At 64.6% G+C, this 56,579-nt stretch carries 51 protein-coding genes, 2 tRNA genes, 1 other RNA gene and 1 pseudogene (1 of these 55 running past the window's edge); 22 read left to right on the forward strand and 33 right to left on the reverse strand.

Going from position 1 to position 56,579, the window contains the following annotated elements; genetic code table 11:
• Positions 1 to 752 carry the 3' portion of a DUF1513 domain-containing protein gene (locus KO516_RS21125; protein WP_216005766.1) on the forward strand. Its footprint begins 319 nt before the window's first position, so only the last 752 of its 1,071 coding nucleotides appear in the window; its start codon lies beyond the left edge, outside the window; the stop codon is at positions 750 to 752.
• A gap of 153 nt (positions 753 to 905) precedes the next feature.
• On the opposite strand, the gene xylB is transcribed toward KO516_RS21125, so the two are convergent.
• The 8 genes from xylB to KO516_RS21165 all read right to left on the reverse strand — a co-directional run bounded on the left by xylB (position 906) and on the right by KO516_RS21165 (position 9,901).
• Positions 906 to 2,351: a xylulokinase gene (gene xylB / locus KO516_RS21130; protein ID WP_216005767.1), complete on the reverse strand. Its 1,446-nt coding sequence runs from the start codon at positions 2,349 to 2,351 to the stop codon at positions 906 to 908.
• Between the two features lie 4 nt (positions 2,352 to 2,355).
• Positions 2,356 to 3,813: a mannitol dehydrogenase family protein gene (locus KO516_RS21135; RefSeq protein ID WP_216005768.1), complete on the reverse strand. Its 1,458-nt coding sequence runs from the start codon at positions 3,811 to 3,813 to the stop codon at positions 2,356 to 2,358.
• A gap of 161 nt (positions 3,814 to 3,974) precedes the next feature.
• Positions 3,975 to 4,979 carry an ABC transporter ATP-binding protein gene (locus tag KO516_RS21140; RefSeq protein ID WP_216005769.1) on the reverse strand — a complete coding sequence of 335 codons (1,005 nt, stop codon included), beginning with the start codon at positions 4,977 to 4,979 and terminating at the stop codon, positions 3,975 to 3,977.
• 12 nt (positions 4,980 to 4,991) lie between these two features.
• A complete protein-coding gene (locus KO516_RS21145) occupies positions 4,992 to 5,822 on the reverse strand; it encodes a carbohydrate ABC transporter permease (RefSeq protein ID WP_216005770.1) in 831 nt (276 codons plus the stop codon).
• 12 nt (positions 5,823 to 5,834) lie between these two features.
• Positions 5,835 to 6,701, reverse strand: a complete 867-nt coding sequence (locus KO516_RS21150) for a carbohydrate ABC transporter permease (protein WP_216005771.1) — start codon at positions 6,699 to 6,701, stop codon at positions 5,835 to 5,837.
• Positions 6,702 to 6,821: 120 nt separating this feature from the next.
• On the reverse strand, positions 6,822 to 8,132 hold the full coding sequence (locus KO516_RS21155; protein WP_216005772.1) for a sugar ABC transporter substrate-binding protein: 1,311 nt from the start codon (positions 8,130 to 8,132) through the stop codon (positions 6,822 to 6,824).
• Between the two features lie 126 nt (positions 8,133 to 8,258).
• Entirely contained in the window at positions 8,259 to 9,206 is a 948-nt protein-coding gene (locus tag KO516_RS21160; protein WP_216005773.1) for a sugar-binding transcriptional regulator, read from the reverse strand.
• Complete coding sequence (locus KO516_RS21165; RefSeq protein ID WP_216005774.1) at positions 9,203 to 9,901, reverse strand: HAD family phosphatase; 699 nt, start codon at positions 9,899 to 9,901, stop codon at positions 9,203 to 9,205. Before KO516_RS21165 ends, KO516_RS21160 begins: the two co-directional genes overlap by 4 nt.
• A gap of 139 nt (positions 9,902 to 10,040) precedes the next feature.
• On the opposite strand from KO516_RS21165, the gene KO516_RS21170 reads away from it, so the two are divergent.
• The 9 genes from KO516_RS21170 (at position 10,041) to murD (ending at position 20,956) form a co-directional block, all read left to right on the forward strand.
• Positions 10,041 to 10,115: transfer RNA gene (locus tag KO516_RS21170), tRNA-Val, on the forward strand.
• Positions 10,116 to 11,130: 1,015 nt separating this feature from the next.
• On the forward strand, positions 11,131 to 11,637 hold the full coding sequence (locus KO516_RS21175; protein ID WP_216005775.1) for a division/cell wall cluster transcriptional repressor MraZ: 507 nt from the start codon (positions 11,131 to 11,133) through the stop codon (positions 11,635 to 11,637).
• Positions 11,634 to 12,605, forward strand: a complete 972-nt coding sequence (gene rsmH / locus KO516_RS21180; RefSeq protein ID WP_216005776.1) for a 16S rRNA (cytosine(1402)-N(4))-methyltransferase RsmH — start codon at positions 11,634 to 11,636, stop codon at positions 12,603 to 12,605. Before KO516_RS21175 ends, rsmH begins: the two co-directional genes overlap by 4 nt.
• On the forward strand, positions 12,605 to 12,949 hold the full coding sequence (locus tag KO516_RS21185) for a cell division protein FtsL (RefSeq protein ID WP_216005777.1): 345 nt from the start codon (positions 12,605 to 12,607) through the stop codon (positions 12,947 to 12,949). The genes rsmH and KO516_RS21185 overlap by 1 nt, the downstream gene beginning before the upstream one ends.
• Positions 12,946 to 14,733, forward strand: a complete 1,788-nt coding sequence (locus KO516_RS21190) for a penicillin-binding protein 2 (RefSeq protein WP_216005778.1) — start codon at positions 12,946 to 12,948, stop codon at positions 14,731 to 14,733. The genes KO516_RS21185 and KO516_RS21190 overlap by 4 nt, the downstream gene beginning before the upstream one ends.
• 39 nt (positions 14,734 to 14,772) lie before the next feature.
• Positions 14,773 to 16,254, forward strand: a complete 1,482-nt coding sequence (locus KO516_RS21195; protein WP_216005779.1) for a UDP-N-acetylmuramoyl-L-alanyl-D-glutamate--2,6-diaminopimelate ligase — start codon at positions 14,773 to 14,775, stop codon at positions 16,252 to 16,254.
• Positions 16,251 to 17,684 carry a UDP-N-acetylmuramoyl-tripeptide--D-alanyl-D-alanine ligase gene (murF, locus tag KO516_RS21200; protein ID WP_216005780.1) on the forward strand — a complete coding sequence of 478 codons (1,434 nt, stop codon included), beginning with the start codon at positions 16,251 to 16,253 and terminating at the stop codon, positions 17,682 to 17,684. Before KO516_RS21195 ends, murF begins: the two co-directional genes overlap by 4 nt.
• 14 nt (positions 17,685 to 17,698) lie before the next feature.
• Positions 17,699 to 18,781, forward strand: coding sequence for a phospho-N-acetylmuramoyl-pentapeptide-transferase (gene mraY, locus KO516_RS21205; RefSeq protein ID WP_216005781.1), 1,083 nt, complete (start codon positions 17,699 to 17,701; stop codon positions 18,779 to 18,781).
• A gap of 771 nt (positions 18,782 to 19,552) precedes the next feature.
• Positions 19,553 to 20,956, forward strand: a complete 1,404-nt coding sequence (gene murD, locus KO516_RS21210; protein WP_216005782.1) for a UDP-N-acetylmuramoyl-L-alanine--D-glutamate ligase — start codon at positions 19,553 to 19,555, stop codon at positions 20,954 to 20,956.
• On the opposite strand, the gene KO516_RS21215 is transcribed toward murD, so the two are convergent.
• On the reverse strand, positions 20,953 to 22,101 hold the full coding sequence (locus KO516_RS21215; RefSeq protein ID WP_216005783.1) for a Xaa-Pro peptidase family protein: 1,149 nt from the start codon (positions 22,099 to 22,101) through the stop codon (positions 20,953 to 20,955). The genes murD and KO516_RS21215 overlap by 4 nt on opposite strands.
• A 162-nt stretch (positions 22,102 to 22,263) precedes the next feature.
• Here KO516_RS21215 and alaS point away from each other — a divergent pair, with 162 nt between their 5' ends.
• From alaS to KO516_RS21230, 3 genes are read left to right on the forward strand one after another with little or no spacing between them, the layout of a single operon-like run.
• The gene (gene alaS / locus KO516_RS21220; protein ID WP_216005784.1) at positions 22,264 to 24,933 is read left to right on the forward strand and encodes an alanine--tRNA ligase; all 2,670 of its coding nucleotides are present in this window, start codon (positions 22,264 to 22,266) and stop codon (positions 24,931 to 24,933) included.
• Positions 24,930 to 25,214, forward strand: a complete 285-nt coding sequence (locus KO516_RS21225) for a DUF1330 domain-containing protein (protein WP_216005785.1) — start codon at positions 24,930 to 24,932, stop codon at positions 25,212 to 25,214. Before alaS ends, KO516_RS21225 begins: the two co-directional genes overlap by 4 nt.
• A gap of 3 nt (positions 25,215 to 25,217) precedes the next feature.
• Positions 25,218 to 25,505, forward strand: a complete 288-nt coding sequence (locus KO516_RS21230) for a DUF1330 domain-containing protein (RefSeq protein ID WP_216005786.1) — start codon at positions 25,218 to 25,220, stop codon at positions 25,503 to 25,505.
• On the opposite strand, the gene KO516_RS21235 is transcribed toward KO516_RS21230, so the two are convergent.
• From KO516_RS21235 to rimO, 3 genes are all read right to left on the reverse strand, one after another.
• A complete protein-coding gene (locus KO516_RS21235) occupies positions 25,506 to 26,750 on the reverse strand; it encodes a lytic murein transglycosylase (protein ID WP_216005787.1) in 1,245 nt (414 codons plus the stop codon).
• A 69-nt stretch (positions 26,751 to 26,819) separates the two neighbouring features.
• Entirely contained in the window at positions 26,820 to 27,401 is a 582-nt protein-coding gene (locus tag KO516_RS21240; RefSeq protein WP_216005788.1) for a thymidine kinase, read from the reverse strand.
• A 376-nt stretch (positions 27,402 to 27,777) separates the two neighbouring features.
• Positions 27,778 to 29,157 carry a 30S ribosomal protein S12 methylthiotransferase RimO gene (gene rimO / locus KO516_RS21245; protein WP_216005789.1) on the reverse strand — a complete coding sequence of 460 codons (1,380 nt, stop codon included), beginning with the start codon at positions 29,155 to 29,157 and terminating at the stop codon, positions 27,778 to 27,780.
• Between the two features lie 149 nt (positions 29,158 to 29,306).
• Here rimO and KO516_RS21250 point away from each other — a divergent pair, with 149 nt between their 5' ends.
• From KO516_RS21250 to KO516_RS21260, 3 genes are all read left to right on the forward strand, one after another.
• Positions 29,307 to 30,080 (forward strand): L,D-transpeptidase, encoded by a 774-nt coding sequence (locus KO516_RS21250; RefSeq protein WP_216005790.1) that lies wholly within the window; start codon positions 29,307 to 29,309, stop codon positions 30,078 to 30,080.
• Positions 30,077 to 30,679, forward strand: a complete 603-nt coding sequence (locus tag KO516_RS21255) for a DsbA family protein (protein ID WP_216005791.1) — start codon at positions 30,077 to 30,079, stop codon at positions 30,677 to 30,679. The genes KO516_RS21250 and KO516_RS21255 overlap by 4 nt, the downstream gene beginning before the upstream one ends.
• Positions 30,680 to 30,765: 86 nt before the next feature.
• The gene (locus KO516_RS21260) at positions 30,766 to 31,320 is read left to right on the forward strand and encodes a L,D-transpeptidase (protein ID WP_216005792.1); all 555 of its coding nucleotides are present in this window, start codon (positions 30,766 to 30,768) and stop codon (positions 31,318 to 31,320) included.
• 52 nt (positions 31,321 to 31,372) lie between these two features.
• Here the strand turns inward: KO516_RS21260 and KO516_RS21265 are convergent.
• Positions 31,373 to 31,458: transfer RNA gene (locus KO516_RS21265), tRNA-Leu, on the reverse strand.
• Positions 31,459 to 31,611: 153 nt separating this feature from the next.
• Between KO516_RS21265 and lipA the strand changes: the two genes are divergently transcribed.
• The gene (lipA, locus tag KO516_RS21270; RefSeq protein ID WP_216005793.1) at positions 31,612 to 32,562 is read left to right on the forward strand and encodes a lipoyl synthase; all 951 of its coding nucleotides are present in this window, start codon (positions 31,612 to 31,614) and stop codon (positions 32,560 to 32,562) included.
• 31 nt (positions 32,563 to 32,593) lie between these two features.
• Here lipA and KO516_RS21275 read toward each other — a convergent pair whose 3' ends face one another.
• The 7 genes from KO516_RS21275 to ssrA form a co-directional block, all read right to left on the reverse strand.
• Complete coding sequence (locus KO516_RS21275) at positions 32,594 to 32,821, reverse strand: ribbon-helix-helix domain-containing protein (protein ID WP_216005794.1); 228 nt, start codon at positions 32,819 to 32,821, stop codon at positions 32,594 to 32,596.
• A complete protein-coding gene (locus KO516_RS21280; protein WP_216005795.1) occupies positions 32,818 to 33,015 on the reverse strand; it encodes a DUF4169 family protein in 198 nt (65 codons plus the stop codon). The genes KO516_RS21275 and KO516_RS21280 overlap by 4 nt, the downstream gene beginning before the upstream one ends.
• 53 nt (positions 33,016 to 33,068) lie before the next feature.
• The gene (locus KO516_RS21285) at positions 33,069 to 34,043 is read right to left on the reverse strand and encodes a serine hydrolase (protein ID WP_216005796.1); all 975 of its coding nucleotides are present in this window, start codon (positions 34,041 to 34,043) and stop codon (positions 33,069 to 33,071) included.
• Between the two features lie 86 nt (positions 34,044 to 34,129).
• Positions 34,130 to 35,524 (reverse strand): class II fumarate hydratase, encoded by a 1,395-nt coding sequence (fumC, locus tag KO516_RS21290; RefSeq protein WP_216005797.1) that lies wholly within the window; start codon positions 35,522 to 35,524, stop codon positions 34,130 to 34,132.
• Between the two features lie 108 nt (positions 35,525 to 35,632).
• On the reverse strand, positions 35,633 to 36,103 hold the full coding sequence (locus KO516_RS21295; protein WP_216005798.1) for an SspB family protein: 471 nt from the start codon (positions 36,101 to 36,103) through the stop codon (positions 35,633 to 35,635).
• Positions 36,104 to 36,202: 99 nt separating this feature from the next.
• Positions 36,203 to 37,438: a chromate efflux transporter gene (gene chrA, locus KO516_RS21300; RefSeq protein ID WP_216005799.1), complete on the reverse strand. Its 1,236-nt coding sequence runs from the start codon at positions 37,436 to 37,438 to the stop codon at positions 36,203 to 36,205.
• A gap of 113 nt (positions 37,439 to 37,551) precedes the next feature.
• Positions 37,552 to 37,903: a transfer-messenger RNA gene (gene ssrA, locus KO516_RS21305) on the reverse strand.
• A 162-nt stretch (positions 37,904 to 38,065) separates the two neighbouring features.
• On the opposite strand from ssrA, the gene purM reads away from it, so the two are divergent.
• The 3 genes from purM to rnd all read left to right on the forward strand — a co-directional run bounded on the left by purM (position 38,066) and on the right by rnd (position 41,039).
• Positions 38,066 to 39,112 (forward strand): phosphoribosylformylglycinamidine cyclo-ligase, encoded by a 1,047-nt coding sequence (gene purM / locus KO516_RS21310; RefSeq protein WP_216005800.1) that lies wholly within the window; start codon positions 38,066 to 38,068, stop codon positions 39,110 to 39,112.
• Positions 39,109 to 39,702, forward strand: a complete 594-nt coding sequence (purN, locus tag KO516_RS21315) for a phosphoribosylglycinamide formyltransferase (RefSeq protein WP_216005801.1) — start codon at positions 39,109 to 39,111, stop codon at positions 39,700 to 39,702. The genes purM and purN overlap by 4 nt, the downstream gene beginning before the upstream one ends.
• A 179-nt stretch (positions 39,703 to 39,881) precedes the next feature.
• Positions 39,882 to 41,039 carry a ribonuclease D gene (gene rnd, locus KO516_RS21320; RefSeq protein ID WP_216005802.1) on the forward strand — a complete coding sequence of 386 codons (1,158 nt, stop codon included), beginning with the start codon at positions 39,882 to 39,884 and terminating at the stop codon, positions 41,037 to 41,039.
• A gap of 16 nt (positions 41,040 to 41,055) precedes the next feature.
• Here the strand turns inward: rnd and KO516_RS21325 are convergent, their stop codons facing one another.
• Positions 41,056 to 41,574, reverse strand: coding sequence for a hypothetical protein (locus KO516_RS21325; protein ID WP_216005803.1), 519 nt, complete (start codon positions 41,572 to 41,574; stop codon positions 41,056 to 41,058).
• Between the two features lie 130 nt (positions 41,575 to 41,704).
• On the opposite strand from KO516_RS21325, the gene KO516_RS21330 reads away from it, so the two are divergent.
• A complete protein-coding gene (locus KO516_RS21330) occupies positions 41,705 to 42,112 on the forward strand; it encodes a SufE family protein (protein WP_216005804.1) in 408 nt (135 codons plus the stop codon).
• Positions 42,113 to 42,264: 152 nt separating this feature from the next.
• Here KO516_RS21330 and KO516_RS21335 read toward each other — a convergent pair whose 3' ends face one another.
• The 5 genes from KO516_RS21335 to KO516_RS21355 form a co-directional block, all read right to left on the reverse strand.
• Positions 42,265 to 42,696 (reverse strand): DMT family transporter, encoded by a 432-nt coding sequence (locus KO516_RS21335; protein WP_216005805.1) that lies wholly within the window; start codon positions 42,694 to 42,696, stop codon positions 42,265 to 42,267.
• Positions 42,693 to 43,226 (reverse strand): GNAT family N-acetyltransferase, encoded by a 534-nt coding sequence (locus KO516_RS21340; protein ID WP_305833683.1) that lies wholly within the window; start codon positions 43,224 to 43,226, stop codon positions 42,693 to 42,695. Before KO516_RS21340 ends, KO516_RS21335 begins: the two co-directional genes overlap by 4 nt.
• Positions 43,223 to 43,648 (reverse strand): universal stress protein, encoded by a 426-nt coding sequence (locus tag KO516_RS21345; RefSeq protein ID WP_216005806.1) that lies wholly within the window; start codon positions 43,646 to 43,648, stop codon positions 43,223 to 43,225. Before KO516_RS21345 ends, KO516_RS21340 begins: the two co-directional genes overlap by 4 nt.
• Before the next feature lie 9 nt (positions 43,649 to 43,657).
• The gene (locus tag KO516_RS21350) at positions 43,658 to 46,285 is read right to left on the reverse strand and encodes a TRAP transporter permease (protein ID WP_216005807.1); all 2,628 of its coding nucleotides are present in this window, start codon (positions 46,283 to 46,285) and stop codon (positions 43,658 to 43,660) included.
• Positions 46,286 to 46,495: 210 nt separating this feature from the next.
• Positions 46,496 to 47,464, reverse strand: coding sequence for a TAXI family TRAP transporter solute-binding subunit (locus KO516_RS21355; RefSeq protein ID WP_216005808.1), 969 nt, complete (start codon positions 47,462 to 47,464; stop codon positions 46,496 to 46,498).
• Between the two features lie 128 nt (positions 47,465 to 47,592).
• On the opposite strand from KO516_RS21355, the gene KO516_RS21360 reads away from it, so the two are divergent.
• Positions 47,593 to 48,912 carry an aspartate aminotransferase family protein gene (locus KO516_RS21360; RefSeq protein ID WP_216005809.1) on the forward strand — a complete coding sequence of 440 codons (1,320 nt, stop codon included), beginning with the start codon at positions 47,593 to 47,595 and terminating at the stop codon, positions 48,910 to 48,912.
• Between the two features lie 51 nt (positions 48,913 to 48,963).
• Here KO516_RS21360 and KO516_RS21365 read toward each other — a convergent pair whose 3' ends face one another.
• From KO516_RS21365 to KO516_RS21395, 7 genes and pseudogenes are all read right to left on the reverse strand, one after another.
• The gene (locus tag KO516_RS21365) at positions 48,964 to 50,370 is read right to left on the reverse strand and encodes a 3'-5' exonuclease (protein ID WP_216005810.1); all 1,407 of its coding nucleotides are present in this window, start codon (positions 50,368 to 50,370) and stop codon (positions 48,964 to 48,966) included.
• Positions 50,367 to 50,870: a hypothetical protein gene (locus tag KO516_RS21370; RefSeq protein ID WP_216005811.1), complete on the reverse strand. Its 504-nt coding sequence runs from the start codon at positions 50,868 to 50,870 to the stop codon at positions 50,367 to 50,369. The genes KO516_RS21365 and KO516_RS21370 overlap by 4 nt, the downstream gene beginning before the upstream one ends.
• 22 nt (positions 50,871 to 50,892) lie before the next feature.
• Entirely contained in the window at positions 50,893 to 52,716 is a 1,824-nt protein-coding gene (locus KO516_RS21375) for a putative nucleotidyltransferase substrate binding domain-containing protein (protein ID WP_216005812.1), read from the reverse strand.
• Positions 52,717 to 52,820: 104 nt separating this feature from the next.
• Positions 52,821 to 54,599 carry a sodium:solute symporter family protein gene (locus tag KO516_RS21380; protein ID WP_216005813.1) on the reverse strand — a complete coding sequence of 593 codons (1,779 nt, stop codon included), beginning with the start codon at positions 54,597 to 54,599 and terminating at the stop codon, positions 52,821 to 52,823.
• 5 nt (positions 54,600 to 54,604) lie between these two features.
• Positions 54,605 to 54,892 (reverse strand): DUF4212 domain-containing protein, encoded by a 288-nt coding sequence (locus KO516_RS21385; protein ID WP_216005814.1) that lies wholly within the window; start codon positions 54,890 to 54,892, stop codon positions 54,605 to 54,607.
• A gap of 65 nt (positions 54,893 to 54,957) precedes the next feature.
• Complete coding sequence (locus KO516_RS21390) at positions 54,958 to 55,644, reverse strand: adenylate kinase (protein WP_216005815.1); 687 nt, start codon at positions 55,642 to 55,644, stop codon at positions 54,958 to 54,960.
• Between the two features lie 6 nt (positions 55,645 to 55,650).
• Positions 55,651 to 56,579: pseudogene (locus KO516_RS21395) on the reverse strand (AMP-binding protein); the annotation flags it as partial.

The raw sequence follows: 56,579 nt of genomic DNA on the forward strand, positions 1-56,579 counted from the left end.
TCAACGGGCATGGCACCTTCTCGCCGGATGGGCGGCTGCTTTACACGGTCGAACAGCGCGTCGCCGACAGTGAAGGCTTCATCGGGGTCTGGAATACCGATGGCTATCGGCGCGTGGCGGAATTCGCCAGCCACGGAGTCGGGCCACATGACATCCGGGTGATGCCCGATCACGCCAGCCTTGTGATCGCCAACGGCGGCATCCAGACCGACAAATGGGATCGCGCCAAGCTCAACACCGACACCATGCGGCCAAGCCTTGTCTATGTCGATCTGGATGGCGCACTGCTGGAAAAGCGCGATCTGCCAGAGTTTTACCAGAACTCGATCCGCCACCTTGCGCTGCGCGCCGATGGGCTGGTGGGCTTTGCGATGCAATGGGAAGGCGAGGCGGGCTATGCGCCGCCGCTGCTGGCGCTACATCGACGCGGTGAGGAGCTGGTGCTGTGCGAAGCCCCGCTTGAAGACGAGCTGGCGATGGATGGCTACGCTGGCAGCGTGGCATTCTGCGGCGACGGCAGCGAGATCGCCATCAGCTCGCCGAGGGGCGGGCGCTTGCACCGGTTTTCCGACACGGGCGTTTTTCTGGGCGCGGTGTCGCGCACCGATGTCTGCGGGCTGGCGCCGCATGCCGGGGGCTACATGGCGAGCGACGGGCTGGGCGGCGTGCTGCTGGTGCGCGGCGGCGCGGTCAAGCCGCTGACCATCGCTCAGGCCGCGTGGGACAACCATCTGATTCCGATCCACGCCTGACGGCAAAGCCGGGGGCTGGCGGCGCAGCGATCCAGCGGCTTGGGGCGCGCCGTCAAAAAGCGCGTCCCAAGCTGAAACAGATCTTTCCGGATATCAATTCCCTCAAAAGCCGACCGCCGCGGGAGGAGGCAACCGCGGCGGCCGGATGAGCGATCACTGGATGGACTTCACGCCTGAATAGGCGGGGCCAAAGCGGGCATAAGCCGCATTCAGCGCCTCGGTCATGCCAGTGACCGGCTCAATGACCTCGCCAGTAAGCGGCGGGGTCATTATCTCTGTCGGGCTCTCGCCGGTGGCGGCGATGCGCCCAAGCCGCGCTGCGCCAAGCGCCGCGCCAAATTCACCGGCCTTGGGCAGGTGCAGCGGCAGATCCAGCACCGTCGCCAGCAGCCGCAGCCAGTAACGCGAGCCGGTGCCGCCGCCGATGGCGAGCAGGCTGGCGGGCCGCGCCCCGGTGCTCTTGAGCGCCTCGAGACTGTCGCGCAGGCCAAAGCTGACGCCGGTCAGCACCGCGCGGGTCAGATCGTCGCGCGTGGTGTCGGCGCCGATGCCGGTAAAGGCACCGCGTATATCGGCATCGTTGTGCGGCGTGCGCTCGCCCGACAGGTAGGGCAGGAAGCGCTCACGCCCCGGCGCGGCGAGGTGCTCGCCAAGCGGCGCTGTCAGCTCGGCGGGGCGGGTGCCGGTGATGCGGGCCAGCCAGTTGAGGCTGTCGGTACAGCTGAGCATCACGCCCATCTGGTACCATGTGTCCGGCACCGCGTGGCAAAAGCTGTGCACCGCGGTTTGCGGTGAGGGCGCATAGCCGCCGCGCGCCGCCAGCAACACCCCCGAGGTGCCAAGCGAGACAAAACCCTGACCTTCGTTCAGAACGCCGGTGCCCGCCGCCGCCGCCGCGTTGTCGCCCGCGCCGCCAGCGATGGCGACATTGCCGACGCCCCATTTTGACGCCAGCTCGCGGCGCAGGGTGCCCGCGCGGGCGCAGCCTTCGACAAGGCGGGGCATCTGGGCGCGGCTCATGCCGCCCAGATCGAGCAACGTATCGGACCAGTCGCGCGCGCCGGTGTCGAACCAGCTGGTCCCGGCACTGTCGGACATGTCTGCGACGTGATCGCCGCTCAGGTACAGGTTGAGATAGGCCGCGGGCAGCAGCACCTTGGCGATACGGGCAAAATGGCCCGGCTCATGGGTGCGCATCCACAGCAGCTTGGGCGCGGTGAAACCGGCAAACACGATATTCCCGGAAATCTCGCGCGCGCCGGGAGTGGCATCCAGCGCGGCGGCCTCGATATGGCTGCGGCTGTCGTTCCACAGGATGCAGGGGCGGATCACCGCATCCGAGGCATCCAGCGCCACCGCGCCGTGCATGTGCCCGGCAACACCGATCCCCTTCAGCGCGTCCCAGCCCGGTGCGGCGCGCAGCTCGTCCACCGCGCCTTCCAGCGCGGCGATCCAGTCGGCGGGGTCTTGTTCGGACCAGCCGGACTGGGGGTGCGCCACCTCGTAATGACGCTCGGCCGAGGCCAGCGGCGTGCCATCCGCCCCTGTCAGAAGCGCCCGCAGACCCGATGTGCCAAGATCAATTCCGAGGTAGCTCATGGCATCAGCCTTTCACGTAGGCGTCCATGGTGACCTCTACCCCATCGTCCCACAGACGCGTCAGCCATTTGGCAAAGGTGTCGGCAAAGCGCGCGTTCGACGCCAGATCGCCATAGACAGAGCGCTGTTCCAGCCATGCGGCAGGGCGGGTGCGGGCCTGTTCCGACAGGGCGACAAGGCGGGTCCAGTCGGGGTCGTTGGCTTCGATCACCGAGCCGTCTTCGAATTGCCCGGCGCAATACCGGCACCACAGCGCCGATTCCAGCGCCAGACCGTCGATCGAGGCATCGGCCTTCAGCGCCTCGACGATGACCGGCACGATGAATTTCGGCTGACGGTTGGAACCGTCAAAGCACAGCCGCCGCAGCGTGTCCTTGACCTCGGGGTTCGAGAACCGCCCGACGATCAGTTCGAGATATTCGGTGGCGGTGAATTCGGGGACCGGCTGCACCTGCGGCAGCACCTCGGTTTCCTCGACCTTGCGGAAAAAGCCATGCACCAGCGGATGCGCCATCGCCTCGTCGACCAGCGTGCAGCCAAGCAGCGCGCCGGCATAGGCGATGATGGCGTGGCCGCCGTTGAGAATGCGGATCTTCATCCGCTCGTAGTCATGCACGTGGTCGGTGAAGGTCACGCCGACCTCTTCAAGGCGCGGACGGCCTTGGGTGAAGCTGTCTTCGAGCACCCATTGGCGGAACGGCTCGCAGGTCACCGGGACCGGATCGTTCAGCCCAAACCCGGCGGCGACGGCGCGTTCGCGATCGCCGGTGGCGGGCGTGATGCGGTCGACCATCGAATTGGGGAAGGCGACATTGGCGGCGATCCAGTCGGCCAGCGCCGGATCGGACAGCCGCGCGGTGCCGGTGACCGCATCGCGGGTCACGCTGCCGTTGCCGGGAAGGTTGTCGCAGCTCATCACAGTGAAGGGGGTCTGGCCCGCATCCCGGCGCGCCTTGAGCGCGGCGACGATGGCGCCGAACACGGTGCGCGGGGCATCGGGCGAGGCGCCATCGGCGACAATGTCGGGATGGGTCGGATCAAAGGTCTCGGTGGTGGGATCGACGAAATACCCCCCTTCGGTCACGGTCAGCGACACGATGCGGGTGGCGGTATCGGCCATCTTGGCGATCAGCGGGCCGTTGGTTTCCTCGATCGGGAGATAGTCGATCATCGAGCCGGTGACGCGCGGATTCCGGCTGTCGGCGGACAGCTCGATCACGGTCGACAGGCAGTCCTGCGCCAGCAGCGCTTCGCGCATCCGCGCATCGGGGGCCCGCACGCCCGCGCCGGTGATCGCCCAGTCATGGTCGAGCCCCTTGGCAAACAGGTCGTCAAGATAGACCGCCTGATGGGCGCGGTGGAAATTGCCGAGGCCCACATGCACGATGCCGTGGCTCAGCCCTTTGCGATCATAGGCAGGCAGCGCAACGCGCTTGTCGGTATTCTCAGAGATCAGGCTCATGGGACGGCTCCGTCAGATTACTCTGCACCTGCCGCTCCGGGGGAGGCGGGCGGCGGTGCGTTCGGCCCTCTGCGCGGGGCCACGCGTCCGCCGGGGCGGAATGTTGTCGCGCCCGGCTGTCGCGCCGGGCGCAGGCGGCGTCAAGGCCGCCCGTTAACGGATCACATCCGCAGGCCGTTCTTGTCGAAGCGGTGCATTCTTTCCTGATCCGGGGTCATCCAGATCCGGTCGCCGTGCTTGACCGGGATCTCGCCGCCCACACGCACGGTCAGAGGCTCGTCGCCAAGGCCATGCTCGTGAACGTGAAGGAAGGTATCAGAGCCCAGATGCTCGGATACGCTGATGGTGCCCTGCCAGAGCCCCTCGGTGGTGGACACGGCGATATGTTCGGGCCGCACGCCGATGGTCGCGGCATTGTGGCTTTGCGCCGCCTCACCCTTGATCAGGTTCATCTTCGGCGAGCCGATGAAACCGGCGACGAATTCGTTGCGCGGGGAATGGTACAGATCGAGCGGGCTGCCCACCTGTTCGATATGCCCGGCGCGCAGCACGACGATCTTGTCGGCCATGGTCATCGCCTCGACCTGATCGTGGGTGACGTAGATCATCGTGGTGGCAAGGCGTTCGTGCAGCTCCATGATTTCCAGCCGCATCCCGACCCGCAGCGCCGCGTCGAGGTTCGACAGCGGCTCGTCGAACAGGAAGGCCTGCGGCTCGCGCACGATGGCGCGGCCGATGGCGACCCGCTGACGCTGCCCGCCCGAGAGCTGGCCGGGGCGGCGATCAAGATAATCGGTGAGGTTGAGCGCCTTGGCAGCGGCGTCGATGCGCCGCTTCTGCTCATCCTCGGGGATCTTGGCCATCTTCATCGGAAAGGCGATGTTCTTGCGCACCGACATGTGCGGGTACAGCGCGTAGCTCTGGAACACCATCGCAAGGCCGCGCTGCGCCGGGGCAAGCCCGGTCGCGTCGGTGCCGTCGATGGAGATGGCGCCCGAGGTCACATCCTCGAGCCCGGCGATCAGCCGCAGAAGGGTGGACTTGCCGCAGCCCGAAGGGCCGACGAACACGACGAATTCACCGTCGTTGATTTCCAGATCGAGAGGCGGAATGACGTTCACTTCGCCGAAGCTCTTCGTCACTTTCTCAAGCGTAATGCGTCCCATGATCGAAATTCCTTATTTCACCGCGCCGAAGGTCAGGCCGCTGACGAGTTGTTTCTGGCTGAACCAGCCAAGGATGAGGATCGGCGCGATAGCCATGGTCGAGGCCGCGCTGAGTTTGGCAAAGAACAAGCCTTCCGGGCTGGAGTAGCTGGCAATGAAGGCCGTGAGCGGGGCCGCCTTGGCCGCGGTCAGGTTCAGGGTCCAGAAGGCTTCGTTCCAGGCCAGGATGAAGTTGAGCAGCATGGTCGAGGCAATGCCCGGAACGGCCATGGGGGTCAGGATGAACAGGATCTCGTCCTTGAGACCGGCGCCGTCCATGCGGCCCGCTTCGAGGATCTCGCCGGGGATCTCCTTGAAGTAGGTGTAGAGCATCCACACGATGATCGGCAGGTTCATCAGCATCAGCACGATGATCAGGCCGGTGCGGCTGTCCAGCAGCCCCAGTTTGATGAAGATCAGGTAGATCGGGTACAGAACGCCGACCGCCGGAAGCATCTTGGTCGAGAGCATCCAGAGCAGGATGTCCTTGGTCTTGTTCGAGGGAACAAAGGCCATCGACCACGCCGCCGGGATGCCGACGATCAGGCCAAGGATGGTGGAACCCCCGGCGATGAAGATCGAATTCCACAGGAAGCGCGCGTAGTTCGACCGTTCCAGCACGTCATGGTAATTCGCCAGCGTCCAGTCGAACGCAAGGAACACCGGCGGGTCGGCAACGGCGGTGGCTTCGGTCTTGAAGCTGGTCAGGATGGTCCACAGGATCGGGAAGAAGATCAGCAACCCGACGGCCCATGCGGCGGCGGTGTTGATGATCTTGCGTTTTTGGGTAACGGCTCGTGCCATGGTGTCAGCTCCTCACGCGTCCAGGTTCTTGCCGACGATGCGCATCAGGAAGATGGCAACGATGTTGGCAAGAATGATTGCATAGACACCGCCCGCGGACCCAAGCCCGACGTTCTGGCTTTCCAGCACGCGCTGGAAGATCAGGTAGGTCAGTGTGCGCGACCCGAAGGCACCGCCGGTGGTCACGAAGATTTCCGCAAAGATCGACAGCAGGAAGATCGTCTCGATCAGAATCACGATGGTGATCGCCCGCCCGAGGTGGGGGAGGATGATGTAATAGAACCGCTTCAGCACCGGCGCGCCGTCCATTTCCGACGCTTCAAGCTGTTCGCCATCCAGCGACTGGATCGCGGTGAGCAGGATCAGCGTGGCAAAGGGCAGCCACTGCCAACTGACGATCAGCACGATTGAAAACAGCGAGGCGTCGCTGATCCATTCCACCGGCGCTGCGCCAAAGAACTTCCACAAATGTGCAAACAGCCCGTTCACCGGGTCCATGAACATGTTTTTCCAAACCAGCGCGGTCACGGTGGGCATCACGAAAAACGGCGCGATCACAAGGATACGCACCACGCCCTGGCCCCACATTGGCTGGTTCAGAAGAATGCCAAGCAGCACGCCGAACACCACGGTGATCAGCAACGTGCCCAGAACGATGACCAGCGTTGCCTGAACGCTGGGCCAGAATGCCGAAGACGTCACGAAGCGCACGTAGTTGTCGAAACCCGTCCAGCCGAGGTCGCCGCCGCGCAGGGGCAGGTATCTTTTGAAAGAGAATAGAAGCGTCATGATGAGCGGAACCAGCATCCATCCCAAAAGTAGGATGACTGCGGGTGCCAACATCATGCGCGCTGCCGATCGGGAATGCTGTGTCGCCATGACGACTGTCCTCTCTAGCTCACGCAAGGTGCATGATGAACGCGGGTGATCGTGGTGAATGGGTCCCGTTGAACGGGAGCCGGGGAGGGCAAGCCCTCCCCGGTGATCGGATGGCGCGGCTTAGTAGCCTGCGGCTTCCATTTCTTCAGAGGTGATATCCTGAGCTTTCTCGAGCGCTTCTTCGGCGGTCTGCTGACCGGCGACGGCGGCCGAGAATTCCTGACCAACCTGGCCTGCGATGCCCGCGAATTCCGGGATCGCTGCGAACTGGACACCGACATAGGGAACGGGGTCCACGGTCGGGTTGTTCGGATCGGCCGAGTTGATGCTGTCGAGCGTCACCTGCGCAAACGGGATCTTCTGGTACTCGGGGTTCTCGTAAAGCGAGGTGCGCGTGCCCGGGGGAACGTTGGCCCAGCCTTGCTTGTCGGCCACCATTTCGATGTAGCCGGTGCCGGTTGCCCATTCCACAAAGGTCTTGGCGGCTTCCTCGTTCTGGGTGCCGGCGGGAATGCCAAGCGCCCATGCCCAGAGCCAGTTGCCGTTCTTGGACACGCCATCCTTGTGCGGTGCCAGAGCATAGCCGACCTTGTCCGCCACCACCGATTCATTGGGATCGGTCAGCTTGGAGGCCGCGACGGTGGCGTCGATCCACATGCCGCATTTGCCCTGATTGAACAGCGTCAGGTTCTCGTTGAAGCTGTTGCCCGAGGCACCCGGAGGGCCGGCTTCTTCCATCAGATCAAGATAGAAGGTCAGCGCTTCCTTCCATTCGGGCGAGTCGAACTGGGCTTGCCAGTTCTCGTCGAACCAGCGCGCGCCGAACGAGTTGGCCATGGACGTGATGAACGCCATGTTGTCGCCCCAGCCAGCCTTGCCGCGCAGGCAGGCGCCGTAAATCTCGTTGTCCTTGTCGGTCATCGCAACCGCGGCTTCGCGGATGAACTCCCAGGTCGGTTCCGCCGGCATTTCCAGACCGGCTTCTTCCAGCAGGTCGGTGCGGTAGAACACCATCGAGGATTCACCGTAGAACGGCGCGGCGTACATGGTGCCCTCATAGGACAGGCCATTGCGCATCGCGGGCAGGATATCATCGATGTCGTATTCTGCGGACAGATCGTCCATCGGGACAAGCCAGCCGTTTGCAGCCCAGATCGGCGCTTCGTACATGCCGATGGTCATGACGTCGAACTGGCCGCCCTTGGTGGCGATGTCCTGTGTCACGCGCTGGCGCAGCACGTTTTCTTCCAGCGTCACCCACTCGACTTTGATGTCGGGATGCTTTTCGTTGAAGTCATCCATCATGCTCTGCATGCGGATCATGTCGCCGTTGTTCACGGTCGCGACGGTGATTGTGGTTTCGGCAATGGCCGACGTAGCAAGCGCGCCAACGGCACACGCGCCCATGAGGGCGCGGAACGAAGTAGACATAGGCAGTCCTCCCAAAACTCCTCCTCGCAAGCGGATGCCGCAGTTTCCTGAGCAATTGCCCGCAAGGTGAAGAAAAGCTCACACGGGAGGGTGATTCGTGTCAAGGCTGTTTCGTTGGCAGTTCACTCAGGAACTGCTGACCAATTCGGCAGCGGTCGATTCGTCGGTCAGCAGACCGTTGATCAGCTTGCCCTTGAGGGCGGCCCGCAACGCCTTGATCTTGCTGATACCTCCGCCGATGCACAGCACCGGAGCGCGGTTCGCCGGAACCTGAAGCCCCACCAAGAGATTGTTGACAGGGTGATCGAGGAATCGCCCGTCTGAATCAAAGATATGGCCGCAGATCTCGCCAACGGCGCCCGCCGCCTGCACCGAACGCAGCTCCTCTGCCGTCAGAAAGCCATCGACATGCAGCGGCGCGTCGTCGGCCATCTGCCCAATCCCGACGATGGTCAGATCGGCGTCGCGGGCGAGGGTCAGCAGGTTGGCGACATGGGGCAGGGCGCGGTAGACTTCCAGCTCCTGCGTGTTGCGGGCCATCACCGGCACCGACATCGGGAAATGCTGCGCACCGGTCTTGTCGGCAAAGCGCATGATCACCTCGTAGAACGAGGCCGATCCGTCGGGCGAGACATTGCCGATCAGCGACACCATCCGATGCTGAGGCGCGGCGACGGGCTGCATCTGTTCGCAGACCGCGCGCAGCATCCGCCCGGTGCCAAGCGCCACCAGCTGCGGCGTCTCTTGGCGGAACAGCCGTTCAATCTCGGCGGCGGCGCTGGGGGCGATGGCGCGCGTTGCATCCTGCTCTGGGCCAAGCCGGGGCGCAACGCGCACCCGGTTCAGCCCGAACTTGCGGCGCAGGTCGCGTTCCAGCTCGAGGCAGGCGGCAATGGGGTGGTCGATGCGCACGCGCACCAGCCCTTCGCTCATGGCGCGCGCCACCAGTCTCTGGGCCCGCTGGCGCGAAATGCCCAGCTCTTCGGCGATCTGGTCCTGCCGCATTCCGCCGACATAATATAGCCAGCCCGCCCGCGCGGCGAGATCGCTCTGGGGGATGTCGTCGTCGCTCACGGCCGGTCTCCGGCATCGGCATCGGCGCAGGTCAGCAGGGTCGGGGCGAACTCGGCAACCTTGGCAAGATCGTCAAAGCGGCGGTGGGGGCGGGTGCCCGGATCTTCAGGCAGGTCTATGCCCCGGAAATGGCTGCCGCCGGTGAACTGCCAGACCTGCATGCCCGCGGCGAGCGCAGCCCGGATGCCCGACAGCGAATCTTCGATGACAAGGCAATGCTGCGGCGCGATGCCGGCCTTTTTCGCGGCAAGCAGCGGCAGATCGGGCGCCGGCTTGCCGCGCGCGACCTCGGCAACGGTGGTGATCCGACCGGCAAAGAGCTCTGACAGCCCGGCGATCTGCATGGATTGTTCCACCCGCGCCGGGCTGGAGCTGGTCGCCAGACAATAGGGCAGCGCCAGCCGTGTCAGCAGGTCGCGAATGCCCGGCATCGGCTGCAACCCTTCGCGAAAGGCGGCCACGAGGCGGGCGCGGTAGTCGGCTTCGAATCCGTCGGGAAGCACGATGCCGAACTCCTCGCGTATCTGCGCAAGCACCACCGGGTAGCTGCGCCCGAGGAAATGCCGCGCCACGTAAGCGAGATCGATCCGCACGCCGTGCAACGCCAGTTCCGCCACCAGCATCTGTGCGCTTATCACCTCGCTGTCGACAACGACCCCGTCAAAATCGAAGATGATCAGCTGAATATCGCGCATGGTCTTGTCCTCCGCTCCGGCGGGAGTAGCCCAAAGTGTGCAGCTTGACCAGTATCGGGCGCGGGCAGCATTTTTTGTGGAGGCAGGATGCGATTGCCCTCTTGCGCCCCGTATGCGCTTCCCTTAAGAGGCCCGCACCGGGTGATTAGCTCAGTGGTAGAGCGCTTCGTTCACATCGAAGATGTCAGGGGTTCAAATCCCTTATCACCCACCAATTTCCCTCTTTTGGTTAGACTACAGGTCAGGCGCGCCTCTCACGTGATCGGGCTGCTGCGTTCAAAGCGCGGAGCATGGCCGGGCGCTTCGGTGGGCTCTTGCATCACACCCGCCAGCGGGGGGCCGGCTTGAGGCCGGTGACGAGGGCTGATCCGCAGTAGGTTAAACCGGTCAGGACGATTGCTCTCGCGCAGGCTGATCTGTGCTGGCGGCTGCGGAAGGGGCGGTGCTGCGAAAACGGCTGGCACGCGTCGGCGACGGGCATCCAGCCCTACAGGCCTGGCTTTGGGTATGGTCTGGGAATTCATGGTACCGGGTTTGGGAAATCATGGGAAATGACCTGCAAGGTGATGCGGTGCTGTGGGAAACAGCTAGTCGGAGCATTGTTCTGCGGATCGGGCAGGGGTGGCAGGCGCTCGATTCCTTGGTGTTTCCCGCCGTATCGATAAGATTCGACGTATCTTCCGCAGCGATACCCGACAAACGGTAGGAGAATCTCGACCGTTTCGGGGCATTCCAGAACGCGATCAAAAGCAAATGATTTTTTGGGAAAATTTCTGAATCGTGGCGGGCTCACGACAGCGTGACTATATCTAGTGATCGGCGCGGGGCGAGTTACCAGATATCCTGCCCAAAAAGTTAACAAAACGTCAATATGTAGTTTTCCAGAGGGTCTGCAGACAACATTCAGTAGGTCGCGCCGAAAAAACCCATTGCTTCCCATAAAATCCCATGACATACCTTTAACCACGATGAGGGGCGGCACAGAGGGTTAAAAAAACCCCGTAACATCCCAGAATAAATAAAAAAATTGAGCAGGTTCATACAGGCAACCGGCCTTCATCGTAACATAGCGCATCCGGCGCGCGAGCGAGCAGACATCCCCCCAGGTGGCGCGCGCAGTCGGACTAACCCGCACGGCGGGTCAAGGCGGCGGGTTGATCGGTGGCAGCAGATCAACCCGCCGTATTTCGTTTCAAGGATCCGTAATCAAAGGGGCGTGAGTAGGGACAGTGAGCCGCAGACTGAGGTTCAGGGGCGAAAGTCGGCACAAGGTCGACGCCAAGGGGCGGGTGTCTATTCCGGCCTCGTTTCGCCGCGTTCTCGAAGCCTGCGATCCTGATTGGGTCGAAGGGCTTAATCCCAATTTCGTCATGGTTTACGGCAACGAGGCCAATCCATATATCGAATGTTTCACGATTCAGGAAATCGAACGAATCGAGGACCAGATCGAGGAAATGGAATATGGCGACGCGCGCGATCAGCTCGAAGAGATCTATTCCGCGAAATCCATTCAGGCGACGGTCGATGACACCGGTCGCATCGTGATTCCCGCAAAGCTGCGCGACCAGTTCGGTATCGGGGCCGAGGCGGCGATGATCGCCTCGCTCAACACCTTCCGGATCTGGGATGCTGAACTATACGACAGCGACAAGCAGGGCCGCGCCGCCGAGCGCACGGTTGAACTTCCGAAGAACCCGCTAACGCTGCTGCCCAGAAAGAAGGCCGACGTGGAATGACCAAAGCCCCGCATGTTCCTGTCCTGCTGCGCCCGTTGCTGGCGGCGGTGGCGCCGCTTTCGGGCATCTGGATCGATGGCACCTTCGGGGCGGGGGGCTATGCGCGTGGCCTGCTTGACGCTGGCGCGGACAAGGTCATCGGCATCGACCGCGACCCGCTGGCCCATCGCATGGCCAGCGAATGGATTGGGCAGTACGAAGGCCGCCTTGTCCTGCACGAAGGCAATTTTGCGCAGATGGACGAGGTGGCGCAGGACGTCGATGGCGTTGTGCTCGATCTTGGGGTCAGTTCGATGCAGCTCGATCTGGCCGAGCGCGGCTTTTCCTTTCAAAAGGACGGCCCGCTCGACATGCGGATGGAGCAATCGGGCACCAGCGCCGCCGATCTGGTGAAATCGCTCGACGAGACGACGCTGGCGGATGTTCTTTATACATACGGTGAGGAACGCGCCTCGCGCCGCATTGCCAAGGCCATCGTCCGGGCGCGCAACGAAGAGCCGATCGTCACCACGGCGCGGCTCAGCTCCATCGTCGAGGCTTGCCTGCCGCGCCCCAAGCCCGGCCAGAGCCACCCTGCGACTCGCAGCTTTCAGGCGCTGCGCATTGCGGTGAACGATGAATACGGCGCGCTGTGGCGCGGGCTGATGGCAGCGGAGCGGGCGCTCAAGCCCGGCGGCTGGCTTTGCGTTGTCACCTTCCATTCGGTCGAGGATCGCATGGTCAAGCGGTTCTTCCAGTCGCGCTCGGGGCGGATGGGAGCGGTCAGCCGTCACGCGCCCTTGCAGGAGACCGAGGCGCCGCAATTCACCACCGTGACGCGCAAGGCCATCGGCGCGGATGACGAAGAGCTGGCGGCGAATCCGCGCTCGCGCTCTGCCTTGTTGCGCATCGGACGCCGCACCGACGCTGCCTCTGGCCCGATCGAGGCCAACACGCTCAACATGCCTCAGCTTAAGGGGAACCGCTGATGCGAACGCTGCTGTATGTCACGACGTTCCTTGGCCTGATCGGCCTCGCCTTCTGGGCTTACCGCGAAAATTACGACACGCAGGCGGCGCTTGACACGGTCGAGGATCTGCAACGCGATATCGGCGATGCGCGGGCGCGGCTGGCGATCCTCAAGGCGGAATGGGCCTATCTGAACCGCCCCGACCGGCTGCGCGAGCTGGCCTTGCTGAACTTTCCCAAGCTTGAGCTGCTGCCGATGCGCGCCGAGCAGTTCGGTCGGGTCGATCAGGTGTCCTACCCGATGTTCGATCCGCTCGTGGTGAGCGAGCCGGTGGACGTGACCAGCGCGGGGGCCATCGAATGACCCGCACCCCGCTGCGCCCGCTTGCCCGCATCCTGCACGCCCGCGAAAAGGGCGAGAACCCCGACGCCATCGAACGCGAAAACATCCGCATCCGCCATGAGCAGATGCGCGACCGCTCGCGGGTGCGCGCCGAAGGGCGCCTTGCGATGCTGGGGGTGATGTTCCTGTGCGCCTTTGTCACCATCGGCGCGCGCATGGGGCTGTTGTCGGCAACCGAGCCGACCGAGCCGCGCGCCTATGCGCCCGGTGCGTCGATCCTTGCCAGCCGCGCCGACATCGTCGACCGCGAGGGGCGCATTCTTGCGACCAACATGGAAACCCATTCGCTGTATGCCCATCCTCAGCAGATGGTCGACCCCGAGCGCGCGGCCCGTGAACTGGCAAAGATCTTTCCCGATCTCGATGGGGCGGCGCTGGAGCGGCGCTTCAAGGATCCGAAATCGAAGTTTCGCTGGGTGAAGAAAAAGATCAGCCCCGAACAGATGCAGGCGGTGCATGACATCGGCGAGCCGGGCCTGCTGTTTGGCCCGCGCGAAATGCGGCTGTATCCCAACGGCGCGCTGGCCGCGCATGTGCTGGGCGGCGCCAGCTTCGGGCGCGAAGGCGTGCATGCCGCCGAGGTCATCGGCACCGCGGGCATCGAGAAATACTTCGACGCGCAGCTGCGCGACCCGGCGCGCGGCGGTGCCCCGCTGGAGCTGTCGCTGGATCTTGGCATCCAGTCGGCGGTCGAGGGCGTGCTGGACAGCGGCATGAAGCTGATGAATGCCAAGGGCGCGGCGGCGGTGCTGATGAACGTGCACACGGGCGAGGTCATCGCCATTGCCTCGCTGCCCGATTTCGACCCGAACGACCGGCCCAATCCGCCCACCAAGGGCGCGCCCGCCGACAGCCCGCTGTTCAACCGGGCGGTGCAGGGGGTGTACGAGCTGGGCTCGACCTTCAAGATCTTCGCTGCTGCGCAGGCAATGGAACTGGGGCTGGTGACGCCGCAGACCATCATCGACACCCGCCCGCCGTTCCGGGTCGGCGGCTTTTCCATCGGCGAATTCGAAGGTCACAACTACGGCCAGATCTCCGTCGAAAAGATCATCATCGAAAGCTCGAACCGTGGCACCGGCAAGCTGGCGCTGGCCATCGGGCCGGAACGCCAGCAGCAGTTCCTGAAATCGCTCGGCTTCTTCGAGCCGGTGAAGTTCGAAATGGTCGAGGCCCCCGGCGGCCAGCCGCTGCTGCCCAAGCGCTGGGGCGAGCTGTCGACGGTCACCATTTCCTACGGCCACGGGCTGTCATCCTCGCCGCTGCACCTTGCGGCGGGCTATGCGGCGATTGCCAACGGCGGCTATGCGGTGCAGCCGACGCTTCTCAAGCAGCAGGGGCCGCGTCTCGGAGAAAAGGTGATGTCGTCGGGCGTGGCGCTGGAAGCGCGGCGGATGCTGCGCAAGGTTGTCAGCGAGGGCACTGCGAGCTTTGGCGACGTGCCGGGCTATAGCGTCGGCGGCAAGACCGGCACGGCGGATAAGCCAAAGGAAAACGGCGGCGGTTATTACAAGGACAAGACCATCACCACCTTTGCGTCGATGTTCCCGTCCGAATCGCCGGAATATGTGCTGATCGTCACGTTGGACGAGCCGGTCGAGACCTCTGGCGACAAACCGCGCCGCACGGCAGGCTGGACATCGGTGCCGATCGGGGCCGAGATCATCGGACGGGTCGCGCCTCTTCTGGGGTTGCGTCCGGAATACGATACGGGCGAAATGCAGGCAACGCTGGTGCGCAACTAGGCTGCATCACAGCGGATTTGTCAGGGTGAAGGGGCTGCCATGGGCGAGGAAAAGACACTCTCGGACCTTGGGCTGACGGCTCGGGGCGGGCGCGAGGCGCGCATCAGCGGCATCACGCTGGACAGCCGGGCGGTGATGCCCGGGCATCTGTTCGCGGCGATGCCGGGCACCCGGGTGCATGGGGCGACTTTCGTGAATACCGCGCTGTCGCAGGGGGCGGTTGCCATCCTGACCGATGCCGAGGGCGCGAAAATTGCGCAAGAGGCGCTGCGCGGTAGCGAGGCCGCCCTGATCATCGCTGCCGAGCCAAAGGCGGCGCTGGCCTATGCTTGCGCGCTGTTCTTTGGCGCCCAGCCGCAGGTCATGGTCGCGGTGACGGGCACCAACGGCAAGACCTCGGTCGCCAGCTTCGTGCGGCGTATCTGGCAGGAACTGGGCTTTCGCGCCGTCAATGTCGGCACCACTGGAGTCGAAGGCGATTGGGAGGCCCCGCTGCGCCACACCACCCCGGACCCGGTGACGCTGCACAAGGCGCTGGCCGAGGCGGCGGCTGCGGGTGTCGATCACGCCGCCATGGAGGCATCGTCGCACGGGCTCGACCAGCGCCGGCTTGACGGTGTGCAGCTTCTGGCAGCGGGCTTTGCCAATTTCAGCCAGGATCACCTAGATTACCACGCGGATTTCGAAGAGTACTTCGCCGCCAAGGCCGGGCTGTTCGCCCGCGTGCTGCCCGAAGACGGCATTGCGGTGATCAATATCGACGATGCGCGTGGCATCGACATGCTCGCCATCGCCAAGGCGCGCGGGCAAGAGGTCATCACCGTGGGCGAAAGCGAAGGCGCGGATCTGCGGCTACTGGGGCAGCGCTTTGATGCCACGGGGCAAGAAATGCGCCTGTCGTGGCACGGCGTGGTCGAACAATTCCGCCTGCCTCTGATCGGCGATTTTCAGGGCTGGAACGCGCTTCTGGCGGCGGGGCTGGTCATCGCTTGCGGCACCGAGGCCGAAGACGTGTTCCGCACCTTGCCGCGCCTTGAAACGGTGCGCGGTCGGATGCAGCTGGCCGCGACGCGCGGCAGTGGTGCGGCGGTCTATGTCGATTTCGCCCATACCCCCGACGCCGTGGCAATCGCGCTCGAGGCGCTGCGCCCGCATGTCATGGGCCGTCTGATCGCGGTGATCGGCGCGGGCGGAGACCGTGATCCGGGCAAGCGCCCGCTGATGGGGGCAGCGGCGATGGAGCACGCCGACCTGGTCATCGTCACCGATGACAACCCGCGCAGCGAAGAGCCTGCCGCGATCCGCGCACAGGTGCTGGAGGGGGCCCCCGGCGCGCTGGAAATCGGCGATCGGGCCGAGGCGATCCTGCGCGGCGTTGATATGCTGGGGCCGGGCGATGCGCTGCTGCTCTGCGGCAAGGGGCACGAAACTGGGCAGATCGTCGGCGACACGGTTTACCCCTTCGATGACGTAGAGCAGGCCAGCCTTGCGGTGGCGGCGCTGGACGGGAGGGGCCTGTGACGCTCTGGACATCGAACGAGGCCGCTGCCGCGACCGGCGGCAAGGTGTTTTCCGACTGGCAAGTGTCGGGTGTGTCGATTGACACCAGAACCATCGAACCCGGTGACCTGTTCGTGGCGCTCAAGGCGGCCCGCGACGGACATGATTTCGTGGCGCAGGCACTGGCGAATGGCGCGGCGGCCGCTCTGGTCAGCCGCATTCCCGAGGGCGTCGATCCAGAGCGGCTGCTGCTGGTCGAGGATGTTCAGTCCGGGCTTGAATCGCTGGGCCGCGCGGGCCGCGCCCGCACTCGCGCCAGAGTGGTCGGGGTCACCGGATCGGTGGGTAAGACCTCGTCAAAGGAAATGCTGCGCAAGGTGCTTGGCGCGCAGGGCAGTGTGCACGCCGCCGAGAAAAGCTACAACAACCACTGGGGCGTGCCCCTGACGCTGGCGCGAATGCCCGCCGACGTCGATTTCGCCGTGATCGAGATCGGCATGAACCACCCCGGCGAGATCGGACCGCTGTCGCGCATGGCGCGTCCGCATGTGGCGATGATCACCATCGTGGCGCCAGCGCATCTTGCGGCCTTCGACGGGCTAGAGGGCATTGCCCGTGAAAAGGCGGCGATCTTCGACGGTCTGGAACCGGGCGGCATCGCGGTGGTGAATGGCGATCTGTCGGTGACGCCGATCCTGCTCGATGCGGCCCGCGCCCATGCCGCCCGCATCATCACTTTTGGCGAGACGCGGGGCAATCATCACCGCGTCGAAGACGTGACGATCTGCGACACCACCACCGTGGTGCAGGCCCGCGCGTGGCGCACGCCGATGCTCTACAAGGTTTCGGTGCCGGGGCGGCATTACGCGGTCAACGGGCTGGGTGTGCTGGCGGTGGCGCATGCGCTTGGCTGCGACCGGGCGCTGGCGGTTGCAGCGCTGGGTCAGTGGTATCCGGGCGAAGGGCGCGGGCTGCGCGAAGAGCTGTTCCTCGATGCGGTGGAAACGCAGAATGCGCTGGAACTGATCGACGATGCCTACAATGCCAACCCCGCCTCGCTGAGCGCCTCTCTCGAGGTGCTGGCGGGGGCGCATCCCCGCAATGACGTCGGGCGGCACAAGCGGGGGCGGCGGATCGCCTATATCGGCGATATGAAAGAACTGGGCGAGGCCGAGATCGCCCTGCACACGGCGCTCGCCGATCTGCCGGCAATGCGGCAGATCGATGTCGTGCATTGCGTTGGTCCGCTGATGCACGAACTCTGGCGGGCTTTGCCCGAAGAAAAGCAGGGCCGCTGGACCGAAGATAGCGCCAAGATGGCGGAACGTGTCCGTCAGGATCTGGATGCAGGCGATGTCGTGCTCGTGAAAGGCTCGCTGTCGATGCAGCTGGCACGGGTGGTTGACGCTATCCGGCGGATGGGCGTATCCCCCGCGGGCGGCAACGGCTGATAAGGGACGCAGCGATGCTTTACTGGCTCACCGAACTCAGCGACGGGGGGGATGTTTTCAACCTCTTCCGCTACATCACCTTTCGCGCGGGCGGGGCCTTCCTGACTGCGCTGATGTTCGGGTTCATCTTCGGAATTCCTCTGATCAACGTGCTGCGCAAGCGGCAGGGCAAGGGGCAGCCGATCCGCTCGGACGGCCCCGAGGGGCACTTCGTCAAGGCGGGCACTCCTACCATGGGCGGTCTGCTGATCGTCGGCGCGCTGCTGACCTCGACATTGCTCTGGGCGCGACTCGACAACCCGTTCGTGTGGATGGTGCTGTTCGTGACCGTGAGTTACGCCGCCATCGGATTTGCCGATGATTACGCCAAGGTATCCAAGCAGAACACCGACGGCGTATCGGGCAAGGTGCGGCTTTTGCTGGGCTTTCTTATCGCAGGGATCGCCGGGGCATGGGCCGCATGGTTCCACCCCGATGACCTGACCGGGATGCTCGCCTTCCCGATTTTCAAAGACGCACTGTTAAATCTCGGCATTTTCTTCGTGCCGTTCTCGATGATCGTCATCGTCGGCGCGGCCAATGCGGTCAACCTGACCGACGGGCTCGACGGGCTGGCAATCATGCCGGTGATGATCGCGGGCGGCACGCTTGGCATCATTGCCTATGCCGTGGGCCGCGTCGATTTCACCGAATATCTCGAGGTGCATTACGTTCCCGGAACCGGTGAGATCCTGATCTTTTCCGCCGCGCTCATCGGCGGCGGGCTGGGCTTTCTGTGGTACAACGCGCCGCCCGCCGCGGTATTTATGGGCGATACCGGCAGCCTCGCCCTTGGCGGCGCGCTTGGCGCCATCGCCGTCGCCACCAAGCACGAAATCGTGCTGGCCATTGTCGGCGGCCTCTTCGTGGTCGAGGCCCTGTCGGTGATCATTCAGGTGCTTTACTTCAAACGCACCGGCAAGCGGGTGTTTCTGATGGCGCCGATCCATCATCACTACGAGAAAAAGGGCTGGGCCGAACCGCAGATCGTCATCCGCTTCTGGATCATCTCGCTGATCCTTGCGCTGATCGGTCTCGCGACGCTGAAACTACGTTGAGACGAAGAGGAATCTCGAAAGCCCGATCCAGTCCTTGGGGTTCCAGGGCCTGAGCCGGGCGCGAGGCTCGACAGGCGCCCCCAGCCTTTCTCTCCGGCATGATGCCACAAAGGCACTGGTGCCACTTCGTGGCTGGCATCCCCAAGGCTAGCTTCGGCTGGGAGATTTGGGCCGCCCCATGGGGCTTCTCCGATCGCCATATTGCGTCCTATCCGTTCCCGCGCTGGCTGTTAGAAATCCTTCACAGATCTTGTTACGGCACAGCCTCGATAAACATCTGGCATTGGCCATGGCTGGAGTTTGCCGTTTCGCGGGACAGGATCGCGCGGTGCGTCGCTGTTCGGCAGTGCGGGTCTCTCTTGGCGCTGCCGGTGGTGCATAGCCTCCCCGCACCGGAGGCTCCGACGCAGCGATGAGCGCATCCTTTGGCCAGCATCCGCCCCCATCTTCCTTGGTGTTACCCTCATATGCCTCGGTGCTGGCCTTGCGGCCGTCTGCCCGTTGACGCGCAAACGCAGAAAACCGCGCAGCTGATCGAAGGCAGCGCCTGGCCTCCATGTCCGGCTTGCCTCCGGCGGGGATATTTAGGGCCAGAAGAAGTCAAAGTGCCGCGCCCCGGTTTCCTCTGGCCTGAAATATCCCGGGGGGCCCGCAGGGCGGGGGCAGCGCCCCCTCCGGTCTCTCAAATCTGGAATGCCGAGGGGGCAGGGGCGCTCTGGCATCCGGCGCTGCGCTGCGCTAGCCCTGATGCACAAGATCAGGAGAAAGCGCATGATTCCGGTACGTGGGTTCGAAGGCAGGGTGGTCGCGGTGTTTGGTCTGGGGCGGTCCGGCCTTTCGGCGGCACGCAGTTTGCGCGAAGGTGGCGCGATTCCGTTGTGCTGGGATGACAACCCTGCCGCGCGCCAGGTGGCGATTGACGAGGGTTTCGAGACTCGTGAGTTTGCAAAGCAGGGTGGCTTTGATGGGGTCGACTGGCTGGTTGTTTCTCCCGGTATCGCGCATCTCTACCCTGCACCCAACCCGGTGATCGCCGCCGCCTGGGAGGCGGGGGTGCCGGTCGACAACGACATCGGCCTGTTCTTCCGCTCGCTCGGCGGGGGCGAGTGGGACGAGTATGACCAGCCGCCCAAGGTCCTCACCGTCACCGGCTCGAACGGCAAGTCGACCACTTCGGCGCTGATCCATCACATCCTGACGGTGGCGGGGCGGGAAAGCCAGCTGGCGGGCAACATCGGGCGCGGTGTTCTGGACATCGATCCGCCCGAGGATGGCGGGGTGGTGGTGCTCGAGCTGTCGTCTTACCAGACCGATCTGGCGCGGGCGCTGACTCCGGATGTCGCGGTCTTTACCAACCTGTCGCCGGATCACCTTGACCGACACGGTGGTATGGGTGGCTATTTCGCCGCCAAGCGTCGGCTTTTTGCCGAGGGCGGTCCTGATCGCTGCATCATTGGTGTGGATGAACCCGAAGGCCGTTACCTCGCCAACCAGCTGATGGAGACCGCTGCAGATGCGCGCGTCATCCGGATTTCTTCTGGCAGCAAACTCAGCGGACCGGGTTGGGATGTGTTTGCCCGCAAGGGGTTTCTCAGCGAGACCCGCAAGGGGCGGCAGGTGGCCTCGATCGACCTGCGCGAGGTGCGCGGCTTGCCCGGCGCGCACAATCACCAGAACGCCTGCGCCGCCTATGCGGCTGCCCGCGCGCTTAACGTGCCGCCAAAGACCATCGAAAGCGCCCTTCACAGCTTTGAAGGCTTGCCGCACCGCAGCCAGATCATCGCCGAAGTGGCGGGGGTGCGCTATGTCAACGACAGCAAGGCGACCAATGTCGATGCAGCGCTCAAGGCGCTTCAGGCCTTCCCGCGCATTCGCTGGGTCTGCGGCGGGCTGATGAAGGACGGTGGGCTGAGCGGTCTCGCGCCGGGGCTGCCCAACGTGGCCAAGGCCTATGTCATCGGGCGCGAAGCGGCGAGCTTTGCGCTGGGGCTGCCGGGGTGCGACACCGAGGTTTGCACCGACATGCAGACCGCCGTGGCCCGCGCCAGCGCTGATGCGCAGGAGGGCGAGGTGGTTCTGTTGGCGCCGGCGGCGGCGAGTTTCGACCAGTACGACAATTTCGAACAGCGCGGCGATGACTTCGCCGCAAAGGTTCGCACGGCGCTGGGGCTTTAGACCACCGGGATCTGACGCGGGGCGAGCGGCGAGAGCCAGCGCGCTCCGTCCTCGGTGATCACCATGTTTTCCTCATGCACCATCAGCCGGTCATGCGCCAGCGGCAGGCAAGGCTCGACCGTCAGCACCATGCCCGGGCGCAGCAGCGTCCGGTCGTCGGGGATCAGCGAGGGCGGCTCGGTCAGGCGCATCCCCAGACCATGGCCCAGCCGCCCGGTCACCGGGCCATGGGCGCGGGGGGCGAGCACCGCCAGCATCGCCGCGTGCAGATCTGCGACGGGGATCCCAGGCCGGGCCATGTCGAATGCCGCCATCGCTGCGTCATGCAACACCTCATGCGCTTCGGAGACATCGACCGCCGCCGGCCCGACCGACCAGTTGCGATTGAAATCGCAGTAATAGCCTTCGTGCACCGCCCCGGTGTCGAGCATCAGGATGTCGCCCGGCACCAGCGGCGTCGGAGCGGCAGGCGAGATCACGTCATTGTAGCCGCCCTGCGCCGCGCCGCCCGCAACGTAGCCGACCCAATCCGCGCCCTCGTCGAGCAGCAAGCTTTGAAAGCGCCGGAAGATATCGCAAAGCGGCGTGCCCTGCGCCGCGATCTGTGGCACGCGGGCAAAGGCGCGCCCGGCGATGGCGCAGGCGGTCTCGATCAGCGCGATCTCGGCGGGGGATTTCACCATCTGCTGATCGCGGATGATCTCGGCCACATCGACGAAAGGCCGATCCAGCAGGCGGCGCAGCAGATCCCACGACATCAGCGGCATGCGCAGCGTCGACTCTCGCCCCATCGGCACGCCGATACGCTCGCCGGGTCGCGTCACCTCGCGCAGCGTGTCGGCCAGCAGCGTCAGCCCGTCATCGGCGTAATCGGGTGAGGGCCAGCTGCGGATGTCGCTAATTGGCCCACGCGCCATCAGGGCCCGCCCGATGTCGGGGATCACCGCGATGGGTTGCCCTGCCGCCGGTATCACCAGAAACCAAGGCCGCGTCGGGCTTTCCCAGAACCGCGTCAGGAACCCCGAGAAATAGCGGATGTCAGGTTCTTGTGTCAGCAGCACCGCAGCCACATCGTTGCGGGTCATGGCTTGCTGAAGAACCCGCAGGCGGGTGGTGAATTCGGCAGTCGAAAACGTCAGGCTCATGGGAAATCCAGTCGGAAAACATCAGGATCATGGGGTAATCCAGTTTGGCAATAGGGTGATCAAACCCGCCCTGCCGGGGTTTTGCAAGACGGACGATGGACAGCAGGCGGGCATGGGGCTACACCTTCTCGAACCTCAAAAGCCAGCTTGCCAAGGACGATCATGACGAGCCTGAACGACATTCGCGCCGCTTTCCTCGGCTATTTCGAAAAGCAGGGCCACCGTGTGGTTCCCTCGAGCCCGCTTGTGCCGCGCAACGATCCCACGCTGATGTTTGCCAATTCGGGCATGGTTCAGTTCAAGAACCTGTTCACCGGCGTCGAGACGCGCGATTACAAGCGCGCCACCACCGCGCAGAAATGCGTGCGGGCCGGGGGCAAGCACAACGATCTCGACAATGTGGGCTATACCGCGCGGCACCACACGTTCTTCGAGATGATGGGCAATTTCTCGTTCGGAGATTACTTCAAATCCGAGGCCATCCCCTTTGCGTGGGAGATGGTGACCAAAGAGCTGGGCATCGACGCGGGGCGTCTGCTGGTGACGGTCTATCATACCGATGACGAGGCCGCGCAGATCTGGAAAAGCGTCGGCGTGCCCGAAGACCGGATCATCCGCATCGCCACCAACGACAATTTCTGGATGATGGGGCCGACCGGGCCTTGCGGGCCGTGCACCGAGATTTTCTTCGATCACGGCGACAAGTACTGGGGCGGGCCTCCGGGATCGCCCGAGGAAGACGGTGACCGCTTCGTCGAGATCTGGAACCTTGTCTTCATGCAGAACGAACAGTTCGAAGACGGCTCGATGCGGGCGCTCGACATGCAGTCGATCGACACCGGCATGGGCATTGAACGGGTTGCGGCGCTGCTGCAGGGCACCAACGACAATTACGGGACAGACCTCATCCGCAGCCTGATCGAGGCGTCGGCGGATGTCACCTCGACCGACCCCGACGGGCCGGGCAAGACCCATCACCGGGTGATCGCCGACCACCTGCGTTCGACCTCGTTCCTGATTGCCGATGGCGTGATGCCCAGCAATGACGGGCGCGGCTACGTGCTGCGCCGGATCATGCGCCGCGCCATGCGCCATGCGCATATGCTGGGCTCCAAGGATCCGGTGATGCACCGGCTGGTTCCGGCGCTGGTGCGCCAGATGGGCGCGGCCTATCCCGAATTGCACCGCGCCCAGTCGCTGATCGAAGAGACCCTGAAGCTCGAGGAAACCCGGTTCAAGCAGACACTTGATCGCGGCCTCAAGCTGCTGGACGAAGAGCTGGCGCAACTGCCCGATGCCGCTGCGCTGCCCGGCGAGACGGCGTTCAAGCTGTATGACACCTATGGCTTTCCGCTCGACCTGACGCAGGACGCGCTGCGCGAGCGCGCGCGCAGCGTTGACACCGACGGGTTCGATGCCGCCATGGCCGAGCAAAAGGCCAAGGCCCGCGCCGCGTGGTCCGGCACGGGCGAATCCGCCGATCTTGCGATCTGGTTCGAGATCGCCGACCAGCATGGCGCCACCGATTTCCTTGGCTATGACACCGAAACCGCCGAAGGCCAGATGCTGGCGCTGATCCGGGACGGCAAGCCGGTCGAGGCGCTGGAAGCGGGCGAAAGCGGCTGGATTGTGATGAACCAGACGCCGTTTTATGGCGAAAGCGGCGGTCAAGTCGGCGACACCGGCTGGCTGCGCCGGCTTGAGGATGAAAATGATCTGGCCGAGGTGACCGGCACACAGAAGATGGGCGGCGGCAAGGTGATTGCCCATGCGGTCACCATCAAGCAGGGCCGCTTTGCCCTGAACGAGGCGGTCGCGCTCGAGGTCGATCACAACCGCCGCAGCATGATCCGCGCCAACCATTCAGCGACCCACCTGCTGCACGAGGCGCTGCGCCGCGCGCTTGGCGATCACGTTGCGCAGCGCGGCTCGCTCAACGCGCCCGATCGTCTGCGGTTCGACTTTTCGCACAGCAAGGCGCTGAGCCCTGAAGAGATCGCGCAGGTCGAAGCCGAGGTGAACGCCTTCATCCGGCAGAACACCCCGGTCAGCACCCGGATCATGACCCCGGATGACGCCCGCGCCATTGGTGCGCAGGCGCTGTTCGGTGAGAAATACGGCGACGAGGTGCGGGTCGTGTCGATGGGCGAGCTGTCCGGTTCGGGCAAGGGCGCCGATGGCAAGACCTATTCGCTGGAACTGTGCGGTGGCACGCATGTGCGCCAGACCGGCGATATCGGCACCTTTGCGCTGACCTCGGAATCGGCCTCTGCCGCGGGCGTGCGCCGGATCGAGGCGCTGACCGGCGAGGCCGCCATGGCCGAGTTGCGCAGCCGCGATCACGCGCTGTCGGAGATCGAAGGCCTGCTCAAGGCGCAAGGTCAGGGTGCGGTGGCCCGCGTCGCCGCGCTTCTGGATGACAAGCGCAAGCTCGACAACGAGGTGGCGCAGCTGCGCCGCGATCTCGCCATGGCCGGCGGGCCGGGTGAGGGGCCGGAAACCCGCGACATCGGCGGCGTCAAATTCGTCGCGCAGGTGCTGTCGGGGGTGCAGGGCAAGGATCTGCCGCCGCTGATGGATGAGCACAAGGCGCGGCTTGGATCTGGCGCAGTGCTGCTGATCGCGGATACCGGCGGCAAGGTCGCCGTTGCGGCGGGCGTGACATCTGATCTGACGGACAAGCTGTCGGCGGTGACTCTGGTCAAGGCGGCGGTCGAGGCGCTCGGCGGCAAGGGTGGCGGTGGGCGTCCCGACATGGCGCAGGGCGGGGCGAAAGACGCCGACAAGGCGGATGAGGCGATCCGGGCCGCCGAAGCGGTGATCGCCTCGTGAGCACCTACGTCATCGCCCGCATCGACGTTACCGATCCCGAGGATTACGCAACCTATGCGCGCCAGACCATGGCGCTTGCCGAGAAATTCGGCGGGCGCTTTCTGGTCAAGGGCGGGCCGCAGACCGTGGTCGAGGGCGAGGCGCCCTCGCGCCATGTGTTGCTGGAATTCCCCTCGCTCACGGCCGCGCGCACCTGGTATGACAGCGCCGAATATCAGCGCATCCTGCCCATCGCGACGCGCTCGTCGAAGCGCGATCTTGTCATCGTCGAAGGAGTCTGACCGATGCCCGCTTTGTGGATTGCCCATGTCACCGTCACTGACGAAGAGGCCTATGCCAAATATGCCGCGCTTGCCGGGCCGGCCATCGCCAAGCATGGCGGCAGCTTCATCGCCCGCGCCGCGCGCTATGTGCAGCTTGAGGGCAAGGAGCGCCCGCGCAACGTGGTCGCGAAATTCGACACGCTTGAGGCTGCCGAGGCCTGCTATCATTCGCCCGAATACCAAGAAGCGCTGAGCCATGCGCGCGGCGCGTCCGAGCGCGAGCTGCTGGTGGTCGAAACGACCGAATGACTAGCGCCCGAGCGCGGCTTTCATGCCGGGTTCGGGAAAACAGGTGGCGCGCTGGCCGGTCTTTTCCTGCCAGCGCCCGATCGACCGGCGGGTCTTGAACCCGGGCAAGCCATCGGCGCCGCCAACGTCATGGCCCATCGCCTCGAGACCGCGCTGCATGGCCGCGATGTCCGAGCGATACATTTTCCCGACATCCCCCCAGCGCCCGATGAAATCGCCCATGCCGTATTGAATGCGATCCCCGATATGACCGACGAACAGGGCGTAAAGATCGCTCATGTTGTAGTCTTTCAGTACGTAGAAATTCGGTGTGACCAGAAAGGCCGGACCATTGCGCCCGGCGGGCATCAGCAGAAAGCCAGTGCCGCGCAGCTCGGATGCCGGAAACGGCTTGGCCCCGACGCGTTGAATGCCCATCGCCGTCCAGTCGGCCACGGTGCGGCCCTGATCCCGGCCTTCCAGCGTGCATGACACCTGCGGCGGCACGATGACCTCGAACCCCCAGTCGTGGCCCGTCTGCCAACCGTGCCGTGCAAGGTAATTGCCGATCGAGGCGATGGTGTCGGCCTCGGAGCCCCAGATGTCTTGCCGCCCGTCGCCATTGCCGTCGGCGGCATAGCGCAAGAAGTTCGAGGGCATGAACTGTGGCTGCCCCAGCGCGCCGGCCCAGCTGCTTTTCATGGCGCGGGGCGCGACATGGCCCTGATCGGCGATGACCAGCGCGGCAATCAGCTCGTCGGTGAAATAGGCGGCGCGGGTCGACATGAAGCCCTTGGTGCCCAGCACCTGAAAGGCGTCATGGCGGATCGGCACCTGCCCATAGCCGCTTTCGCGCCCCCAGATCGCCAGCAGAATGCGCCCGGGCACGCCGGTGGCCCGTTCTGTCGCTGCCAGCACTGCGTGATGTCTGCGCGCCATCTGCCGACCCACTGACGTGGCGCCATCGATGCTGTTGCGGTTGAAATAGTTCGACGGCGCGCCGAATTCCGCCTGCCGCTGGCGGCGCGGCACGCTTTGCTTGCTGCCGGGCGGCACGAGATCGGGCAGATCCCAGTTCAGCGTCACGCCGCTGAACGCCGCGTCGAAAACCCGGCGCGAGACGCCGTCGCGCCGGGCCATCGGCCAGACCGTCTGCTCCAGCCAGCGCTGAAAGGCCTGCTCGACGCGGCCACGGTCCTGCGCAAGCGCGGGAGAGGCAAGAAGGGCAAGGCTCAGGGCGAGGGTCAGGAACAGGCGCTGGATCATAGGGGCGATCAAAGCGCATGCGCGCGGGTTACGCCATTGTTTCGTTACGACACGGCGGCGATTGTCGCGTCAGCCTTGGTCCATCGCCTCGCGCCAATGCCTGCGGCACAGCGAGACATAGGTCTCGTTGCCGCCGATCTGAACCTGCGCGCCGTCGTGCAGCGTCTGCCCGTCGGCGTTCTGGCGGATGACCATGGTCGCCTTGCGCCCGCAATGGCAGATCGTGCGTACCTCGCGCAGCGTGTCGGCCAGCGCCAGCAGCACCGCCGAGCCGGGAAACAGCTTGCCGCGAAAATCCACCCGAAGGCCGTAGGCCATCACCGGGATGCGCAGATCATCCGCCACCCGCGCCAGCTGCCAGACCTGCGCTTCGGTCAGGAACTGCGCCTCATCGACAAAGATGCAGGCCAGCGGGCGCGCATGCGTTTCGGTGTCGATCCGCGCAAAGAGGTCATCTTGGGGGGCAAAGGTCTCGGCAGGGCGGCCAAGGCCGATGCGCGAGCCGATGCGTCCTTCGCCGGCGCGGGTATCAAGCCGGGCGGTCAGCAAGAAGACCTCCATGCCGCCTTCGCCGTAGTTATGCGCCGCCTGCAGCAGCAGCGTCGATTTGCCGGCGTTCATGGTCGAGTAGTTGAAGTAGAGCTTTGCCATGACGGGCTGATTGCCGCAGCGGTGAGCGCCTTGCAAGCGATGCTACAAAAAAGAATGCTCCCGCAAAACGGGAGCATTCCTGGGCTCAAATAAACACAAACAACAATCCCGGGGTCGGCATACACCTTGCCCGGGGGAGAGCCCGGTAAAAAAGTCACACTCTCAGACGTATTCCCGTTTGGGGCTATCATCTGCTAAGCAATTCCTAGGAATTTATAACATAGGTTTATTGCGATTAAGAAGGCTGTTCCGTCCAGAATTCACGGATTCACGCATAGATCACGCAAATATTCGTATATGGGTATGTGAGTATACCACATTCCCGTATAGCGTGTTCAGTAAAGCGTTTTAATGCAGAGCCACCGTCTTGGTCGGCTCAGACGAGTCGGCCCCACAGGTCGTATTCGCCTGCCTCATCCACCTCGACGCTGACGATATCGCCCGGTTTAAGCGAATCGAAATTCTCGTCGATGAACAGATTGCCGTCGATCTCGGGGGCGTCGGCCTTGGTGCGGCAGGTGGCGGCGTCGTCTTCGACAAGATCCACGATCACCTCCATCCTTGTGCCGACCTTGGCCGCCAGCTTGGCCTCGGAGATTGCCTGAGCCTTTTCCATGAAGCGGTCCCAACGCTCTTGCTTGAGCTCTTGGGGAACATGATCGGGCAGGGCGTTGGAGCGCGCGCCGTCGACGTTTTCATACTGAAAACAGCCAACGCGATCGAGCTGCGCCTCGTCCATCCAGTCCAGCAGGGTCTGGAATTCCGATTCGGTCTCACCGGGATAGCCAACGATAAAGGTCGAGCGCAGCACGATGTCGGGGCAATCGCGGCGCCAGGCGGCGATCTCGTCGAGGGTTTTCGACGCGGCGGCAGGGCGGGCCATGCGTCTGAGCACATCTGGATGGGCGTGCTGGAACGGAATGTCGAGATAGGGCAGCACGCCGCCGCCCAGACCTGCGGATTCCGCCATCAGCGGGATCAGCTCGCGCACATGCGGGTAGGGGTAGACGTAATGCAGCCGCACCCAGGCACCAAGGCTGCCCAGATCGCGCGCCAGCGGCAGGATCGGGGCCTTATGTTCGCGGTCCTTCCAGTCGGTGCCATAGGCGCTGGTGTCCTGACTGATGACCAGCAGTTCCTTCACGCCCGCTTCGACCAGCTTTTCCGCTTCGCGCATCACCGCCCTATGCGGGCGCGAGGCCAGCTTTCCGCGCATGTCGGGGATAATGCAGAACTTGCAGGCGTGGTTGCAACCTTCTGATATCTTGAGATAACTATAGTGCCGCGGTGTCAGGGAAACCCCCGACGCGGGCAGCAGATCGACAAAGGGGTGCGGGCTGGGCGGCACCGCGCCGTGCACCGCGTCGAGCACCTGTTCATACTGGTGCGGCCCGGTCACCGCCAGCACCTTGGGATGCGCGCCGGTGATATAGTCGGGCTCGGCCCCAAGGCAGCCGGTCACGATGACCCGGCCGTTTTCCGCCAGCGCCTCGCCGATGGCCTCCAGCGATTCCGCCTTGGCGGAATCGAGAAAGCCGCAGGTGTTGACGATCACCGCATCGGCCCCGGCGTAATCGGCCGAGATGCCATAGCCCTCGGCGCGCAGCCGCGTCAGGATGCGTTCGCTGTCGACCAGCGCCTTGGGACAGCCCAGCGAGACCATGCCGATGGTCGGCTGGCCGTCGCGTTTCGTCTCGGTGATACGGGCGCGCGCGAGATCCGGGCGCAGGTCTGGGGGATTCTGCATGGCGCGCATATAAGGCAGTGCGCGCCTTCCGAAAAGCCCGAGCTTGACCTCGGCGCATTGCGGACAAGTTTAAGCTTGTCTTAAGTGATCGCGAACACGCCGAATGACGAGGAGCTGACTGCCAGCTCTGCCGCCGCACGGCCCTAGAAAGAGACCCGATGATTCCAAGCCTGAAATCCCGCCTGGCCCTGCCTTTCCTCCTGCTTGCCTCCGGGCTGGTTTCGGCCTGTGCCTTCACGCCGAGTGCAGGCGTTCCATTGCTGCCTCAGGGCCTGAGCGATGAGACCCGCGCCATGTACGCCGCCACCGTCGATAACGGCATCGAGGTTCCGGCCATCGAGGATAAATACCTGTCCGAGGAAAAGGCGCGCCAGATTGTGGCGTATTATGCGCCGTACAAGGCAGGGACCATCGTGGTCGATCCGGGGGCGAAGTTTCTCTATCATCTTCAGGGCGACAATACGGCGATGCGTTATGTGGTTGCCGTTGGCGCTGCCGGATACGGGTTTTCGGGCGAGGCGCGGATTCCCTTTCAGCGCGACTGGCCGTACTGGACGCCGACGCAGAACATGATCAAGCGCGACCCGGAAACCTATGGTCCGGTGCGGGCCGGGCTGGAAGGCGGTCTGGAAAACCCGCTTGGGGCACGGGCGCTGTATCTGTTCAAGGGCGGGCGCGATACGCTCTATCGCATCCACGGCACGCCGTCGCCATGGACGGTGGGGCATGCGACGTCGTCGGGCTGCATCCGCATGTTCAATCAGGATGTGATGTATCTTGCCGATCAGGTGCCCAATGGCACCAAAGTGGTCGTGCTGACCAAGGATCAGGCCAATCGCTGGACCTCTCCGGACAACCTGACCGGCGCACTGATCCCCGAGATCAGTGCCGACACCAGCGCCGAGGCCAGCCCTGAGGGCAGCACCGGATGAGCCTGACACGGCGCAAGCTGCTGGTGATCGCGGGCGCGGCGGGGCTGTCTGGCGGCGCGCCTGCGCTTGCGCAGGGGCTGACCGAGGATGCCGTGCTGCGCGACCCCGACGCCCCGGTGCTGGGCAACCCGTCGGGGGACGTGACCATCGTCGAATGGTTCGACTATCAATGCCCGTTCTGCAAGCAGATGCACCCGGATCTGATGTCCTTTGTGGCGGACGATGGTGGCATCCGGTTGGTGATGAAGGATTGGCCGATCTTTGGCGCCACCTCGCAGCGGGCGGCGCAGATGGCGTTGGGGGCGCATGACCTTGGCGCCTATCTGCCGGTGATGGAATCGCTGATGCACACCGTCGGGCGGCTGAGCGATGGCGCCGTCGACCGCGCGGTGGGCCGCATCTTGCCGCCCAAAGACGCGCTGCGCGCCTATCGCAAGCGCAGCGCGACATGGGATGCACTGCTAGAGCGCAACAGCTTTCAGGCGGCGGGCCTTGGGTTTCGCGGCACGCCGGGCTTTACCGTCGAGACGGTGATCTTCGACGGTGCGCTGGACAAGGCGGCGCTGCGCGAGGCGGTCGCCAGCGTGCGCGGCGGCTGAGGCTTAAGGTTGGGTTAAGGCTCGGCTGATGTTTCGGAGAAACACGGGGCCACACAACGGCCCCGATTCCCGAGACAGGAGTCATCATGAGCACCCATCCCACCCGCAGAGCCGCCCTTGCCATGGGCGCCGCAAGCCTGCTGCTTCCGGCCGTGGCCCGCGCCGATGCCGCCGCCAATGCGCGTCGCAACATCTCGAGCTTTGCCATGCAGGACTGGCGCGATCATTTCGACACGCTGGGCAAGGGCAGCATCGTTGCCGACACCACGTCGCGCGCGCTGCATTTCTGGTCGGCGGATGGCAGCGATTACCGGGTCTTTCCGACCTCGGTGCCGCTGACCGACGAGCTGACAAAGCGCGGCTATACCAGCATCGTGCGCAAGAAGGTCGGCCCAAGCTGGACCCCGACCGCCTCGCAGATGCAGCGCTTTCCCGACTGGAAGCCGGTGCCGCCGGGGCCGGACAATCCGCTCGGAACCCACGCGATGTACCTGAGCTGGCCCGCCTATATCATCCATGGCACGCATGATACGCGCAAGATCGGGCGGCGCTCTTCGGACGGGTGCATCGGGCTTTACAATGAAAAGATCGCCGAACTGTTTGCGGTCTGCCCGATCGGCACACAGGTTCGGGTGATCTGATCGAGACGATGAAAGGGGGGCTGCCGACCGGGCGGCCCCGGCCCGGAAGGTCTGGTGCGGGCGGTGGGTTTCGAACCCACACTTCCTTTCGGAAACCGGATTTTGAATCCGGCGCGTCTACCGTTCCGCCACGCCCGCACGTTGTCCATCATCTAGCCAAGGGCGCGGCCGTCGTCCAGCGCGAAAATCGTGAACATTGCCTGTGATCACAGACGCACCAGCGCTCTGGAAACATCGGTGCGATTGGTATAGGTTCGCCATTAAACCATCACCTCTCGTGAGGACAAAACGTTGCGCGACCTGAAGATCCCGACCCAGCGTCACCCGGAAAAGGCGCACCGCAAGGACAACCCCCAGCCCAAGAAGCCGGACTGGATCCGCGTCAAGGCGCCGGTCGGCAAGGGCTATCAGGAAACCCATCGCATCATGCGCGAGCACAAGCTTGTGACTGTGTGCGAAGAGGCGGGCTGTCCCAATGCCGGTGAATGCTGGAATCAGGGCCACGCCACCATGATGATCATGGGCGACATCTGCACCCGTGGCTGTTCGTTCTGCAACATCGCCACCGGCCGCCCCGAAGCGCTCGACGTGTTCGAACCGGGGCGCGTGGCCGATGCGGTGCAAAAGCTTGGGCTGAACCACGTGGTGATCACCTCGGTCGATCGCGACGATCTGGAAGACGGCGGCGCGGCGCATTTTGCCCAGACCATCCGCGCCATCCGTCACCGCTCCCCCGGCACCACCATCGAAATTCTGACGCCGGATTTCCTCAAATGCAGCCCCGCCGTGCTGGAAGCCGTGGTCGCGGCCAAGCCCGATGTGTTCAACCACAATCTGGAAACCGTGCCGGGGCTCTATCCCACGGTGCGCCCCGGTGCGCGATATTTCCACAGCCTGCGCCTGTTGCAGCGGGTCAAGGAGCTTGATCCGTCGATCTTTACCAAGTCGGGCATCATGGTCGGCCTTGGCGAGGATGCACAGTCGGTGCGTCAGGTGATGGATGACATGCGCGCTGCCGACGTGGATTTCCTGACCATCGGTCAGTATCTGCAGCCGACGCCCAAGCATCACGTGGTTGATCGCTTCGTCACCCCCGAGGAATTCGCCACCTACGAGAAGGCCGCCTATGGCAAGGGCTTCCTGATGGTGTCGGCCACCCCGCTGACCCGGTCGAGCTATCATGCTGGCGATGATTTCGCCCAGCTGCGCATGGCCCGCGAAAAGGCACTGGCAGGGGCGTAAGGCTTCGGGCCTGAGCCCGGACGGGCGGCGCCTAGTCGCCCGCGCGTGCCTTGACGCAGGTCAGCACATAGACCCGAATCGCCGAGGCTAGCCCGACATCGGGGCCACGCGCCTCGTCGATCTCGGCGGCGAGGGCGTTGATCGCCTTGCCTTCGAATCTGGCGATGGCGCGGAATTCGTCCCAGAATTCTTCTTCCAGTGAGACCGATGTGCGGTGTCCGCGCAGGCTTAGCGAATGCTTGACCGGGCGGGCGCTCATGTTTCGGGCGTGTCCTCGGCGGGGTCGATTTGGTGCCCGTCAAGGTTGCGCCCGGCCTTGTCGCTGCGCGCCGTATCAAGGGCTTTCTCGGCGCGCGTCCGCCCGAATTTTGCCGCGTTCGATGAGGCCTGTGCGCGCTTTTCGGCGCGGGCCTTGTCCTTGCGATAGCGGTTCAGATTCACGGGCGTGGTCATGGCGCGATCATAGCGCGGGGGACTGACTCGCAAAAGGCCTGACGTGGAGCTTCTCATGCAAGTGCGAGAATTGGCCCCTCGAGCAACGCCTTGAGCGTGCCGAAATAGCCTTCGGACCGGGCCGGGCGCGTCGGGTCCGAGGTGATCGCAACCGCAAGCCGCTTGCCTTGGTGAAAGGCGATGATCTGCCCGCCATAACCGCGCGCAAGGGCGTAGCCCGACGCGGTCAGGAACCAGCCATAGCCGTAGTGCATCCCGGAATAGGGCGACTGGGTGCGCGCCGTCATAGAGGCCGCAACCCAGTCGGGTGACACCACCTGCCGCCCGCCCCAGACGCCGCCGTCACGCATCATCTGCGCGATGCGCAACATGGCGCGCGGGGTCAGCGCCATTTCGTTGCCGCCAAGGTAGTATCCCTGCGGATCGCGGGTCCATGCGGGGATTTCGATGCCCAGCGGCGCCCCCAGCCCATCGCGCGCAAGGCGCAGCAGGCTGTCGCCGCTCGCCACGCTCAGCGCCGCGCCCAATACATGGGTCGAGCCGGTGCTGTACAGCATCCGCCCGCCGGGGCGTGCCACCATCGGGCGCGAGAGCGCATCGGCCACCCAGTTGCCCGAAGCGACCCAGCCGCCATATTCCGCGCCCGACGTGCGCTCGAGCCCGGTGCGGAGCGTCACCAGATCCTTGAGCGTGATGCCGGGCACCTCGGGCTTGGCCGCTGCGGGAATGAGGCTCGGGGCGACCTCCGCCAGCGTGGCGCTGAGCGCGGGCACGTCGCCGCGTGCCAGCGCCTGACCCAGCAGCAGGGCGACGATGCTCTTGGAGCAGGATTTGATGTTGGCGAGCGCGTCCAGCCCTTGCCCGCGCGGGGCCTCGGCCAGCAACAGATCATTGCCGCGCATCACCTGTATCGAGTGCAGCTGGTCTTCGCTGTCCAGCGCGCGGCTCAGCGTGGCCTCCTGCGCGGCAAGGGCGCGCGGGGCAAGAAACGGGGCGGCGAGGGCGGTCAGAAATATTCGGCGATCCATGTTCGCAAACTAGCCTGCACGAGGCCAAAGCTGCGATCACGTTCGCAACAGCGCGGCGCGAGGAGCACCCCCGCGCCGCAGCCAGATCAGTCCTTGGGGCCGATCATGTCTTCGGGGCGCACCACACGGTCGAAGGTTTCTTCATCGACATAGCCAAGCGCGATGGCTTCTTCGCGCAGGGTGGTGCCGTTCTTGTGGGCGGTCTTGGCAACCTTGGTGGCGGCATCGTAACCGATGGTCGGCGCCAGCGCCGTCACCAGCATCAGCGATTCCTTCATCAGCTTCTCGATGCGCGCCTCGTTTGCCTGAATGCCGACAACCATGTTGTCGGTGAAGGCCGAAGCCGAATCGCCCAGCAGCTGCATGGATTGCAGCACGTTGTAGCTCATCATCGGGTTGTAGACGTTGAGCTCGAAATGCCCCTGCGAGCCGGCAAAGCCGATGGCGGCGTCGTTGCCCATGACATGGGCGCAGACCATGGTCAGCGCCTCGGCCTGCGTCGGGTTCACCTTGCCCGGCATGATCGAGCTGCCCGGCTCGTTTTCCGGCAGGATCAGCTCGCCCAGACCCGAGCGCGGGCCAGAGCCCAGCAGACGGATGTCGTTGGCGATCTTGAACAGCGAGGCGGCAACGGTTTTCAGCGCGCCCGAAAACATCACCATGGCGTCATGCGCGGCGAGCGCTTCGAACTTGTTGGGCGCGGTGACAAAGGGCAGGCCGGTGATCTCGGCCATGTTGGCGGCGACGGCTTCGCCCCAGCCCTTCTTGGTGTTCAGCCCGGTGCCGACAGCGGTGCCGCCCTGCGCCAGCTCGTAGATGTCGGGCAGGCAGGCCTTGACCCGCTCGATGCCCTTGCGGACCTGATGCGCATAGCCCGAGAATTCCTGTCCCAGCGTCAGCGGGGTGGCATCCTGCGTGTGGGTGCGGCCGATCTTGATGATGTCCTTGAACTCGGCGCTTTTGGCTTCAAGCGCGGCGGCCAGCTTTTCCAGACCCGGCAGCAGCACGTCCCGCGCCTGCATTGCGATACCGACATGCATCGCGGTGGGGAAGGTGTCGTTGGACGACTGGCCCATGTTGCAGTGATCGTTGGGGTGAACGGGGGTCTTGGACCCCATGACGCCGCCAAGCATTTCGATGGCACGGTTGGAGATCACCTCGTTGGCGTTCATGTTCGACTGGGTGCCTGACCCGGTCTGCCAGACCACCAGCGGGAAGTTGTCGTCGAACTTGCCCTCGATCACCTCGCTTGCGGCGGCGATGATGGTGTCGGCAAGATCGGCGTCCAACGACCCGTTGGCCTTGTTGGCCATGGCGCAGGCTTTTTTCACCACGCCAAGCGCGCGGATGATCGGCACCGGCTGCTTTTCCCAGCCGATGGGAAAGTTCATGATCGAGCGCTGCGTTTGCGCGCCCCAATACTTGTCTGCGGGAACCTCGAGCGGGCCGAAGCTGTCGGTTTCGGTGCGGGTCTGGGTCACTTGGTGCCTCCTGAGATCGCTGCTGGGCAATCTCTTACCGTTCAGAAACGGAAAGGCAAGGCTGTATACCAATGGATACCGTTAACATCGCCCCGCAAGGCGTACCGCTCAGGTCTTGCGGAAACTGTCGAGCCGCACAACCTCGGCGTCGTGGCGTTCGGGCTTGCCGCCATCCGGCCCATCTTCGGGGGGCAGCGGGTCGTCATCCTCGTCCTCGTCGTCATCCTCGTGGGTTTCGAAGCGCAGGCCGAATTCAACCGACGGATCGACGAAGGTCTTGATCGAATCATAGGGGATGTACAGCCGCTCTGGCGTGTCGCCAAAGCTGAGCGTGACCGAAAAGCCTTCGGTCGTGACGTCGAGCGCGTCATAGCGATGCTGCATCACCACGGTCATTTCGCCGGGATAGCGATCGGACAGCCAGTCGGCGATTTCGACATCCGGGTGCTGGGTGTCGAAGGTGATGAAAAAATGGTGCTCGCCCGGCAGGCCGTGCGCCGCAACGTCGGTCAGGACATTGTGGATCAGCCCGCGCATCGCGCGATGCATGAGATTTCCGTAGTCGATGCCCGTAGCCATGGCACTAATCCTTGTGGTCTTTCGGGGTACCTTATTCGATTTGGCGGCGAGTGAAAGGCCATGTCGGCGAAAAAAACCATGGCCGCCTTTTGGCGGCGATCACCCCAGCAGCCAACCCGCGCCGGCGCAGAGGGCAAGCGTCAGCGGCACCGAGCGGCGCAGCACCAGTAACACAAGGGCCGCCAGCGCGATGAGCCCAAGCGCCTCGGGGCGCAGGCTGCCCGGCACTGGCAGCAGCGCGGCAAAGGGCGCGGCGGCGCTTTGAGTCTGCGCAAAGATCACGTGCAGCGCGAACCACAGCGACAGGTTGGCGATGACGCCCAGCACCGCGGCGGTGATGGCGCTGAGCGCCGATTGCAGCTTTGGCTGCGCCAGCAGACGGTCGAGATGCGGCGCAAAGGCAAAGATCCACAGAAAGCAGGGCACGAAGGTCATCCACAGCGTCAGCACCGAGGCGGCGGCGGCCATGCCCCAGCCGCCTGCCGTGAACCCCGCAAGCTGCCCGGCGAATTGCGTCACCAGAATCAGCGGGCCGGGGGTGGTTTCGGCCAGCCCCAGCCCATCGACCATCTGTTCGGGGGCCAGCCAGCCGCGGCTCTGCACCATTTCCTGCGCCATCCATGCCAGCACCGCATAGGCGCCGCCAAAGGACAGCACCGCAAGCCTGGCGAAGAACGCCGAAAGCTCGAACAGCAGATCCTGCCCGGCAAGCGCCAACAGCGGCAGCGGCGCCAGCCAGAGCGCCCCCCAAAGCGCGATGCGCGGCAGCGTTGGCCCGGCGAACGGGGCGGACACGGGGGCTGCGGGCGCGCCGCTGCCGCGCAGCCAGCCGATCAGCGCGGCGCAGGCGATGACCAGCGGGAAGGGCGCGGCGAACAGGTACAGCGCGATCAGAGCGCCCCCGGCAATGGCTACCTCGACCGGGCCGTTCAGCGCCTTGCGCACAAGGCGGGTCATCGCCTGCACGACGATGACGATGACGGTGGCCTTGATGCCAAGCAGGATGGATTCGGTCTGCGGTGCGCTGCCCCATAGCCCATAGGCCGCCGCCAGCGCCGCGATCAGAATCGCGCCGGGCAGCACGAAAAGCCCTCCTGCGATCAGGCCGCCCAAGGTGCCGCGCAGCTTCCACCCCGCCCATGTGGCGAGTTGCATCGCCTCGGGGCCGGGCAGCACCATGCAGAAGCTCAGCGCCGACAGGAACTGTTTCTCGGTCAGCCAGCCGCGTTCCTCCACCAGCACCCGGTGCATGAGGGCGATCTGCGCGGCAGGCCCGCCAAAGCTGAGCAGGCCGATGATGGCAAAGGCGCGGCAGAGGGTCAGAAGATCGGGCATGACAAGCGTCTTGGCGCAAAGGGATGACGATCCGGTGACGATTGCCCGCAGCATCGCAACAGCGCAAGCCAGCGTCGCGTCGACCTTGTTTGAAAAACTGTCATAAGGGGGAAGGTGCAGGTTTCTGTTGCCAGGTACCTGCGGACCCCGCCTTACGCCGCTAAGCGCAAGGACTTAAGGTTTCGATAACCCGAACCGCTTACGCGGCGAGGGCCACCGGAGCATGATTGTCATTTGCAACTATGCGTTATGAACCGATAACGGTGGTATCTCACCGAAGCAAAGCTACATCTTTACACGTTCGTCGATCCTATTTCGGCCCCATGACCCTCCAAAGAAAGGGTGATTGGTGGAGCCGCCGGGTACCGCCCCCGGGTCCGATCCGCTTATTACATGCGCGTTTATGCCCATAGTTCCCGAGGGAACGATTTGAATATAGGCAACCTTTGAGCGCTTTCAAAGGGGCAAATGCAGATTCTGCCCCCGATTTTCGCAATCAAGGCGCGGCTGCCGCAGGGCGCTTCCCGGTGTCGGCAGTTTCAAACCGCTGCGTGGCAAGGCCGCCTTGGCGCTTTCCTTCACGGCGCCCATGCGCTAAAGCCGCGCGCAAGTGACCCGGAGGGCAGCATGAGCGACGGCAAGAACGGCATCACCTACGCGGATGCAGGCGTGGACATCGACGCGGGCAATGCGCTCGTTGACCGGATCAAGCCGGCGGCAAAGCGGACCAACCGGGCGGGCACCGTTTCCGGCCTTGGCGGCTTTGGCGCGCTGTTCGATCTAAAGGCAGCGGGTTACAGCGACCCGGTGCTGGTGGCAGCGACCGACGGGGTCGGCACCAAGCTGCGCATCGCCATCGACACCGGCCATGTCGACGGCGTCGGCATCGACCTTGTCGCCATGTGCGTCAACGATCTGGTGTGTCAGGGCGCCGAGCCGCTGTTCTTTCTTGATTACTTCGCCACTGGCAAGCTCGACACCGACAGCGCCGCGCGCGTCATCGAGGGCATTGCCGAGGGCTGCGTGCGCTCTGGCTGCGCGCTGATCGGCGGCGAGACCGCCGAGATGCCCGGCATGTACCCGGCGGGCGATTTCGACCTTGCGGGCTTTGCCGTCGGCGCGATGGAGCGCGGCACCGAGCTGCCCGCCGGCGTCGTTGCGGGCGATGTGCTGCTGGGCCTTGCCTCTGATGGTGTGCATTCCAATGGCTACAGCCTTGTGCGCAAGCTGGTCGAGGTCTCCGGTCTTGGCTGGGATGCCGATTGCCCTTGGGCAGACGGATCGCTGGGCGAGGTGCTGCTGACCCCAACGCGTCTTTACGTCACGCAGGCGCTGGCGGCGGTGCGGGCAGGGGGCGTGCACGCGCTGGCGCATATCACCGGCGGCGGGCTGACCGAGAACCTGCCGCGCGTGCTTCCCGAGGGCTGCGGCGCGACCATCGACCTCGATGCGTGGCAACTGCCCGGCGTGTTTGCGTGGATGGCGCAGGTCGGCGGCATGAGCGAGGCCGAGATGCTCAAGACCTTCAACTGCGGTGTCGGCATGATTCTTTCGGTTTCGGCCGAGCGCGCCGAGGCGTTGGCAGAGCTGCTGCGCGCCGAGGGCGAAACGGTCTACGTTCTGGGCACCGTCACCGACACCCCCGGCATGGCGTATGAGGGCAGCCTGCTTTGAAGCGGGTCGCCATCTTCATCTCCGGCGGCGGGTCGAACATGGTCTCGCTGGTTGACAGCATGACCGGCGATCACCCGGCGCGCCCGGTGCTGGTGCTGGCCAACAGCGCCGATGCCGGCGGGCTGCAAAAGGCCGCGGCGCGCGGCATCGCCACGGCGGTGGTCGATCACCGCCCTTTCAAGGGCGATCGCGAGGCGTTTCAGGCGGCGCTACTGGCCGAACTCGACGCGGCGGCGCCCGACATCCTGTGCCTTGCCGGGTTCATGCGGGTTCTGACCGCCAGCTTCGTGTCGCGCTGGCAGGGGCGTATGCTGAACATCCACCCCTCGCTCTTGCCGAAATATCGCGGGCTGCACACCCATGCCCGCGCGCTTGAGGCGGGCGATGATCTGCACGGTTGCACCGTGCACGAGGTGACGCCAGAGCTGGATGATGGTCCGATTCTCGGTCAGGCCACGGTGCCGGTGCTGCCGGGCGACACGCCCGATGCGCTGGCCGCACGGGTACTGGTGCAGGAACACCGCCTTTACCCCGAGGTGCTGCGCCGCTTTGCCAGCGGCAACCGCGAGACCTTGCGGCTTCAGGGCTGACCCCGGGCCGCCGCCGCGGCGGCTTGTGGACCTGGCTGGCTCCCTGACACCCATCGCGTGACTCGATGATACCGCGCATTGGCGTTGTCGCCTGCTCTACACATCGTCGAATCTTTGCTTTAGGATGACACATAAAGGTGGGCAACCTTACAACAACCACAAGAGCGGCCGGAGCCCCGATGAGAACACTCACAACCACCGAAGAGCTTGCGGCCTTCTGCGACGAGGCGGCAGGGGCACCCTATGTCACCGTCGACACCGAATTCCTGCGTGAGCGCACCTATTATTCAAAGCTCTGCCTCGTTCAGCTGGCTTTCCCCGGCGTCGGCGACAGCAACGCCGTGCTGCTTGATCCGCTGGTCGATGGGCTGTCGCTCGATCCGCTGATCGCGCTGTTCCGCAACACCAACGTGGTCAAGGTGTTCCACGCCGCGCGGCAGGATCTCGAAATCTTCTACGTCGACCACGGCGTTATCCCCGAGCCGCTGTTCGACACACAGGTCGCGGCCATGGTCTGTGGTTTTGGTGAACAGGTGGGCTACGAGACGCTGGTGAAGCGGATTTCGAAGGCGAGCCTTGATAAAAGCTCGCGCTTTACCGACTGGTCGCGCCGCCCGCTGACCGATGCGCAAAAGAAATACGCGCTGGCTGATGTCACCCACCTGCGTGACATCTACGAACACCTTGCCGCTGAACTTGAGCGCAGCGGGCGCGCCCGCTGGGTCGCCGAGGAAATCGCCGTTCTGACCGATCCGGAAACCTATATCACCCGGCCCGAAAACGCTTGGGAGCGGGTCAAGACCCGTTCGACCAGCCCGCGATTCCTTGCCATTGTTCAGGCGCTTGCGGCATTCCGCGAAACCTATGCCCAGTCAAAGAATATCCCGCGCACGCGGGTGTTCAAGGATGACGCGCTAAGCGAGCTGGCCTCGACCAAACCGATGACGCTCGACGATCTGGGCCGCTCGCGCCTGTTGCTGCGCGAGGCGCGCAAGGGCCCGATCGCCGAAGGGATCCTTGCCGCAGTGAAAGCGGCGCAGGAATTGCCCAAGGATGAGCTGCCCAAGCCCGACACCAGCCGCGATCAGTTGCAGGTCAACCCGGCGCTGGCGGACCTTCTGCGGGTGCTGCTCAAGGCGCGTACGGAAAGCTCGGGCGTCGCGGCCCGACTGATCGCGCCCGCAGCGGATCTTGACGCGCTGGCGGCAGGGCTGCGCGACGTCAAGGCGCTGAGCGGGTGGCGGCAAGAGGTGTTCGGCGCCGACGCGCTGCGCCTGTGCGAGGGCAAGCTCGCGCTGGCCGTCAAGGGCCGCGACGTCGAGGTGATCGAGCTGTGATCCGGCACCCGGCGCGTCAGCGCCGGGTGACCAATACGTTCGATGCGCCCGCAACGCGGATCGTAGAGACGCCCGAAAGCTCTTGGTCGGTCAGCCAGATCGCTGCAGTGACCTTGCGGGCGTGTTCACCGGTGCCGCGTGGCCCGGCCGATTGCAGTGCCTTGAGCGTATAGGCCAGCGTGCCATCGCCGGTCTGAGCGATGTCTTCGACGATACGCACATCGAACGGCCCGGCACGCTCGGCGATGCCAGTCACGCGGATGATTGCCCCGCCGGGGCGGCGTTCGACCAGCAGCTCGTCGATGGTCTGGACCGGCCGACCGTCATAGTCCGGCTCGTTCTCGTCGCGGCGAAACACCGAGGCGCGCTCCGCGGGAATCAGAGGGTTGTTCGCCCCGGTCGCTGCCGGATTGGCGATCGGTGCGGGGGCGCTGCCGCCGAACCAGTTCATCGGGTTGACCCGCGAATCGCGCATGGTGGCGCAGCCGGACAGTGCCAAGCTTGCGACAATCAGCACCGAAAGAGTTGTCTTCATGGGTAAACCCGCCCCTGCCTGTCTTTCTTGCTGGCGTAGCGCATTCGCTCGGCGATGAAAAGCCTGCCGGGCGGCTGGACCTTCTTCTCTGGCGGGCCTAGGTCTGGGCACGACGGGCAAGGAGACGACGATGGCGCAGGACAGTTTCGAGACACTGGTTGAGGATTTCGAGTTTCTCGACGATTGGGAAGACCGCTACCGCATGGTGATCGAATTGGGCAAGACGATGACACCTCTGCCCGACGCGCTGAAGGTTCCGGCGACAAAAGTCGAGGGCTGCGCCAGCCAAGTGTGGTTGCACCCGCAGATCGAAGGCGGTTTCTTCAGCTTTCAGGGCGACAGCGACGCGATGATCGTGCGCGGCCTGATCGCGGTGCTGCACAAGCTTTACGACGGGTTGCCGGTGGCCGAGGTCGCAGCCATCGACGCCCGTACAGAGCTGGGACGGCTCGGATTGAACGAGCACCTGTCGGCGCAACGCTCGAACGGGTTGCGGGCGATGGTCGAGCGCATCGGACAATACGCCGCCGCTGCATAGGCGGTGAGGGCAGAGGGGGGCCAGCCCCCCGCGCTGGGCGCTCCCCCCGGAGTTTAACCGGCAAGATGAAGTCGGGGCGCGGCGCTCATCCTTCATCTTGCCAGATAAACTCCCGCCGGAGGCAGGCCGAACAGGGCGGCTGGGCGCTGCGTTCAGGGTTTTGCGGCGATGACGAGAGCCACCCCGGCAAGAAGTAGAACAAGCCCGGCCATCTGACCACCACTGACCGGCAGGCCGCGCAGTGCATCAAACCCCACGCCCGCCGCAATTTGGGCTGCGACCAGGGTCGAGATCGTCAGTACCGCGCCGACGCGGGCATAGCCCGTGAGGCTGGCGTAGACAAACAGCGTTCCAAGCAGTCCGGGCAGCAGGAGCAACCACCAGCGGCCTGTCGCAAGTCGGGCAAAGGCTTGCGGCCCATCGGCGGCAAGCGCCGTGATGGTCAGCAGCACCAGCCCCACCGCAGAATTGAGCCATAGCGCCACCCAGACCGAACCCGACAACGTGCGCGCTTCGAGCATGATGGCGTTTTGCAGCACCAGCGCACTGCCTGCGATGGCCAGCAGGGCGAGCGTCAGAATCATGGTGCGGGATCCGGGGTTGGCCGTTCATCCAGCGTCAGTTGCAGGAAGGTCAGGTCGAGCCAGCGTCCGAATTTACAGCCGACTTGAGGCATCTGCCCGGTGATCCGGAACCCTGCGCGCTCATGCAGGCGGATCGAGGCGGCGTTGCCGCTTTCGACTCCCGCAACAATGACGTGCTTGCCAATCTGGCGAGCGCGCTCGATCAGCGCCGCCAGCAAAGGCCCTGCAAGACCGCGTCCGCGCGCGTCGCTGCGGATATAGATCGAATGTTCCACCGTGTGCCGGAAGCCTTCGAAGGCGCGCCAGTCGCCGAAGCTGGCATAGCCCAGCACGCCGCTGTCATCGCGCAGCACCAGCACCGGATAGCCTTGCGCCACGCGCCCGGTCCACCAGTCTTGGCGGTTTTGCAGGTTGACCTCGGACTCGTTCCAGATTGCCAGCGTGTTGCGCACCGCGTCGTTGTAGATTTCGAGAATGCCGGGAAGATCGTCTTCGCGCGCATCGACCGGCGTCATCGTCTTCGTCGTCATCGCACCACCAGCACGCTTTGCTTTGCATGGCGCACGACGCGGGCGGCGTTGGGCCCAACGAGGTAATCCTTCAGCTCGGGCCGGTGCGCGCCGACTATGATCGCGGCGACTCCCAGCTTGTCGGCCAACGCGATGATCTCGTGGTAAATCGTGCCCTGGGCGATGTGCAGCCCGGCGAAAAGCTCTTCGGGCAGTACCCGTTCGGCCCAGTCTGCTAGCCTGGCCTTTGCCTCGGCGCGGATGCGCTTTTCCTGATCGGCGCCGAGATAGGCCCCCACCATCGCCATTCCCGAACCGGGAATGACATTCAACACGTGGATCTCGGCCCCATCCGCATGGGCAAGGCCGATCGCTGCCTCTGCCAGATGGTCCGAGAAGGCGAGGTCGTTGATATCGACCGCAAGAAGGATGGTCCGGTACATGGCGTTTCCTCAGAAGGCAGGCTGCGTGGCGCGCGGGCGCTGGATCATCACGACGCCCGCCAGCAGCAGCAGCGCCGGGATGAAGAAAATCTCCTTGGGCAGCCGCTCGTTCTCGACCTGCACCGCCGAGATCACCACCGGCTGATCGGCGTAATAGTCGTATTCGGTGCCGATCTGTTCAAAGAACGGCGTGCCGGGGAAGGGCTCTTCGAGGGCCAGCGTGTCGCCGTCTTCCATCACGGTGAGGCCCTGCGCGTCCAGCGCGCCAACCGCGTCGCCCGAAATGGCGGGGATCTGGATCGTCACGGGGCGCATCTTGCCGGTGTCGAAATCGGGGCCTTCGATGTTCAGGCGCACCAGCATGCCATCGGGTTCCTCGCTCAGTAGCTGCATCGCGGCGGGGCCGGAGGCGGTGACGTAAGGGTCTTCGACCATGTCGAGGAAGAACCCCGGCCGGAACAGGGTAAAGGCGATCAGCAGCAGAACGGCGCTTTCCCACCGCTTCGATTTCGCGATGAAATAGCCCTGCGTCGCGGCGGCAAACAGCAGCATCGCCAGCAGGGCGACGAAGAAGATGACCACCGCGTGGAACAGCGACACGTCGATCAGCAACAGGTCGGTGTTGAAGATGAACAGGAAGGGCAGCAGGGCGGTGCGGATGTCGTAGCCAAAGCCCTGAAGGCCGGTCTTGATCGGATCGCCGCGCGAGATCGCCGCCGCCGCATAGGCGGCAAGGCCGACGGGGGGCGTGTCATCCGCAAGGATGCCAAAGTAGAACACGAACATATGCACCGCGATCAGCGGCACCACGAGCCCCGCCTGCGCCCCCACGGTCATGATCACCGGCGCCATCAGCGAGGATACCACGATGTAATTTGCCGTGGTCGGCAGGCCCATGCCAAGGATCAGCGACAGCACGGCCACGAGGATCAGCAGGACCATCAGGTTGCCGCCCGAGATCACCTCGATCACCGTGCCGATGACCTGATGCGCGCCGGTCAGGCTGATGGTGCCGACGATGATGCCCGCCGCCCCGGTGGCAACGCCGATGCCGATCATGTTGCGCGCGCCCAAAATCAGCCCGGAGATGAAATCTTCCCAGCCAGCGCGGGCTTCGGCTTTGATGTCATGGCCGCGGAACAGCGCCTTGAGCGGGCGGTGGGTCAGCGCGATGATCATCATGAAAACCGCCGCCCAGAACGCCGATAGCGCCGGCGACAGACGGTCCAGAGTCTCGGTGCGCACCATCAGGTTCCACACGAGAATCAGGATGGGGATGGAGAAATACAGCCCGCCAACCAGCGTCGGTGTCAGCCGGGGTGCCTTGGGCGGGGCGGTCGGATCGGTGTCTTCGGCAATCTCGGGCAGGTCCGCCGCGATCTTGACCAGCGCCACGTAGATCACCGCGACCAGTGCCACGGCGGCATAGACAGAATCTCCTACAAAGGGCTCGATCAGGCTGCGCAGACCGACCATCGCGAAGGACAGTGCGCCGAGCACGATGAACCCCGACAGGAACAGGATCAGGATCATCAGCACGCCAATGCGGCGGCCCGGCTTTTCCAGCCCCTTCAGCCCCATCTTCAGGCTTTCCAGATGCACGATATATAGCAGCGCGATGTATGAGATCACCGCCGGAAGAAAGGCGTGTTTCACCACGTCGATGTAGGGGATGTTGACGTATTCGACCATCAGGAAGGCCGCGGCCCCCATGACCGGAGGCGTCAGCTGGCCGTTGGTCGAGGAGGCAACCTCGACCGCGCCGGCCTTTTCGGCGGGAAAGCCGATGCGCTTCATCAGGGGGATGGTGAAGGTGCCGGTGGTGACGGTGTTGGCGATGGAACTTCCCGAGATCATCCCGGTCATCATCGAGGACAGCACCGCCGCCTTGGCGGGGCCGCCGCGCAGCGCGCCCAGAAGCGCGATGGCGACTTGGATGAACCAGTTGCCACCGCCCGCGCGGTCAAGCAGCGCCCCGAACAGCACGAACAGAAAGATCATCGAGGTCGACACGCCAAGCGCCACGCCGAAGACGCCCTCTGTCTGCATCCAGTAATGCCCCAGAGCCTTGTGCAGCGACGAGCCGCCGTAATTGGTGATGTTGCGCACCCATTCCGAATAGCCGCCAAAGAAGGCAAAGGCGATGAAGGCACAGGCGATGATCACCAGCGGCAGCCCCAGAGAGCGCCAGACCGCGATCATCAGCACCACCATGCCGATGGCCGACATGGTCAGGTCAGAGGCGGACCACAGGCCGGGGCGGGTGGCGATCTGATCGCGAAACACCACCAGATACAGGCAGGCCGCCACGCCAAGCATCATCAGCGCCCAATCGTACAGCGGGATGCGGTCGCGCGGGGCGGATTTGGTCAGCGGAAAGGCCATGGTGGCCAGCGCGATGGCAAAGGCAAGGTGGATGAACCGGGCCTGGGTGATGACATTGGCGAAAAAGCTGATGCCCGTGGCCTGCGCCACCATGCTTGGTACCCGCGAGGCGATATAAAGCTGGAACAGCGACCATGCGATGCAGGTGCCAAGGATCAGCGTGCCTTGCCAGTTGATCGGCGCGCGCGCGCCGGTGTCGGCCTCGGCCACCATGTCGTCGGCGCTGCGCGTCTGCTGCGGCTGATCGGCCATCGTGATGTCTCCCTGACGTCGCTGTATCTTCATTTGGGTGAAGGTTGCGCCTCAAGTGGCGCGGCTGCTAGGATAAACTGGGTTTGGTCCAAGCCGGGCGCTGGCAACGGACCCGCCTATGGAAGGGGCATGCCGAAATGCGGCCCTTGCAAGATCGGGCTGGCGGCGGCAAGTCGCCCTGCCGCCGCCCGCCATATCGCGATAGCGGCGTTATTCGATCAGGCCGAGTTCCTTGTAGGCGCGCTCGGCGCCCGGGTGCAGCGGCGCCGACAGGCCGTCGGTGACCATCTCTGCCGGATCGAGGTTGGCAAAGGCCGGGTGCAGTTGGCGGAAATCGTCGATATTCTCCATCACCGATTTGGCGACGATGTAGACCACCTCTTCGGGCACCTGCGCCGAGCTCACCAATGTTGCGCCGACACCAAAGGTGGTGACGTCATCGGGGTTGCCCGAGTAGGTGCCGCCCGGCACCACGGCGGTGCGGTAATAGGGGTTTTCCTCGATCAGCTTGTCGATCACCGGGCCAACCACGTTGACCAGCTTGACGTCGCAGGTGGTGGCGGCTTCCTCGATGGCGGCTGCCGGGTGGCCAACCACATAGACCATCGCGTCGATGTTGCCGTCGCACAGCTGCTGCGACATTTCCGAACCCTTGTATTCGGTGGCCAGCGCGAAATCATCCATGGTCATGCCGTATTCGGCCATCAGCACTTCGGTGGTGCCGCGCAGGCCCGACCCGGCGTTGCCGACGTTGAAGCGCTTGCCCTTGAGATCCTCGAAGGTCTCGATACCGGCATCGGCGCGGGCGATCAGGGTGAACGGCTCGGGGTGGATCGAGAACACGGCGCGGATGTCGGGGAAGGCCGCGTCGCCTTCGAACTGCGAGGTGCCGTTATAGGCGTGGTACTGCCAGTCGGACTGGGCGACGCCGAATTCCAGCTCGCCCGCCTTGATGGTGTTGATGTTGTAAACCGACCCGCCGGTCGATTCGACGGCGCAGCGGATGCCGTGGGTCTTGCGGTCCTTGTTCACCAGCCGGCAGATTGCGCCGCCTGTCGGATAGTACACGCCGGTCACGCCGCCGGTACCGATGGAGATGAAGGTCTGTTCCTGTGCGGAAACGCCCGCAGCGGTGACGAGTGCGCCGGTCATGACCGCGCCGAAAAGGGTCGTTTTCATCAGATCTTGCTCCCTGTGATCCGTTCTGACTGTATCAGGTGATAGTGAACAGATGTGCGCGGAGTTGCAAAGGGGGTAACATTGCCCTTCTCCGACACCCCCGTCCACAGCACCGCGAGTTTTCGGCCATGAATCACGTTTTCCCCCGTAATGCCAGATCTTTGCCGCCGGTTGTTGCGGCGGGTGATGGGGCGTATCTGATCGATGCGGATGGCAAGCGCTATCTTGACGGTTCGGGCGGCGCGGCGGTCAGTTGCCTTGGGCATGGCGATGCGCATGTCATCGCCGCGATGAAGGCGCAGCTCGACAAGGTGGCCTTTGCGCATACGGGGTTCTTTACCTCCGAGCCCGCCGAGCGGCTGGCGGATCGGTTGATCGCGCTGGCGCCCGAGGGGCTGGATAAGGTCTATATCGTTGCTGGCGGTTCCGAGGCGGTGGAATCGGCGCTGAAGCTGGCGCGGCAGGTTCATCTTGAACGCGGCGCACCGGAACGGACGCAGATCATCGCCCGCCGTCAAAGCTATCATGGCAACACGCTCGGCGCGCTTGCGACCGGGGGCAATGCGTGGCGGCGCGCGCCCTTTGCGCCGCTGCTGATGGATGTGCACCATGTCGCGCCCTGCTACGCCTATCGCGGCATGGCGCCGGGCGAGACGCCCGAAGCCTATGGGCTGCGCCTTGCCGGCGAGATCGAAGCGCAGGTGCTGGCGCTTGGCCCCGACACCGTCATGGCCTTTGTTGCCGAACCGGTGGTCGGGGCGACGCTGGGCGCGGTGCCGCCGGTTCCGGGCTATTTCCGCGCCATCCGCGAGATCTGCGACCGCTATGGGATCCTGATGATCCTGGACGAGGTGATGTGCGGTATGGGCCGGACCGGCACGCTATTCGCCTGCGAGCAGGAGGGCGTGGTGCCGGATATCGTCTGCATCGCCAAGGGGCTGGGCGCGGGCTATGCGCCGATCGGGGCGATGCTGTGCAGCGGCGAAATCTATGACTCCATCGCGCAGGGCTCGGGCATGTTCATGCACGGGCACACCTATCTGGGGCATCCGACCTCCTGCGCGGGGGCCTGCGCGGTGCTCGAGCGGCTGGTGGATGATGGCGTTGCGGCGCGGGTCGCGCCGGTGGGGGCGCAGGTGATGTCGGCGTTGACGGATCGCTTCGGGCAGCATCCAAATGTGGGTGATATCCGCGGGCGCGGGCTGTTCATCGGGGTGGAACTGGTGGCGGAGCGCGCCAGCAAGGCGGCGTTCGACCCGGCGCGCGGCATTGCCGGGCGGCTCAAGGCGGCGGCCTTCGAGGCGGGGCTGATCTGCTATCCGATGAGCGGTACGGTCGACGGGCAAAGCGGCGATCACGTGCTGCTCGCGCCGCCCTTCATCCTCAGCGAGGACCAGATCGGCGAACTGGTCGACAAGCTCGACGTAGCGATGGCCGCTGTGCTGTGAGGCAGGGGAGCTTTCCCGGTTGCGGGGCCGGGGGGCCGTCGCCGGAGGCTCTCAGTTCAGGTCTTCCAGCAGGCGGCCATGCTTGCGGGTCTCTTCGAGAACGTCGCCAAAGGTCTTCATCCCCCGCGCCTCGAGCATCGGCAGCATCTTGATCAGCACCTGCGCCGTGGCATGGGCATCGCCAAGCGCGGTGTGGCGCAGCTGTGCCGGGATCTCGACCCCGAGCCGTTCGCACAACGAATCCAGCGTATGGGTCTGGCTGGCGCCGAACAGCACCGCCGACAGCAGCACCGTGTCGAGGATCGGATGGTCCCACTCGACCCCCATCCGGTGGCGGTGGCGGCGCAGGAAGGCCATGTCGAAGGGGGCGTTATGCGCCACGATCACCGAATCGGCGGCAAAGCGGTGAAACCGCCGCCCGGCATGTGCGATATCGGGCGCGTCCTGCACCATCGCGTCGGACACCTTGTGCACACGGGTTGAGGCGGGGGGAATCGGCATGCCGGGATTGACCAGCTGGTCGATGATCTCGCCGGGCACGATGCGCCCGTTGAGCACCCGAACCGCACCGATCTGCACGACCTCGTCCTTGTGGGGCAGCAGTCCGGTGGTTTCAGTGTCGAACACCGTATAGGTCAGCCGTTTCAGCGGGCTGGTTTCGATGCAGGCGGGCACGTCATGGGTCAGCAGATCGAAATCATAGACCAGCGGGCGTTCGGCATCCGGCGACATGCGGGCCTCGGCGCCCTCGATCACCATCATGTAGCCGCCGCCCTGCATTGGCCGCAGCAGCGCATCGTAACTTTGTGCGCCATCAACGCCAAGTGCGGCAAAGCGAACCTCGCGGCCGGTGCGGTGCATCTCGTGCACGGCGCGGGCAAGGCCGGTGGCTTCGAAATACTCGCTCAGCGGGGCGTTCAGCCGGGGCACGTGCAACTGCGAAAGCACTTCGGCCGCTTGCCCGTCATAGAGCACGATCTGACCACGCGGGTTCACGAGGATCATCGCCACCGGAATCTCGGTGAGCAGGGAGGTCAGACGCGCGCTGTCGAGCGCCAGCCGCTCGGTTGCCAGCGCCACCTGCTGCGCGGTTTCCATGGCGCCGCCGCTGATCTTGCCTGAAATCGCCGCCGCCGCATCGGCCAGATCGCCAAGATAGCGCGCCGAATGGGTGTCGAGCTCGGCGTCGGTGCCAGCATGGGCCCGCACCCGCATTTCAGAGGCGAGCTTTTCGATCGGCTTGGCGAGGTTTTCGTCGAACAGCAGCCAGACACCGGCGCTGAGTGCCAGCAGCGCCAGCGCAGACAGGATCGCGGCCATCACGAAGCCGTCGGTGAGCGTGGTCGCAACCGCGCGGGCATGGCCGATCCAGAGCGCGCCCAGCACTGCCCCGGTGCCGCCCAGCCCGATCAGCACAAAGAACAGCAGGATCCGCAGACGCAGGCCAAGCTGTGTCATGATGTGCTCTGCTGCGCGCAGACCGCTTGCAGCACCGGGTCCTGGGGATCGCTGCGCCACATCGGCGTGCCCGCATCGCCCGACGGGATCGCGGTGCGCCCCTGCGCGCAATCCACCAGCATCTGCGCTTCGGAGGTCGGTCTCCAGCGGCCATAGAAGGCGGCGCGCACCATGAACAGCCCCTCGGTCTGGGTGTTTTCCACCGGGTTTGCCAGATCCACCGCGATGAAGCGGTCGATCATCGGGAAGGCGTAGGTCCACGGGCGCCAAAGGGCGCGGGATTCATGAGAGGCGACCACGTCAAAGCCTTCGGGCAGGTTGGTCTCGGTGCGCCCGTACCAGCCGTATTCATTGGCGATGCTCGCGGCAAGCATCGCCGCCCCCGCCGCCACCGGCACCAGCCAGCGCGGCAGCCGCCCGCGCGAGCCCTTGACCATCACCAGCATGATCCCCGCGCCAGCAAAGCCCGCCACGAAGACCGCTATCAGTTCCCAGAACATGAATTCCTCCCTCTCTTGCCCGTTATCCCAGCATTCCGCGCCCGTGTCCAAGCGCCGATTGCAGCGACTTGATGACCACGAAGGCGTCCCTCAGATGGCTGCGTTCGAAATCCGACAGCGACGAGGGGGCAAGGTAATTGTCCGGCGCGCTGCCCCGGCGCACCTGTTCGGCCTGATGCTCCAGCCGGGTTTCGGCGATCAGGTCGTAGGCGTCCAGCAGATCCTGTCCGCCAGAGCCCGACAGCTTGCCCGCTGCGACGGCGGCATCCAGCCGGGCGCGGGTGTTGACCTCGGGCAGGCGGCCCTGAAGCGCGTAGACCCGCGCCAGATCGACCACCGGCACCACGCCATTGTGCTTGAGATCAAGCGTGTTCTTGTGCTCGCCCGAGCGGATCGTGGCAAAGCCGCGCAGCAGCCCCAGCGGTGGCGTGTGTTTCAGCGAATTGGCGATCATGTGCGACACGAAGATGGAATTCTTCGAGGCCGCCTCAAGGGTTTCGGCCTGCAGGTCTTCGTAGAGCGACTTGGTGCCGCCGATGGGCCGCAGGTCGAACATCACTGAGGCCAGCATCTGCGCCATCGGGTCCGGCTTGGTGATCCAGCGGGTGAAATATTGCCGCCATGTCCCGACGCGGGCGCACCATTGCGGATTGGTCGCCATCATGTCGCCGGGGCACAGGAAATAGCCCGCCCGGTCCAGCCCGGCGCAGACGAATTGCGCCAGCTGCGCGAAATAGGCCATGTCGTCGTCGCTGGCGGCATTGTCGATGAACAGGCAATTGTCCTGATCGCTGACGCCGGTCTGTTCCTGCCGCCCCTGACTGCCGCAGGCCAGCCACAGATAGGGCACCGGGGCAGGGCCAAGCTTCGCCTCGCCAAGCGCCAGCAGGCGGCGGGTGACGGTGTCGGTGATGTCGGTGATCAGCCGCGTCACCACCTCGTGCCGGTTGCCCGCCGCGACCAGTTGCAGCAGCAGCTGCGGGATGCGGGCGGTGACTTCGGCCATTTGTTCGGCGCTGGTGGCGCGGGCGATTTCCGACACCAGCCCGGCGCTCGACACCGCCTGAAAACGGGTCAGGTCGGTTTGGGTGACGATGCCGACCAGCTTGCCAGCCTCGGCCACCGGCACATGGCCGATGTTGCGTTCCATCATCATATGCAGCACGTCCGAGCCGATGGCCGAGGGCGGCAGCGTCACCGGATCGGCGCTCATGATCTGCGTTACCGGCGTGTCGAACGCCAGCCCGCCACCGACAACCTTGCCCGATACATCGCGGATGGTCAGGATGCCCTTGAGCAGCGGGCCGTCGGTGATGCAGACCGAACTGGCGTGGCGCTCGGCCATCAGCGCGGCGGCCTGCCGGACTGTGGCGCTGGGCGCAAGGGTCAGCGGGTTCGCCGCCATCAAGGTCTCGACGCGGGAATGGGCAAGGTCGTTCTTTTGCGGCCTCGGCGCGCGTGAGCGGTCAAAGAACCGCCTTGCGGCGGGGCTCTCGGCGATCAGCGCGCGAAAGGCATAAACGGGCAGCAGGAACAGCAGCGTGTCATCGACGGTGCGCGCCGAGGTGGCGGCCAGCCCGTCGCGGGCCAGCCCGCGTTCGCCAAAGCTGTTGCGCGGCCCCAGCAGCGAAACGGTGACATCGTTGTCGTCGCGGATCTCGACCTGCCCGGAATGGATCAGGTAGAGCCCGTCGAGCGGCTCGCCGACGTGATAGATCTCGGTCCCGGCGGGCAGGCGGCGCTGCACGAATTGCGGCACCAGCCCGTCGATATCGCTGTATTCGAGCGTGTCATAGGGGTGCACGCCGGTCAGGAAGCGGTGCAGCTCTTCTGGTGCGATGGGCATCGGCTTACCTCTGGCGCTTCAAGAAAAATCCCGCCCCTTGCATGGCACGGGGCGGGACCGTTGGACAGAGGGCAGGGTGCCGTGACACCCCGCCCGATGCGGTCTTAGTGGTCCTGTGCGGCACCTGCGCCACGCGGAACGCGGACCGATTCCACCAGTTCCGAGATCTCGTCCGGGATCGGCTGGGACATCGACGAAACGATGAAGGCCACCGCGAAGTTGATGATCGCACCCACCGCCCCGAAGGAGGTCGACTTGATGCCCATGAACAGAGGGTCGGCATCGGTGAACGAGTTGGTGTCCGGGATGAACATCCAGCCCTTGTGCAGGAAGATGTAGACCAGCGTGACCACGAGACCCGAGATCATGCCCGCCACGGCGCCCTGCTTGTTCACCTTCGAGAAGATGCCCATCATCAGCACCGGGAAGATCGACGATGCCGCAAGGCCGAAGGCCAGCGCCACGGTCTGCGCCGCAAAGCCCGGAGGGTTCAGGCCCAGCCAAGTCGCCACGGCGATCGACACGGCCATCGCGATCCGCGCCGCCATCAGTTCGCCCTTTTCGCTGATGTTCGGGGTCAACTGACCTTTCATCAGGTCGTGGGACACCGCCGACGAGATCGCCAGCAGCAGGCCTGCCGCAGTCGACAGCGCGGCGGCAAGACCGCCTGCCGCGATCAGGCCGATGACCCAGGACGGCAGGTTGGCGATTTCCGGGTTGGCAAGAACCAGGATGTCGTTGTTGAAGTTGGTCAGTTCATTGCCTTCCCAGCCTTCGGCGGCGGCGCGTTCCTGCATCGCGGGCGCGCCGTCGTTGTAGTACTGGATGCGCCCGTCGCCGTTCTTGTCTTCCCAGCCAAGCATGCCGGTCTGCTGCCAGGTTGCCATCCAGTCGTAGGTGCTGTCGGATTCGATCTGTTCGAGGCTGACGGCGGCGCCGCTGGTGCCTTCGGGCCAGAACTGTTGGGTGATGTTCAGGCGGGCCATGGCGCCAACCGCCGGGGCGGTGAGGTAGAGCAGCGCGATGAACACCAGCGCCCAGCCTGCCGACCAGCGGGCATCGGACACCTTGGGCACGGTGAAGAAGCGCATGATCACGTGCGGCAGACCGGCGGTGCCGATCATCAGCGACAGGGTGAACAGCACCATGTTCAGCGTATCGCCGTTATGGGCGGTGTACTGGTTGAAGCCAAGCTCGGTGACGATCTGGTCCAGCGTCTGCAGCAGCGGGACGCCATCCGAGGTCGATCCGAACAGGCCAAGCGCCGGGATCGGGTTGCCGGTCAGTTGCAGCGAGATGAAGATCGCCGGGATGGTATAGGCAAGGATCAGAACGACATACTGGGCTACCTGCGTGTAGGTCACGCCCTTCATGCCGCCGAACACCGCATAGGCAAACACGATGACCGCGCCGATCAGCAGGCCGGTGGTGGTGTCGACCTCGAGAAAGCGGCCAAAGGCCACGCCCACGCCGGTCATCTGGCCGATCACATAGGTGATCGATGCGATGATCAGGCACAGCACCGCGACCAGACGCGCGGTCGGCGAATAGAAGCGGTCGCCGATGAATTCCGACACGGTGAACTTGCCGAACTTGCGCAGGTAAGGCGCCAGCAGCAGCGCCAGCAGCACGTAGCCGCCCGTCCAGCCCATCAGGAAGGCCGAGTTGTCATAGCCGGTAAAGGCGATGAGGCCGGCCATCGACAGGAACGAAGCCGCGGACATCCAGTCTGCCGCCGTTGCCATGCCGTTGGTCACCGGGTGCACACCCCGGCCCGCCGCGTAGAATTCCGATGTCGATCCGGCGCGAGCCCAGATCGCGATGCCGATGTAGATCGCGAAAGACGCGCCCACGAACAGCAGGTTGATGGTAAACTGATCCATACGCGTTACTCCTCGTCCACGCCGAATTCTTTATCGAGCTTGTTCATCCGGAAGGCGTAGAAAAAGATCAGCACCAGAAACACCAGAATGCTGCCCTGCTGCGCGAACCAGAAGCCAAGGTCCGAACCGCCGACCGCGATGCCCGACAGCATCGGGCGCAGCAGGATGCCGAAGCCAAAGCTGCACAGTGCCCAGATGATCAGGCTGATGATGATGATGCGCAGGTTGGCCTTCCAATAGGCCTCGCCTGATTTTCCGGCGGCAGTGCCGCCGCCCCTTGTGTGATCCGCCATGGACGGGTCCCTCCTCTCCTTGAATGATCCCGCCCTCCCTCCGAAGGCGGGGGTGGCGCGGGCCCCTAGCGGGCCGTTGCCGTCTTTACGATCGCGCCCATGTCGGCGGCGATGTCCCCAATGTCGCCCATCGCGTCGATCCGCGTCAGGGCGCCCTTGTCATCGTAATAGCCGATCAGCGGGGCGGTCTGGGCGTGATAGGCCTCCAGCCGGGATGCCACGGTTTCGGCCTTGTCATCGGCGCGGCGCTTCATCTGGGTACCGCCGCATTTGTCGCAAGTTTCGGGCTGGCTGGGCTGCTTGAAGACGTCGTGGTAGCCTTCGCCACAGGCGGCGCAGGTGTAGCGGCCCGAAATGCGCGTCACCATCGCGGCGTCGTCCACTTCGAGGCTGATCGCGGCGTCGATGCGCTGCCCGTTCTCTGCCAGCAGCGTGTCAAGCGCCTCTGCCTGCACCGTGGTGCGCGGAAATCCGTCGAGGATGACGCCCTGGGCGCAGTCCGGCTCGGCCAGACGGTCGCGCAGGATGGCGATGACGATGTCATCGCTGACAAGACCCCCGGCATCCATGACAGCCTTGGCCTGCTTGCCGGCCTCGGTGCCCTGCGCCACGGCGGCGCGCAGCAGATCGCCCGTCGACAGCTGCACAAGGCCGAATTTCTCTTCGAGCATCCGCGCTTGCGTGCCTTTCCCGGCCCCCGGAGGGCCGAGAAGGATCAACACGGGCGCGGCGGTGATGGTTTGTCCGTCCATGTCCGGTTACCCCTTGTTTGCGCGGTTTTCGATGAGGTCTTCGACGACGGAAGGGTCGGCGAGGGTTGAGATGTCGCCGAGGGCGGCGAAGTCGTTTTCGGCGATTTTGCGCAGGATGCGGCGCATGATCTTGCCGGATCGGGTCTTGGGCAGGCCCGGCGCCCACTGGATCAGGTCTGGCGAGGCGATGGGGCCGATCTCGGTGCGCACCCAGCTGCGCAGCTCCTTGACCAGCGCGTCGGACGGTTCCACATCGTTCATCAGCGTCACGTAGCAATAGATGCCCTGACCCTTGACCGGGTGCGGGTAGCCGACCACCGCCGCTTCGGCGACCTTGGCATGGGCGACCAGCGCCGATTCCACCTCGGCGGTGCCCATCCGGTGCCCGAGACGTTGATCACGTCATCGACCCGGCCGGTGATCCAGTAATCGCCATCCTCATCGGCGCGGCAGCCGTCGCCCGAGAAGTAATAGCCCTTGTATTGCTGGAAATAGGTCTGCTCGAAGCGCTCGTGATCGCCCCAGACCGTGCGCATCTGGCCCGGCCAGCTGTCGGCGATGGCCAGCACGCCTTCGGTCGGGCGGGCCTCGATGATCTCGCCGCTGGTGGGTTCCAGCACCACCGGCTTGATGCCGAAGAACGGCTTCATCGCCGCGCCGGGCTTGGTGGCATGGGCGCCGGGCAGAGGGGTCATCAGGTGGCCGCCGGTTTCGGTCTGCCACCAGGTGTCGACGATCGGGCAGCGCCCGCCGCCGATCTTGTCATTGTACCAGTTCCACGCCTCGGGGTTGATCGGCTCGCCGACGGTGCCGAGCAGCTTGAGGCTGGACAGATCGCAGCCTTCGACAAAGCTGTCGCCCTGGCCCATCAGCGCGCGCAGGGCGGTGGGGGCGGTGTAGAACTGGTTGACCTTGTGCTTTTCACAAACCTGCCA

The sequence above is a fragment of the Citreicella sp. C3M06 genome (assembly GCF_018860705.1).
In the GTDB taxonomy this organism is placed as follows: domain Bacteria; phylum Pseudomonadota; class Alphaproteobacteria; order Rhodobacterales; family Rhodobacteraceae; genus Salipiger.

Excerpts from the sequence above, each read along its gene's own strand:
- xylB (WP_216005767.1), bottom strand. The coding sequence starts at position 2,351 with ATGAGCTACCTCGGAATTGATCTTGGCACATCGGGTCTGCGGGCGCTT.
- KO516_RS21135 (WP_216005768.1), bottom strand. The coding sequence starts at position 3,813 with ATGAGCCTGATCTCTGAGAATACCGACAAGCGCGTTGCGCTGCCTGCC.
- KO516_RS21140 (WP_216005769.1), bottom strand. The coding sequence starts at position 4,979 with ATGGGACGCATTACGCTTGAGAAAGTGACGAAGAGCTTCGGCGAAGTG.
- KO516_RS21145 (WP_216005770.1), bottom strand. The coding sequence starts at position 5,822 with ATGGCACGAGCCGTTACCCAAAAACGCAAGATCATCAACACCGCCGCC.
- KO516_RS21150 (WP_216005771.1), bottom strand. The coding sequence starts at position 6,701 with ATGGCGACACAGCATTCCCGATCGGCAGCGCGCATGATGTTGGCACCC.
- KO516_RS21155 (WP_216005772.1), bottom strand. The coding sequence starts at position 8,132 with ATGTCTACTTCGTTCCGCGCCCTCATGGGCGCGTGTGCCGTTGGCGCG.
- KO516_RS21165 (WP_216005774.1), bottom strand. The coding sequence starts at position 9,901 with ATGCGCGATATTCAGCTGATCATCTTCGATTTTGACGGGGTCGTTGTC.
- rsmH (WP_216005776.1), top strand. The coding sequence starts at position 11,634 with ATGACCAAAGCCCCGCATGTTCCTGTCCTGCTGCGCCCGTTGCTGGCG.
- KO516_RS21185 (WP_216005777.1), top strand. The coding sequence starts at position 12,605 with ATGCGAACGCTGCTGTATGTCACGACGTTCCTTGGCCTGATCGGCCTC.
- KO516_RS21190 (WP_216005778.1), top strand. The coding sequence starts at position 12,946 with ATGACCCGCACCCCGCTGCGCCCGCTTGCCCGCATCCTGCACGCCCGC.
- KO516_RS21195 (WP_216005779.1), top strand. The coding sequence starts at position 14,773 with ATGGGCGAGGAAAAGACACTCTCGGACCTTGGGCTGACGGCTCGGGGC.
- mraY (WP_216005781.1), top strand. The coding sequence starts at position 17,699 with ATGCTTTACTGGCTCACCGAACTCAGCGACGGGGGGGATGTTTTCAAC.
- murD (WP_216005782.1), top strand. The coding sequence starts at position 19,553 with ATGATTCCGGTACGTGGGTTCGAAGGCAGGGTGGTCGCGGTGTTTGGT.
- KO516_RS21215 (WP_216005783.1), bottom strand. The coding sequence starts at position 22,101 with ATGAGCCTGACGTTTTCGACTGCCGAATTCACCACCCGCCTGCGGGTT.
- alaS (WP_216005784.1), top strand. The coding sequence starts at position 22,264 with ATGACGAGCCTGAACGACATTCGCGCCGCTTTCCTCGGCTATTTCGAA.
- KO516_RS21230 (WP_216005786.1), top strand. The coding sequence starts at position 25,218 with ATGCCCGCTTTGTGGATTGCCCATGTCACCGTCACTGACGAAGAGGCC.
- KO516_RS21235 (WP_216005787.1), bottom strand. The coding sequence starts at position 26,750 with ATGATCCAGCGCCTGTTCCTGACCCTCGCCCTGAGCCTTGCCCTTCTT.
- KO516_RS21240 (WP_216005788.1), bottom strand. The coding sequence starts at position 27,401 with ATGGCAAAGCTCTACTTCAACTACTCGACCATGAACGCCGGCAAATCG.
- rimO (WP_216005789.1), bottom strand. The coding sequence starts at position 29,157 with ATGCGCGCCATGCAGAATCCCCCAGACCTGCGCCCGGATCTCGCGCGC.
- KO516_RS21250 (WP_216005790.1), top strand. The coding sequence starts at position 29,307 with ATGATTCCAAGCCTGAAATCCCGCCTGGCCCTGCCTTTCCTCCTGCTT.
- KO516_RS21255 (WP_216005791.1), top strand. The coding sequence starts at position 30,077 with ATGAGCCTGACACGGCGCAAGCTGCTGGTGATCGCGGGCGCGGCGGGG.
- KO516_RS21260 (WP_216005792.1), top strand. The coding sequence starts at position 30,766 with ATGAGCACCCATCCCACCCGCAGAGCCGCCCTTGCCATGGGCGCCGCA.
- KO516_RS21275 (WP_216005794.1), bottom strand. The coding sequence starts at position 32,821 with ATGAGCGCCCGCCCGGTCAAGCATTCGCTAAGCCTGCGCGGACACCGC.
- KO516_RS21280 (WP_216005795.1), bottom strand. The coding sequence starts at position 33,015 with ATGACCACGCCCGTGAATCTGAACCGCTATCGCAAGGACAAGGCCCGC.
- KO516_RS21285 (WP_216005796.1), bottom strand. The coding sequence starts at position 34,043 with ATGGATCGCCGAATATTTCTGACCGCCCTCGCCGCCCCGTTTCTTGCC.
- KO516_RS21295 (WP_216005798.1), bottom strand. The coding sequence starts at position 36,103 with ATGGCTACGGGCATCGACTACGGAAATCTCATGCATCGCGCGATGCGC.
- chrA (WP_216005799.1), bottom strand. The coding sequence starts at position 37,438 with ATGCCCGATCTTCTGACCCTCTGCCGCGCCTTTGCCATCATCGGCCTG.
- purM (WP_216005800.1), top strand. The coding sequence starts at position 38,066 with ATGAGCGACGGCAAGAACGGCATCACCTACGCGGATGCAGGCGTGGAC.
- rnd (WP_216005802.1), top strand. The coding sequence starts at position 39,882 with ATGAGAACACTCACAACCACCGAAGAGCTTGCGGCCTTCTGCGACGAG.
- KO516_RS21325 (WP_216005803.1), bottom strand. The coding sequence starts at position 41,574 with ATGAAGACAACTCTTTCGGTGCTGATTGTCGCAAGCTTGGCACTGTCC.
- KO516_RS21330 (WP_216005804.1), top strand. The coding sequence starts at position 41,705 with ATGGCGCAGGACAGTTTCGAGACACTGGTTGAGGATTTCGAGTTTCTC.
- KO516_RS21335 (WP_216005805.1), bottom strand. The coding sequence starts at position 42,696 with ATGATTCTGACGCTCGCCCTGCTGGCCATCGCAGGCAGTGCGCTGGTG.
- KO516_RS21340 (WP_305833683.1), bottom strand. The coding sequence starts at position 43,226 with ATGACGACGAAGACGATGACGCCGGTCGATGCGCGCGAAGACGATCTT.
- KO516_RS21345 (WP_216005806.1), bottom strand. The coding sequence starts at position 43,648 with ATGTACCGGACCATCCTTCTTGCGGTCGATATCAACGACCTCGCCTTC.
- KO516_RS21350 (WP_216005807.1), bottom strand. The coding sequence starts at position 46,285 with ATGGCCGATCAGCCGCAGCAGACGCGCAGCGCCGACGACATGGTGGCC.
- KO516_RS21355 (WP_216005808.1), bottom strand. The coding sequence starts at position 47,464 with ATGAAAACGACCCTTTTCGGCGCGGTCATGACCGGCGCACTCGTCACC.
- KO516_RS21360 (WP_216005809.1), top strand. The coding sequence starts at position 47,593 with ATGAATCACGTTTTCCCCCGTAATGCCAGATCTTTGCCGCCGGTTGTT.
- KO516_RS21365 (WP_216005810.1), bottom strand. The coding sequence starts at position 50,370 with ATGACACAGCTTGGCCTGCGTCTGCGGATCCTGCTGTTCTTTGTGCTG.
- KO516_RS21370 (WP_216005811.1), bottom strand. The coding sequence starts at position 50,870 with ATGTTCTGGGAACTGATAGCGGTCTTCGTGGCGGGCTTTGCTGGCGCG.
- KO516_RS21375 (WP_216005812.1), bottom strand. The coding sequence starts at position 52,716 with ATGCCCATCGCACCAGAAGAGCTGCACCGCTTCCTGACCGGCGTGCAC.
- KO516_RS21380 (WP_216005813.1), bottom strand. The coding sequence starts at position 54,599 with ATGGATCAGTTTACCATCAACCTGCTGTTCGTGGGCGCGTCTTTCGCG.
- KO516_RS21385 (WP_216005814.1), bottom strand. The coding sequence starts at position 54,892 with ATGGCGGATCACACAAGGGGCGGCGGCACTGCCGCCGGAAAATCAGGC.
- KO516_RS21390 (WP_216005815.1), bottom strand. The coding sequence starts at position 55,644 with ATGGACGGACAAACCATCACCGCCGCGCCCGTGTTGATCCTTCTCGGC.